We start from the raw sequence: 53,630 nt of genomic DNA, 5'->3' as shown, positions 1-53,630 counted from the left end.
CTTAAAGCATCGGGCGTTCAACTGAAATCAGAATACCGTTTATGCTCCTCTTATGCCGTCATTCCGGCGAAGGCCGGAATCCCGCTTTGCGTCAGCACGCGTTGAAAGAAAGCTGGATTCCGGCCTTCGCCGGAATGACGGCGGGGAGGGAGCAAATTATGCGGACTGATCTCACGCGACTGCGCGCCTCTCTAATTGAAAAGCGGCAAGCGGAGAGTTAGTTTCCGGCTGAATCAAAAGCAGGGGACAGCGGTTACCCCTCACAGTTATCAGGGAGAAAGACCGATGGTGGAACAGGTTTCACTCGGCTTCAAACAGCCAGATCGCTCTGCAATCAGAGAGCGAGTGCTGGCGTCGATAAAGAGGGGTCTTTCCGAAGCAGAGCTTGAAGAGCAGAAGGCAAGCTTTGTTTACGGAAATGCACCTGCAGGCTCAGGTACTACCAAAGAGTCCGCCCGACACGCAGCAAGTCACATGCGATTGAAATGATATTTGGCCCCGCAATGCGGGGCCAAATTGTTTCCTAGGTCACTCGATGTTCGTCTTAGAGGAAGAAGATAAGAACCTTTATGACCGGGTCCAAGAGAGAAACCTTGCTCGTCAGTACGACCTACTCGTCAACTGCATTGAAATAGGAATCGCTCAGGGAGTGCGGGCATTCGACAAATACCTATTATGGTCTCTCAATGCCACGGCGGTCTCGAATATATCTCAGTTCGGAGGGCGTTTTAGAGAAGAGCCCGTTTACCTGAAAGACCACGTTCCTCCTCATTTCAAAACCGTCCCTCACCTCATGGATCAGTTTATCTCAACTGTTCAGGAGAACTGGTAAATCTGGAGTGAGTACGTATTGGCCTCCTATGTATTGTGGAGGCTGAATTGGATTCATCCGTTTATTGAAGGAAATGGGCGAACCGCACGGGCTGCTTGCTACTACATTCTCTGCGTGAAGTCAGGCGGTCTACCCGGAGGGAAGATAACTGTCCCTGAGCGCATTCGTCACGAGCGTATGCCTTACTACGAAGCCCTCTCGGAGGCCGACCGCGCTTGGGACGACGGCCAGCTCCAATTCCCCAAAATGGAAGCTTATCTGTCGCGTCTATTGGATGAGCAGGTAATGGACATGCCGCTTGATGGCGGCAGTGGCGAAACGCATACGCCCGGGTTTATGGGATAGCAAAACGTCGAGGACCTCTTGATATCGCGCCGGGTGGGTCCCGGCGCGGCCATCGTTCAAAGATTTGGATAGACCCGCATCTCATGCTGCCATCCCTCCTGCGGGCTGTGGGGCAGCCACCAGGGGCATTTGCGGTGGTCGAGCCAGTAGGGCTTCCACAAGGCCCGCCAGGCGCCAGGCTCGATCTCCGATCCTCTGACGCAGGCTGCGACCAGATCATGCCCGGCGAGCCATTTGGCGGCGGCGCACCAGACCTCGGCGGGCGCATCCGCATTGGCCTTCGCCTGCATCTGATGGATGCGGGGAATGGGATTCCAGTGCAAGCGCTCCACCGCGAGCACGGCTTTTCGCTCGCCGTCCTTCCGGACGCTCCAGAAGGCCACCGTTCCGTCCGCGACGTCGTCCAGATAGTCGCGTATGCAGTTCTCCATCGCATTTGCCTCGGCAATGACCTCCTCGCGCGTGACGATGGGCTGGAACGCGTAGCCGTCCACTTCGCGAAACTCCCTCGGCAGAACCAGCGGCATGGCCGAGACGCCTGTAAGCCGCGCATTGACAGCACTGAGCCAGGCGCGCGCCGCATCGCGCGCGCTGTCGATGGCAATGGCGGGAGTCCACGGCGTGGCGATCAGCCCGCTCGCAGGAAGGCCGGGCCGCAGCGAATGCCAGGCCCAGAGCGATAGTCTGGCCCAGTCGCGACGCCCCCTCGCCTTGGGATTGGTCAGTTGCGCCGCGGCCCAGACGGCGAAGTCCTCGCCGCCCCACTGCGCCGTGAAGGCAACGATGGCCAGCCAGCGCCTCATGGCGCTCTTGCGCTTCGGCAACGCGTTGCAGATGCGGCGGCGGAAGACCTCGCCGTCGGGCAGTTTCGGGATGGGGCCCACGAACATCTCCGGCGGCAGCTTGCGCAGCCACAGGGGCAGGCCCGCCAGCTGCGCCACATCCTTGAGGCTGTCGCCGCGGATGACGGCGTCGATCACCGCGCCCGCCGGAAAGCGCGCCCGCCTGACGCTGAGCGCGAACAGCAGGGCGGGAAAGGAAAAGGCGAGATCGGCGATGCGTGGGTGGCGGCTGGCCATCCACGCAAGCGGCGCGCGATAGCGCTTGTCGAAGCGCCGCAATTGTTTTTCCAGCCGCCGTTGCGCGGCACGGCCGTTGGTGGCCGACAGCCGCAAGGGCGCCAGCGCGGTGTGAGCTTGCATGACAAAAGGTCCCGTTGCGCCGGAGGCGGACTCCGGGCGGTGATGGATGAGCGGTTGAATGAGCCCGATGGAACCGGGCAGCTCAGCGCAGCTAGCTGGACCGGTCCACCGGGAAGCGGCGTCTATGCGTCATGGCGCTTCTCCGTGTGGCTGTTAATTGGGGCCGGATAAACCACACTGCCGCCGCATGCAACTGACAGCTACAATTTGACAGTCACTGTTGCGTCAGCGCCACAGCAGATCTGGCCCCGCTCGATAGGAGGAATGTCTTTCAGATTCTGCCTTTCAACTCCACAGCCACCACAGCCGCAATCGCCGCCTCCACCGCCGCTGCGATGTCCATCTCGGAAGTATCCAGCACCACCGCATCCGCTGCCGCCACCAGCGGGGCCGTGGCGCGCTTCGAGTCGCGCTCGTCGCGCGCCCGGATGTCGGCCAGCACGGCCTCGTAGTCGGCTGAGCCCAGTTCCATCTGGCGGCGGCGGGCACGGACTTCGGCACGCGCGGTGATGAACAGCTTCGCATCCGCGTCCGGGCAGACCACCGTGCCGATGTCGCGGCCGTCCAGCACCGCGCCGGGGGGCTTCCTGGCGAAATCGCGCTGCAAGTCCAGAAGGGCGGCGCGCACCTCGGGGATGACGGCGGCGATGGAGGCGGCATCACCCACCTTCTCGTTTCGGAGTTCGGAATCGGTGAAGCGCGACGGGTCGAGGCTCTTGGCGGCGGCGATGGCGGCCTCCGCGGTGATCGGTTCGCCGCCGGCGCGGATCGCGGCAAGGCCCACCATGCGGTAAAGCGAGCCCGTGTCGAGGAAGTGGAAGCCGAAGTGCCTTGCCAATGCGCGGGCGATGGTGCCCTTGCCGGCGGCGGCGGGGCCATCCACGGCGATGATCATGCCGAGATCTTCGCGCCCATGCCGTTCATCAGCCCGGTGAAGTCCGGGAAGGACGTGGCGATGAAGCGGCTGTCATCCACCGTCGTTTCCTGTGCCGAGACCAGCCCCATGACGAGGAAGGACATGGCGATGCGGTGGTCCATATGCGTCACCACCGTGCCGCCGCCTTTGGCGCCGCCGCCATCGACCTCGAGCCAGTCATGCCCTGAGCGCGTGGTGACGCCATTGGCGTGAAGGCCCGCCTCCACCGCGGCGAGGCGGTCGCTCTCCTTCACCCGCAGTTCCTCCAGCCCCTCCATGCGGGTGACGCCGCTGGCGAAGGCGGCGGCCACCGAGAGCACGGGATATTCGTCGATCATCGAAGGCGCGCGCGACGGCGGCACCGTGATGCCCCTGAGCTGCGAGTGCTTCACATGGAGGTCGCCCACCTCCTCGCCGCCGGCCAGCCTGCGGTTCTCGATCACGATGTTGCCGCCCATCTCGATGAGCGTTTCGATGAGCCCGGTGCGGGTGGGGTTCAGCATGATGTTCTCAATCACGATGTCCGAGCCCGGCGTGATGAGCGCCGCCACCATCGGGAAGGCGGCGGACGACGGGTCGCCAGGCACGTCGAGGTTCTGCGCCGTCAGCTCATGCTGGCCTTCGATGGTGATGTGGTTGCCGTCGGGCTTCTTCTCGACTGTGATTCTGGCGCCGAAGCCCTTCAGCATGCGCTCCGTGTGGTCACGCGTGGGCTTCGGTTCGATGACCGTCGTCTTGCCCGGCGTATTGAGGCCGGCGAGGAGCATGGCGGACTTCACCTGGGCGGAGGCAACGGGCAGCGTATAGGTGACGGGTACTGGGTTTTTCGCGCCATGCAGCCTGAGGGGCAGGCGGTTTCCTTCCGACGTCTCGAACGCCGCGCCGAATTGCGAGAGCGGAACGGTGACCCGGCCCATGGGGCGCTTCGACAGCGAGGCATCGCCAATGCACCGGGCGCTCAAGGGTGTCGTCGCCATCAGCCCCATGGCCAGGCGCACGCCCGTGCCGGAATTGCCGAAATCGAGCGGCTGGGACGGCGAACGCAGCCCGGCGACGCCCACGCCCTGGACGCGCCACACGCCATCGGCCCCGCGCGCCGCATCCGCCCCCAGCGCCGTCATGGCCCGGGCGGTGTTGATCACGTCCTCCGCCTCCAGCAGGCCACGGATGGTGGTTTCGCCGATGGCGATGGCACCAAACATGAGCGCCCGATGGGACATGGACTTATCACCCGGCACGCGGATGCGGCCCTTGAGGGCGGAGGCCCGGCGGGAGGTCAGGGGCAGGGGTTCGGCGGGGGTGTGGCTGGTCATTGTCGCTCCGTATGGCGGGTTTCGATACACGATCAAACCGGCGGCTTCCAGCCCCTGGGCATGGTTTTGACATTACCTTCCAGAAGTGCCATGGAGCGCCCCAATCAACCTGTTTTGCTGTCTGAAAGGATCGACCGTGGTCAAGGCTGAACTCGGAACCAAGCGGACGTGCCCGTCCTGTGCCGCCCGCTTCTATGACCTGATGAAGAACCCGATCGTCTGCCCGAAGTGCAACGCCAATTTTGTGGCGGCCCAGGTCCTGCCCTCCAAGGGCGACATGCCCGCCATGGCCCCCGCGCCGAAGCCGCGCGCCGTCGAGGTGGCGGATGACGCGGAAGTGGCGGACGTCGAGCTCATCAGCCTCGAAGACGCGGAAGCGCCCGACACCGGCGACGACGAGACTGCGGGCATCGAAGACGTGGATCTCGGCGAAGAGGGTGCGGCGGAAACCGAGGACGACACCTTCCTGGTCGAGGAAGAGGAGGACGGCGACAACATGTCGGGCCTGCTTGACACCGGCGGCAAGGAAGACGAGGAAGAGGTCTGAAAATAGTGCTTGCGTGTCAGTGGAGGCGGAACTAGTTTCCGGCCCTCTTTGCCACCCCCATGTGGCAAAGCCGATGGTTTCAAGGGGTCATAGCTCAGTTGGGAGAGCGCTTGAATGGCATTCAAGAGGTCGGCGGTTCGATTCCGCCTGGCTCCACCATATCCGCCGATGTGCAGGTCTTTCTCAAGCCGGTCCGCGCGCAGTGGCATGTCTTTCGGGTTTCGTTTGTCGGTTTGGTTTCGCAGATCGGTCATGTTTGTCTGATTTCCTGACGTCCGGCGCATGCAAACAGGCGAGGCCAGACTGACCATCATCGACCGCTATGTGCTGCGCCAGTGCCTGATCCCGATCATGGCGACGATCATGATCGGCCTGTTGGTGCTGTCGGCGGCGCGCTTCCTGATCGTCTTCGACCTGGTGCTGGGCAATGACCAGGGGATGCTGATCGTGGCGCGGCTGCTTGGCGCCTTCGTGCCGCATTACCTGGCCTTCATGCTGCCGCTGTCGATTTACTGGGGCAGCTACGTCGTCGTGCGCCAGCTGACGGTGAATTCGGAGGTGAACATCCTGCAGGCCACGGGCTCATCCATCGGCCGCACCTTCCGGATGCTGCTGGTGCTGGGCGCCGTTTTCGCCTGCCTCAACGCCGCCGTGGTGGGCTGGCTGCAGCCGCTGGGGCGCTATACCTACCGTGCCCTGGCCTACAATCTTGAGAACGCCGACTTCTACCTGCGCGTCCGCGACAGCACCTTCATGAACATCGGGCCGCGCACCGTCTTCGCCGAGAAAATCAATCCCGACCGCCGCAGCTTCGAGAAGATCCTGATCCACGAGCGGCTCGACAAGGGCGGCAGCATGACCATCGTGGCGCCGCGCGGCAGCATCATCAGGTTGGGCGAGCGGCTGAGCCTGCGCCTCAGCGACGGACAGCGGATGCTCATCGAGAACCCCGCCGAACCGGACAGCGTGCAGACAATGAACTTCGACGTGCTCGACGTTCCCGCCGGCGGCGCGGCGGAACCGTTCCGCAGGCGCGGCGAAGACGAGCAGGAACTGCTGTTGCCGGAACTGATCGCGCAGAAGGTTCCCATCGGCGACGCCACCATGGCGGACCTTTCGATGGCGCTGCACAAAAAGCTGGTGATCGCGCTGTCCTGCCTGTTCCTGCCGATGCTGGGGATCGTGCTGGGCGTGCAGAGCGCGCGCAAGAAGAACCTTTACCAGTCGGTCGCCGCGCTGCTGATCATCATCGTTTATCACCAGCTGGTGGAATTCACGGGCGACTTCGGCAAGGGACTGGCCATCGGGCCGGCGGTGGCGCTGTGGTCGCTCTATGGCGTTTTCTTCGTCACCACGCTGGTGCTGTTCTACAAGACGTCGACGGGCATCGGGCCGATCTCCGACCGCATCGCCTCGCGGCTCGACCGGATCGGCATACGGCTTGACCCGTCCGCCCGGCTGCGCGGCAGGCCGCAGACGCCGTGATCATCCATACGCGGCGAGCGCTGCGGCGCGGGCGCGGATAATGCCGCTCCAGTAATCCGCTGCGAGCTTTTGGCGGGCGCCCTCAAGACGCGGCACCAGTTCTTCCGCCCATTGCGAGAGGCGCTGCAACGTCACTTCCGCCCAGTCCCTGACGATCGCCACCGGAAGATCATGCGCGCGATAGAGCAGGTCGAGCGGGCTCGTCCGGACGATGGGCACAGTGCCCAACGCCAGCGCCTCCCAAGTGCGGAAGCAGTCCATGCCCTTGCCCTGCGGCGAGGCCTCGAAGGCGAAATCGGCATGCATGCGCCAGCATTTGTCCTGCGGCATGCGGCGCTGCACGAAGTGGCAAAAGGGCTGGGGGCCGAGCGCCGCCGCGGCGGCCACGCGGTCCGGCAGGCCCGAGATGTCGGGCGCAATGCGATGGTTCTTGTGAAAAGTGCAGAGCACGGCGAGCGGCTTGCGGCCGACCGCGGCGCGCGCCCCGCCCGCGGCGGCGTTGAAGCGGCGCTGGTCGCCGGTGTCATTGGTCTTGAAAAGCGGGTCGAAACGCGCGCGGCCGGCCAGCGCATCGGCAAGAAAGCCGATCCTCTTCTCGAACTTCGTGTAGACGGGATTGTCGAGGCCGATGGGAATGGGGCTGAGCCGCGGATGAACCTCCCCGAGGTCGCAATTCTGGGCGAACCAATGGCCGATCATCGGATGATCCAGGAGGCCGCGGTGGCTGCGGACCGGGGCCATGTCCGAATCGCCGGTGACCAGCACGATGGGCTGGCGCAGCTGTGGCAGGATGGCGCTGGCGAATTCGGCCACATGGTCCGTCTTCACATGCACCACGGCACCGCGCGGGATGGCGGCGGCCAGGGGCGCAATGAAGGAAAGCGGAGCCTGCCGCCGCTTGGGGTGCTCGACATTGCTTTCATAGTCGATCACCAGGTCGGCGCATTCGCGGATCGATTCCGAATGGACGTGATGGAACGGAAGGTCTGGCGGGCAATGGCAGCCGAGGCCGCGCAGCTGGCCGAGGCTGGAAAGCCCGGCTGCCTGCCGGCTGCGCGAGGCAAGCCTCTGGCGCTCCGCGGCCAGGCCGATCCAGCGCTCCACAGCATTGAGAACATCCTGCATGGACATGCCCGTGAGCGAGCAGCAATCCGGAGAATTTTACACCTAAAGTCCTGTTTCCTCGGCTGCGGAAGCGGTTCTCTGCTGAAGATTCTTCTCGAGCTCGCGCACGAAGACCACGAGGGTGGCGCCCGTCCCGGTGGTGGAAAAATGTTGCGTGCCCGTTTTCAGCAGCACGAAGTCCCCCGCCTTGTAGACATAGCCGTCATTGTCGGTCACTTCGCCCTCGATGACGAAGAACTGCTCGTGGCAGGTGTGTTCATGCGGCTGGCTGGAGGAGCCGGGCGTCATGCGGTAAAGGGTGAAGCCCGCACCTTGCGGGAACGTATCGTCGAACTGCACGAAGGACTGGCCGGGGATCTCGCGGCCATCGGCGTCGGTATAGTTCCTGTAGGGCGCGGTCTTGTAATTGACGACGATGCGCTCGGCGGCGGCGATGTTCTTCATGGTGCAATGTCTCCCCTTTGTTCGGAGATTAGGAAGAAAACGCCCTGCCCCGCAAGACGCATGCGGGGCCCCGAAGGGCCCCGCACGACGGCCGGTCGGCGCAGCGCCGGGTCAGCCCGGCAGCACGAAGAACCAGTTGGCCCACAGCACCACGGCGATGCCGGCAAGGAGCGTGAGGTAGGGCAAGACACCCGCCTTGCGCTCGCCCAGGCCGCCGCCCACAATGCCAAGATCGTCGAGCGCCTCCCTGGGGAATTTGCCGCCATCCTGGATATAGTGGCGGAAGACGAAGACGGGGATGATCAGCGCGGCCATTGCGAAGCCGACCCACAGGGCGCTGGAATAGCCCCAGACCTTGGCGCCGGCGCCGAGGAACAGCGCGTTGACGAAGGCCAGAACCGTGTTGAGACCGATGAGCCAGGTGGGCGCCTTCCATGCACGTGGAACGTGGCCCGAGTCCACACGGTGCATCCAGCCCGCGTTGAGGTTCAGGAAGTTGAAGATGATGTAGCCGACGTTCGAAATGGCGAGCACGAAGAAATAGCCCGCGATGTCGGAGGCCAGCGCCAGCAGGAAAAGATTGAAGAAGAAGTCCGTCCACATGGCGCCCGTGGGCGCGCCATGCCTGTTGACGTGGCTCAGATACTTCGGCAGCCAGCCGTCCTTCGAGCCCTGGTAGAGGGTGCGGGACGAACCGGCCATGGCGGTCATGATGGCGAGGAAGAGGGCGAGGATCATCAGGATCACGAAGATCTGGGTGATGACCTTGCCGCCGCCCACCATGTTGCCGAGCGCTTCGCCCACCCCCGTGCCGTCGGCGATGCCCGGCGCCAGCATGCCCGCGTGGCCGAGAACACCCTGGAAGGAGAAGGGAACGAGGAAGAAGAACACGCAGCACAAGAGGCCCGAATAGAAGATGGCCCGGAAGGTGTCGGTCTTTGGATTCTTGAGTTCGCGGGTGTAGCACACCGCGGTTTCGAAGCCATAGGTCGACCAGGCGGCGATGTAGAGGCCCCCCAGGAACAGCGTCCAGCCGCCAATGTTCCAGCTGCCTTCGTCCACCGAATAGGCGGCGGCCGGCGGCACGAGGCCGGTCACGTTGGCATAGTCGATCTGGCCCGTCACGATCGGCACTATGCCGACGAGGAACAGCGGCACGAGCACGATGATGGCCAGGATTTTCTGTGCATTCGCAGTCGAGGCGATACCGCGATGCTGGATCGCGAAGATGATCAGCATCAGGATGGCGCCGATCACGAAGGTGGCGTTGAAGTGCAGCCCGCCGAGGCCGGGGATGCTGAAGCTGAGGGCCTCCCAGCTGCGGATGGCCGGAGTGAGCGCCGTCACGGCATCGGCTGTGGCCACCGCCTTGATGGCATCGGCCGGGGCCGTGCCCGCGTTGGCGGCGATATAGTCGACCACCGACTGGGTGGTCTCGGTGTAGCTCGACGCATGGGCCGCAACCCAGTCCAGCACCAGCTGCGAGTCGGCGGCGGGGATGGGGAACAGCGAGTTGAGGATGTAGCCCGCCGCGATGGCGCAGCCGAGCGAGAGCACGGGGCTCCAGGCGAACCAGTTGCACCACACCGAAAGCGGCGCGATGAACTTGGAATAACGCAGCCAGGCCGTTGCTCCGTACACGGAGGCGCCGCCCGATTTGTTGCCGAACATGCCGGCGATTTCGGCGTAGGTGAAGGACTGCAGGAAGCCCATGATCATGGAGATGATCCACACCAGGAAGGCGAGCTTGCCCGTGGTGCCGGCGATGCCGCCGATGGAGAAGAGCACGAGCGGCGGCACGCCGGCCGCCACCCAGAAGGCGCCCTTCCAGTCCAGCGCCCGGACGAGTTCGCCCGAGGGTGATTGTTGTGACATGTTATTGTTTCCTCCGTTGTTTCCCAATCCCATCCCCCGGAGGCGCGTCCGCCTCTCTCGGGCGGGTCGAATGTCCAACGGGCAAGAAATGAGGCAGCGGAGCAAAGCCGCCGTTCCCCTCGATCCCTCAGGAAATAATTTTGAATGTGGTTATATCGACGGTCAAGCGAAACTCACCTATAGTTTCGAACGACACTGGGAGGCTGCCCTAAAGGGAAAGGTAATCGATGCTGGATTTATTGCGGCGCAACATGGCTCCGCCCGCGAGCCGCATCCTGCGGCCCGGCGTGAGGACGCTGCCGGAGCGGGTAGAGCGCTACCCCATTCCGGGTGCGGGCTCGGTGGTGGTCCAGGTGAGGGCGGGTGACGTGCTGCGGCTTACGGACGTCGAGGGCGGGCAGGCCTGCGAAGTCCTGTTTTGCGATGCCGATGGCGCGTTTGACGCTGCGGCGCTGGGCATGAGGGCGGACAGCACGGGCGAGGGATTGAAGGCTGTTCTGTCACGCAGCGGCTCCGGCGCGGCGCGCACGGTTGGCGCGCTGCGCCGCCGCGGCATTGACCTTGCCAAGGCGCGCTCCGCCGGTCTGTTTGGCGCGGCAAGCCGCGCCGGAAGCAATGCCGAACTCAAGGTGGCGCGCGACGGGCTGCTGATTGTTGCAGCGCCCGGCGCCGACATGAGCCCCGAGGCGCAGGACACCGCGACCGGCATCGAACTGCGAATCACCCGCGCGGCGCTGGCGGCGGGCAAGCAACTCGACATCCTGCCCGAGCCGCTGGCCGACCCCATCCACGACATCCGCATCAAGGCCGCGACCGCCAACGCCTATCTGGTGCGGGCGGGCGAGTGGATCCAGGTGATCGACGTGTCAGGCCGTCAGTGCACGGATTTTCAGGCCCTGGCCGCGCGGAAGGTTGACAAGGGTCTCGACCATGCGCTGGACTCGACCGTCACTCGCACGCTGCTGGGCCGCAGCTATCCCGCGCCGGGGCTGCCCTCCAAGGCCTTCGACCGCGAGTTCGAGCCCCTGGTCGAGATCGTGCAGGACACGGTGGGCCGCCATGACGCTTTCGCCACCGCCTGCAACAGCCGATACTATGACGACATGGGCTATCCGGGGCATGCGAACTGCACCGAGAATTTCAACAAGGCCCTGGCGCCTTACGGTGTCGCCCCGCGCAAGGGCTGGGAAGCCATCAATTACTTCTACAACACCAACATCGACCACCAGAACCAGCTCCATCTCGACGAGCCATGGTCGCGGCCCGGCGACTATGTGCTGATGCGGGCCTTGACCGACATCGTCTGTGTCTCGTCCTCCTGTCCCGACGACATCGACGCGGCCAATGCCTGGGACCCGACCGACATCCACATCCGCACCTATGGCGCCAAAGAAACCTTCCAGAGAGCAGTGGCCTATCGCATGACACCGGACGCCGACGCAGAACTGACCAAGCAGACCGCCTTCCACGAACGATTCTCCGCCTTGACGCGGAACTTCACCGAATATCGCGGCTACTGGCTGCCCACGCGCTTCAACCACGACGGGCCGATCGGGGAATATTGGGCATGCCGCAAGAAGTGCGTGGTGATGGACCTCTCGCCCTTGCGCAAGTTCGAGGTGACGGGGCCCGATGCCGAGGCGCTGATGCAGTATTGCGTCACCCGCGACATCCGCAAGCTGTCCACCGGCCAGGTGGTCTACACCGCCATGTGCTACGAGAACGGCGGCATGATCGATGACGGCACGGTGTTCCGCCTCGGCCCCAACAATTTCCGCTGGATCGGCGGCGACGATTGCTCGGGCCTCTGGCTGCGCGAGCAGGCGGAGAAGATGGGCTACAATGCGTGGGTGCGCTCCTCCACCGGCCAGCTGCACAACATCGCGGTGCAGGGCCCGAACAGCCGCGACCTGCTGAAGGAGATCATCTGGACGCCGCCGGCCCGGCCCTCGCTGGCCGAACTCGAGTGGTTCCGCTTCACGCCCGCGCGGATCGGCCACTTCGAGGGCGCGCCCGTCGTCGTGTCGCGCACCGGCTACACCGGCGAATTGGGCTATGAGATCTTCTGCCACCCGAAGGATGCCAATGCCGTGTTCGACGCGGTGTGGGAGGCGGGCCAGAAACACGGGCTAAAGCCCATGGGCCTCGAGGCCCTCGACATGGTGAGGATCGAGGCGGGCCTGATCTTCGCGCATTACGAATTCGACTCGGAGACCGACCCCTTCGAGGCCGGCATCGGCTTTGCCGTTCCGCTCAGGACCAAGGGCGACGACTTCATCGGCAGGCAAGCCCTGATCAAACGCAAGGAGCACCCGCGCCGCAAGCTCGTGGGCCTCGAGATTGCCTCGAACGAGGCGGTGGGCCACGGCGACTGCGTGCACATCGGCCGCGCCCAGGTAGGCGTGGTGACGAGCTCCGTGCGCTCGCCCATCCTCGGCAAGAATATCGCGCTGGCGCGGGTTGACGCGCTGACCTCGGACTTCGGCACAGAGGTGGAAATCGGCAAGCTGGACGGGCGCCAGAAGCGGCTGCCGGCGAAGATCGTGAAGTTCGCGGCCTATGATCCGGACAAGATCAGGCCGAGGAGTTAGCTCATGATCCGCCCGGTCAAACCGCCGCACGGCCGTGCCGCGCCTTTCGGCGGCACCCCTCGCGTGCTTCAGCGGATGCGGTGGCTTACCCGAATGCTTCGCTGTCCCGCATGAGACGACTTGCGCTTCGCCGATTCCCGTGTTGAAATCGGAAAAAATAATTCCACACAGGAAACACAGAGGAGGAGATCGATGCCGCTTTCCTGGAGATTTTCGGTCCTTGGCGACCGTCACCGAGCGCTTGGCTCGAAACTCGAGGACTGGAGCGGCATGGGCACCGCCTGGACCTACGACAAGGACATCTACGAGGAGCATATCGCGGTCCGCACCAAGGCCGGCCTGATGGACGTCTCGGGTCTCAAGAAGGTCCACCTTGTCGGTCCCCACGCCATCGCGGTGCTTGACTACATCACCACGCGCGACGTCTCGAAGGTCTATCCCGGCAAGTCCGTCTATGCCTGCATGCTCAACGACCGCGGCATGTTCACGGACGACTGCATCGTTTACCGCACCGGCCCCAACAGCTGGATGCTGGTCCACGGTTCGGGCTCGGCGCATGAGGAAGTGGTGAAGCAGGCCACGGGCCGCAACGTTGCCGTGCTCTTCGACGACGATCTCCACGATCTTTCTCTGCAGGGCCCGGCCGCCGTCGATTTTCTCGCCCAGCACGTGCCGGGCATCCGCGACCTCAGGTATTTCCACCATATGCAGACCACGCTCTTCGGCGCGCCGGTGATGATCTCGCGCACCGGCTACACCGGCGAGCGCGGTTACGAAATCTTCTGCCGCGGCCAGGACGCGCCCATGATCTGGGACACCATCCTCGACAAGGGCAAGCCGATGGGCATCATCCCCGTCTGCTTCAGCGTGCTCGACATGCTGCGCGTCGAGTCCTATCTGCTGTTCTATCCTTACGACAACTCGCAAATGTATCCCTTCCCGGACCAGATCCCCGGCGACTCGCTGTGGGAACTGGGCCTCGACTTCACCGTGAGCCCCGGCAAGACCGGCTTCCGCGGCGCCGAGGAGCACTACAAGCTCAAGGGCAAGGAGCGCTTCAGGATCTTCGGTGTGCTGGTCGAGCATGACGGCCCGGTCGATCTCGGCGACGAGGTTTGGGCCGATGGCCGGAAGGTTGGCGTCGTCACCTGCCCCAGCTACTCGAAGCTCACCAAGAGGAGCATGGGCATCGCGCGCCTCGAAGTTCCCTATGCCAGGCAGGGAACGCCGCTTGAAATCCGCGGCAAGAATGTGAAGGCCAAGGCCATCGCCCACACCATCACCTTCGATGACCCGGAAAAGAAAAAGCGCACCGCGGTCGGTTAGGGAGCAACGGGTCGAATGCTCGTAGCTGGTATCAAGAGCCGCCCCGTCTACGGCGGCCTGAACATCGACAGGCACGCAATGCGGCACCTCTTCGCCCTCGAGGGTGAAGGGGCGCTGGCCGTGCTCGACCAGGTCAAGGCCGTGGGGCCGGACTTCCTGAAACATGCCGACATCCTCTATGCCGCCTCGGGCTCGAAAGACCAGGAACACGACAGGAAGCTGGCCGCCCTCGGAGCCGATACTTTCTGGCTCGCCCCCACCATCCCGGTGCTTCTCAACCGCCTCAACGTCATGCTCGGCCAGGCCCACATGGGCGCGCATATCCATCTCGCGGGCACCGAGGGCTTCATCGGCCAGGCCCAGCAGGTGGCGATGAACCACGGCGTCGACCCGGCCTCGCTGCACACCGAGCACCGCGGTTCAACCGCGCGGCGCGTGCAGTGCGTGCATTGCAAGGGCATCACCGACAATGTGACCACCAGCCCATACGCCTGCAGCGCCTGCGGCTTATCGCTGCTGGTGCGCGACCATTACTCGCGCCGCCTCGGCGCCTTCCAGGGCGTCTGCATCGATGCCGAGGAACCCGGCTCCGCGCCGAAGCCAGAGGAACTGTTTCCGTGACCATCAACACAGAAATGAAGGTCCGCGTGACGGAGATCCGCCAGGTTGCCGACAAGGTGAAGCGCTTCCGCTTCGAGCGCGCCGGCGGCGGACCCATGCCGGTCTTCTCCGGCGGCGCGCATGTGATCGTTTCGATGCGGGACGGCAAGGCGCTGCGCCGCAATCCCTACTCCCTCATGTCGTCACCTGAGGACACCAAGGGCTATGAGATCAGTGTCCTGAGGGTCGAAAATTCGCGCGGCGGCTCCGCCTTTCTGCACGAGAAGCTCAAGGAGGGTGACGAACTCGTCCTCAGCCAGCCGGTCAACCTGTTCCCCTTCGACCAGCGCGGCAAGAAGCACATCATGATGGCGGGCGGCATCGGCATCACCCCCTTCATCGCCATGATGGAACAGATGGAGCGCGGGGGAAAGGCCTTCGAGCTTTACTATGCCGTCCGAACCCGCAGCCATGGCGCCTACTGGAAGGAGCTGCAGCAGCGCTACGGCGCGCACCGGGTGAAAATCTACTGCGACGCGGAGAAGCTCTTCATCCCCGTCGGGAAGATCCTCGCAAACCAGCCGCTGGGCACGCATCTCTATGTCTGCGGCCCCGCCGGCATGATCAATGGCGTGCTCGGCAAGGCCAGCGAGCTCGGCTGGCCCAGGCAGAACCTCCACGCGGAGGAGTTCCTCGCCCCGCCGCCCGGCAAGGCCTTCCAGGTCAGGCTTGCGAAGTCGAACCGCGCCATTGACGTGGCCCCGCACCAGTCGATCCTCGAGGCGCTCGAAGCCAATGGCGTCGACGCGCCCTATCTCTGCCGCGGCGGCGCCTGCGGCCAGTGCGAGACGGGCGTGGTCTCCTGTGACGGCGGGCTCGAACACAACGACCACTTCCTCGAGCCGGACGAGAAGGCCTCGGGCAAGAAGATCATGATCTGCGTCTCGCGCATCACGGGCAATGCGGTCACCCTCGACCTCTAGGAGTTCAGCTTATGAACATCACTTTCAGGAACGAAACCTTTCGCGACGACTACACCTTCAGGAACTCGCCCGGGGCGATCCGCCGCTTCCCCTTCCCCTTCCACGAAGACAAATACATGTATTCGGTGAACATGGAGCCCCATGTTCCGGCGGGTCCCGACGGCCACGCCTACAACAAGCCGATCGACGTGGACGAGCACTACCTCGCCGAAATGGACGACCGCGCCAAGGTGCTGAAGGAAGACCCCCTTCGCTACCAGGCGCTGCCGCACATGATGGCCGCGCAGTGGGACACGCTCGAGCTTCTGATGGAAGCCCAGGCCGCGGGCTACCCCGGGCATTTCACGCTGGAGAAGAACGGCGACCAGTGGCGCTGGATCAACCGCCCGATGGGCATCGACCAGGCCTTCACCTTCGGGGATGCCTCGACGCTGCCGATGGAGCCGCTCGAATTCATCACGAGGCAGGCCCAGGGCGATTTCGTCATCGTCGACCAGCGCGACGGTCAGCTGTGGTGCGATGCCGGCATGGTGACGACCCAGGCCGACTGGTCGCTCGACTTCGACATCGGCATGAACTTCCATGAATGGCATGGCCCCGTGCCGCTGGCCCACGAGATCGGGGTGTTCGACCGCGCGCTTAAATTCCTGCTGAACCTGCAGCAGGGCAAGCCGGTGCGCCGCCTGAACTGGACCATGACCATCAACCCGCGCCTCGACACCAGCCCCGAGAACTATCACAAGTGGGGCCCGGACCGCGCCACCGTCACGCCGGAAAACGTGGGCGACAAGGTGCACCTGCGCTGCGAATTGCAGTCGCTGTGGCGCCTGCCGCGCTCCAACGCCATCCTCTTCGTCATCCGCTGTTACCTCATCAAGATGGAGGAGCTGGTGACGGTGCCCAAATGGGCGCGCCGCTTCCACCGCGTGCTCCGCGGCCTGCCGCCGGAGCTGGTGGACTACAAGGGTCTCACCCGATACCGCCCGACCACCGTCGAGTGGTTGTCGAAGTTCGATGACGGCCTGCCGACCTCGCCCGGAATCTATCCGGAATGAGGACGGGCGAAAAAAGCACCAGGGAGCTGACATGACGAGAGTTGCAGTTATCGGCGCGGGCCCGTCGGGCCTGGCGGCCCTTCGCGCCTTCCAGTCCGCGAAGAAGAAGGGGGCGAGGATCCCCGAGGTCGTCTGCTTCGAGAAGCAGGACGACTGGGGCGGCTTGTGGAAATACACCTGGCGCACCGGGCTCGATGAATATGGCGAGCCGGTGCACTGCTCCATGTACCGCTATTTATGGTCCAACGGACCCAAGGAGTGCCTCGAATTCGCCGACTACACCTTCGAGGAGCATTTCGGCAAGCCGATCCCGTCCTATCCGCCGCGCGCCGTGCTGTGGGACTATATCACCGGCCGCGTGAAAAAGGCCGGCGTGAGGAAGTGGATCCGCTTCAACACGCCGGTGCGCATGGTCGCCTACGACAAGAAGAAAAAGACGTTCTCCGTCACCTCGCACGACCGTGTGAAGGATGTGATGAAGACGGAAGAGTTCGACCACGTGATCTGCGCCTCGGGACATTTCTCGACGCCGCATGTGCCGTTCTTCCCCGGCCTCGACACCTTCAGCGGCCGCGTCCTGCACGCCCATGACTTCCGCGATGCGCTGGAGTTCAAGGGCAAGGACATTCTGATTGTCGGCCGCAGCTATTCCGCCGAGGACATCGGCTCGCAGTGCTGGAAATATGGCGCCAAGTCGGTCACCGCCAGCTACCGCTCCAAACCCATGGGCTTCAACTGGCCGAAGAACTTCGAGGAGCGCCCTCTCCTCCAGAAGGTCGAGGGCAAGACCGCCCATTTCAAGGACGGCAGCAAGAAGGATGTGGACGCCATCATTCTCTGCACCGGCTACCAGCACTACTTCCCCTATCTGCCGGAAGACCTGCGCCTCAAGACGGCGAATCGCCTGTGGCCGGAAAATCTCTACAAGGGCGTGGTCTGGCAGGATAATCCGCGCTTCTTCTACATCGGCATGCAGGACCAGTTCTACACCTTCAACATGTTCGACGCGCAAGCCTGGTACGTGCGCGACATCATCCTTGGCCGCATCAAACTGCCGAAGCCCGATGCCATGAGGAAGGACTGGCAGAAGTGGCTGCGCCGGGAAAAGAAGCTCGAAACGCCGGAGCAGATGATCTGGTTCCAGGGCGACTACGTCAAGGAGCTGATCGGGGCCACGGACTACCCGGCTTTCGACATCGAGGGCGTCAACAAGACCTTCATGGACTGGGAGCACCACAAGATGGACGACATCATGGGCTTCCGCAACAATGCCTACCGCTCGCTGATGACGGGCAACATGAGCCCCAGGCATCACACCCCGTGGAAGGACGCGCTGGACGACTCGCTCGAAGCCTATCTCGCAAACAAGTAAGTCTCTGCTGAGGATTGAACGCTCATCGCCGGCGGGCGATGCATTTCACCGCACCCAGCCTGCCCCAGCCGCGTTGGGGCCTCCTCCTCTCCTGCCTTACGGGCTGGTGAGAACGGTCGGGGCGTAAATCAAGCCTCCGAGAACAGCTCGTAGCTGTCCGTCTCGGTCTTCACAGCGTGGCCGGCGCCGCGTGCAAGGCGTTGGGCAAGGCTGGCGAGCTTGATGCCCCTGACGGCGGCGAGACCGTCGATCTTGCATTCCGACGGGGCCAGCCCTGCCGTGTTTGCGGCGAACTGAGCAAGCGCCAGCAGCGTCTGGTTCAGAATGTCGAGAAGCTGCAGGTTCTGGATCGAGCGTGCATCGAGGACGCCGGCATGGCGCTCGATCATATCGTCCACCGTGGCCTCCATGTCGGCGGCCATGAGCTGCAGGGCGCCGAGCTCATGGGAGAGCTGGGCGAGAAGAACGGGCAGCGGCAGTTTGCTCATGTCAGAACAGCTCCAGGTCGCCCGTGGCGGGCAGGACGGGATCGGCGAGCGGCTTTTCGTCCACCGCGCGGACAAGCTTCTGCATCACGCGGCCGGACGCGGGCCAGAACTGGATGCGGCGGCCGGTTTCGCCGCCGAGGCTGCCGCCGCTGACGGCAATGCCCTCGCGCCGCAGAAAGTCCTGCGCGAACTTCGCATTGGTGGCGCCGATGTCGCCCAGCCCCTGCATGGTGCGCGCGCCGCCGAAGAGCTTGGCCTGCAGCCGCTCCCGCGCGGCCCCCTTTTTCAGGAGTCCGTTGATGAGCAGTTCCATCAGGTGCACGCCATGACGGGCAAGAAGCGGCGAGGTGGCCCCGTTGCCGGGCAGCAGGAAATGGTTCATGCCGCCGACCCCGGCTTCGGGATCGTGGATGCAGGCGGCGACGCAGGAGCCGAGCAGCGTGGTGATGGAGAGCGCCTTGTCGCCGCTCACGTGATATTCGCCCTGCACGATGTTGATGCGGGCGTGATGGCCAGGATGCTGCATCAAACGAGCTTGCCCACCACGGTCTCGATCGCGGCCCTCAGCGTTGCCGTGGTGAAGGGCTTGGCGAGGAAATTGTTGAGGCCGTATTTCTTGCCCTCCTCGATCATGGCCCGGTCGCCCTTGCCGGTGACGAGGATGAAGCAGCATTGCCGCGTCGGCTGGTATTCGCGCAGCGCCTTCAACAGCTGCAGACCGTTGAGCTTCGGCATGTTCATGTCGGAGAAGACGATGTGGCAGGGGGCCTGCATCATCGACTGCAGGGCCTGCTCGCCGTCACCCGCCAGCACGGTGTTCTTTATGCCGATTTCGTTCAGTCCCTCGACGAGCAGCATGCGGCTCACCGAGGTATCGTCGACGACCATCACCTTGAGGTGCTGCATGTAGGGCATGGGGCTACTCCACTATTTCCGGGCGGCGCTCGCCTCGACGACGGCGGGGCCGATGCGGGCGAGGGGATATTGATGTTCGGCCGCCCCGAGTTCCATGGCGGCGCGGGGCATGCCATATACGACGGAGCTTGCCTCATCCTGCGCACAGGTGCGGGCGCCGGCGCGGCGCATGTCGAGCAGGCCCTGCGCGCCGTCGCGCCCCATGCCGGTGAGGAGAGCCCCCACCGCGCGGGCGCCGACGTTGCGGGCGAGCGACGTGAACAGCCGGTCGATCGAAGGGCAATGGCCGTTGACGGGGCCGCCGGGTTTGAGCACGCATGCCTGGCCGTTGCTGGAGACCTCGAGATGCTGCTCGCCGCCGGGCGCCACATAGACCGTGCCCACCTTCAGCGGCGCGCCGTGGGTCGCTTCCAGAACCCGCGGGGCACACATGCGGTCCAGCCTTTGGGCGAGGTTGCGGGTGAAGACCGGCGGCATGTGCTGGGTGATGACGGTGGGTGCGCAATTGGGCGGAAAGCGCGTGAGCACGGCGATCAGGGCTTCAACACCCCCTGTCGAGGAGCCGATGGCGATGACCTTGTCGGCCGGCTGGTAGGCGCCCCGGAAGCCCAGCGCGGGCGCGGGCTCCGGGGCTGGCGGACGGCGCTTCACCGCGGCGGCGACCTTCACCTTGGCGGGGAGTTCGCCGAAACTGTCCGGATTGGCGGCGCTGGGCTTCACAACACAATCGACAGCCCCCAGCGCCAGCGCCGAGATTGCCGTCTCGGTGCCCTGGGCTGTAAGAGTGGAGACCATGACGACCGGCATGGGGCGCAGCCGCATGACGCGCTCAAGGAAGGAGAGGCCGTCCATCTCCGGCATTTCTACGTCGAGCGTCATGACATCTGGGTTGAGCTGCTTGATGAGCTCGCGCGCCTCGAGTGCGGAGGCTGCACTGCCCGCCACCTCGATTTCGCCATCCGCCTGCAGTGCGCGGGTGACGAGCTGGCGCATGGTCGGGCTGTCATCGACGACGAGGACCCTGATGCGGCTCATGCCTGGTTTCCTCCGATCTTCCTGTAGGAGGTGGTGCCGTCGAGGCGGAACAGCGCTTCCGCCGGGCCGATCATGCGCTCCGAATGGCCGAGATAGAGAAAGCCGCCGGGGCGCAGCAGCGTGGAGATGCGCGTGAGCAGGCGCATCTGCGTTTTCTCGTCGAAATAGATCACCACGTTGCGGCAGAACACGGCATCGAAGGGCCCCTTCATCGGCCAGGCTCCGATCAGGTTGAGCGGGCGGAAGCTGACGAGGCCGCGCGGCGCCTCGTCGAGGCGCAGCGTGCCGGTGCCGGTGGGCTCCATCCAGCTCTTGCGCATGTCCGCGGGCACACTCACCACCTCTTCCGCCGGATAGGCGGCCTTGCGGCCGGTTTCCAGCACGATGGGGTTGATGTCCGTGGCGAGGATCTTGGTGTCATAGGCGCGCGCATCGGGGAGGACCGAAAGCAGGGTAAGGGCGATGGAATAGGGCTCCTGACCGGTCGAGCAGCCGGCCGACCAGATGCGCAGGCGGCGGCCGCTGCGGATCTCGGACGCGATGGGCTCCACCACCTTGCGGCGCAGGTGATCGAAATGGTGCGGCTCGCGGAAGAAACGGGTGACGTTGGTGGTGAGCGCCGCGATCATTTGGGTTCGCTCTTCCATGCCCTCATCGGAGCCCACGAGATCGCAATAGTCGCGGAAGCTTTCCAGCCCCAGCGCGCGCAGGCGCTTGGCGAGGCGCGAGTAGACAAGATTGGCCTTGGAGGCGGGAAGGCTGATCCCAGCATCCTCGTAAAGGGTGTTGGCAATGAAGGCGAAATCGGTCCTGTCGAAGCCGAACTCGCCGGCTGCAAGCGGAGCCGCAGCTTGGGTGTTCATGCCGCTTCGAGATCCATGCCGGCCGGCAGCACATTGTCCATGGTGACGACGGAGATCATGCGGCCATCCATGGCGATGACGCCGCGCACGAACATGCGCGCGAGCTGGGAGGCGACATCCGGCGTCGGCTGGATGGAGGTATCCTCGACCGACAGGATGTCGGACACGGAATCGACCAGCAGACCCGCGGCGCGCTCTCCCACCTGGGCCACGATGATCACATGGCGGGCGGTGGGCTCGGTGCCCGGAAGCCCCAGCCTGACGCCCAAATCGACGATGGGCAGCACAACGCCGCGCAGATTGATGACGCCGCGGATATAGGACGGCGCGCGCGGGATCGCGGTGGCCGGCGTCCAGCCGCGGATCTCGCGCACCGACATGATGTTGATGCAGAATTCGAGGCCGCCTGCGCGGAAGGCGACGAATTCGGCCTCACGGGTGAGTTCGGTTGCGGATTTCTCGATCATGGCGTCAGCTCGCTTTGGCAAGGGGGATTTCGGCGGGGGCCCAGTCGTGGTGGCGCGGGCCCACCAGCGCATCGACATCGAGGATCATGGCGACCCGGCCATCGCCAAGGATGGTGGCGGCGGCGATGCCGTCGACGCGCATGTAATTGGTCTCGAGGCTCTTGATCACGACCTGGCGCTGGTCCTGGATATTGTCGACGAGCAGCGCGCTGCGCGTGCCGTTGGCCGTCTCGATGAGGATGGCAACGCCCGAGCGCAGGTCGGAGGCGGGCGCCCTTACACCCAGTTCGGCGCCGACATCGATCAGCGGCACCAGCACGTCGCGCACGCGCAGCACGAAGGAATGATCGCCCAGGTGATGGATGCGGGAGGGCTCGTGCTTCACCGTCTCGACGATGGCCGTCAGGGGAATGACGAAGACCTGCTCGTCCACCGTGACCACGATTCCGTCGAGCACCGCAAGTGTGAGCGGCAGCGACAGGGTGAAGGTGGAGCCCTGCCCCGGCGTGGACGCGATTGAGATGCGGCCGCCCAGGGCCTGGATCGAGCGCTTGACCACATCCATGCCAACGCCGCGGCCGGAGATGTTCGACACCGTGGAGGCGGTGGAAAAGCCGGGAAGGAAGAGAAGATTGTCGATTTCGCTGTCGGAAAGCTGCGCATCGGGCGGCACGAGGCCGTTGGCGATGGCCTTCTGCAGCACCTTGGGGCGGTTGATGCCCTGGCCATCGTCGCTCACCTCGATGATGACGCGGCCCGAACGGTGCGCCGCCGCGAGACGGACCGTGCCCTCGGGCGGCTTGCCTATGGCGCTGCGCTGGTCAGGCCCTTCCAGGCCGTGGTCGACGGCGTTGCGGATCATGTGGGTCAGGGGGTCGGCGAGCAGTTCGACCACGGTCTTGTCGACTTCGGTCGCCTCGCCCTCGGTCCTGAGCCGGACGTCCTTGGCCGTCGCGTCGGCCACTTCGCGCACGATTCTCGACATGCGCTGGAACAGCGGGCGCACCGGCTGGGCGCGGATGGCCATGACGCTTTCCTGAATCTCGCGCGTCAGGCGCTCCAGTTCCTCAAGGCTTGACGTCACCTCGCGGTCGCGCACATGGCTCGAATGCAGCACACGCTGGGTGAGCATGGCCTGGTTGATGACCAGCTCGCCCACCAGGTTGATAAGCCGGTCGACCCGGTCGAGATCGACGCGGATCGTCGGCTGCACAACGGCCTTGGCCTTGGGCGCTGCTTCCGACTCGGCGGCGGGCGCTGCGGCGGCGGCCGCAGCGGCGATCGCCGGGGCTTCCTCGCGCACCTTGCGCAGGATGGCGGTGATGTCCATCTCCTGCGGCGAGGGTGGCGGCGCAGCGGCGGCGGCGGGTTGCCCGCTTTCGATGGCGAGGTCGCAGTCGCCTTCGACGAAATCGAAGACCTCCTTCACCGCGGACTGCGGGCTTTCGGTTTCCAGCCGCAGCTCCCAGGCGAGATAGCTGTCTTCCGGCTCGAAGGTGTCGAGGAAGGGCAGGTTCTTGATGTCGCACTGGGCCTCGAGCGCGCCGAGGCGGGCCAGCTCGCGGAACAGGGCGAGCGGTTCATTGGCCTTGGCGTAGAGTTCGCGCAGCGGGCGGAAGCGGATGGTGTAGAGGTTGCGCGTTGGCTCCGGTTCTTCGAAGGCGGTGACGATGGGCTGGAAATCGAGGCCGGCGAACTCGTCCTCCTCCGGCGCGGCGCCGCCGCCGATCAGGGCATTGAACTCTTCCTCGATCCCCACATAGGGGGCGGTGTCCTCCACCGCGCCGTCACGGCTCGCCGATACGAGATCGGCCAGCGCATCGGCGGCGCGCAGAAACAGCTTCATCGCATCGGCGTCGGGCGTCAGGCTGCCGGAGCGCACCTTGTCGAGCGCGGTTTCGAAGATATGGGCGAAGCTCACCAGCGCATCGAGCTTGAAGGCCCCGGCCCCGCCCTTGATCGAATGCACGGCGCGGAACACGGCGTTGACGGTTTCGGAATCCGTCTCCCCCTCCTGCATGGCGAGGAGGCCATTCTCCAGCGCCGTCAGCTGTTCCTCGCATTCCTGGAAAAAGGTCAGGCGGATTTCGGCCATCGGGTCCATGGACGGGCTCCTCAGGCGGCGACGCGGCGGATGGCGGCGACGAGCTTCGCCGGGTCGAAGGGCTTCACGATCCAGCCGGTGGCCCCCGCCCGCCTCGCGCGCGCCTTCTTCTCGTCGTCGCTCTCGGTGGTCAGCACCAGGATGGGGATGGCGCGGTACTGCGAGTCCTGCCTGACCGCCTCGATGAAGCCGAAGCCATCCATGCGCGGCATGTTGATGTCGGTGATGACGACCTGCGGCGTCTCCTGGCGGAGCACGTCGAGGCCATGGAGGCCATCCTCGGCCTGCACCACGCGGAAGCCGGCGTCGGCGAGGGCCATGCGCAGCATATCGCGCATGGTGCGGGAATCATCCACGGTGAGGATGGTGACGGTCATGCATGAAGTCCTTCACGGGAGAGGAAATCCTTGGGGAGGCCGAGCAGCGCTGCGGCCTCGGTGAGGGCGGGCGAGGCGGAGGAGATGTGAAAGTCATGTCCGTCGGAGCGCCAGGTCATCCAGGCGGACAGCAGCGCCTGCAGAGCAGGCGTGGAGACGCGGGCGACCTCGCCCGCCTCAACCACGACGGCGGTGTTGCGGGCCTTTTTCAGCTCGCGCAGCAGATCCTCGATGGCGGTGGGATCGAGCGCCGGCTTGAGCCGGAGCACGGTGATGCCGGAACTATCGCTCATCCGGCGCCTCGTCGATGGACATGCCTAAGACCTCCCGCTCCGCTGCTGTTCGGGAGAGAAACTAGGCAGGCAAGTTTGTGTCAGGCTGGAGGGATGTTGGTTAATCGTTCCTCACCCCGCGCAGGTGTGGAACAGATTGCCCGGCGCTCTAGCTCGCCTGGCGGCGGCTCTCGTTCATCGAGGCTTGCAGCTGCGCGAGGTCTTCCGCCGTGAGGCGCAGGCGGGCGAGCGGCATGACGAGCTGGTTTTCCCAATGAACGTGGCGGCGGTAGCGCTCGAAAAAGCCGCGGAGCATATAGCCCAGCATTTCCGGATTGGCGGGACGGCCACCCTGGCCCAGCGCGTCCAGCGCCTCGGCGATCTCGGAGGCGAAGTCACTGTCGGAAGAATGCTCGGCGGCGAGGCGCTCGATAATCTTGTCGAGCCCGTCCCCGGGGCTGGCGCGCCTGCGGAGGAGCGGGAACAGGCCCACCTCCTCGTCATGGTGGTGCAGCGGCAAGTCAAACTGCAGCCAGGAGGCGACCTGGGCGCAGAGGCGGCGGTCCACCTCATCCGGCAGGCCATCGGCGATGCGCTCCATGGCGTCGCACATCTGCATCTGCAGGGCATGCGCGCTGGCGATCATGTCCAGCGGGTTGCGCGCCGGAGGGATCGGTTTATCGCTCACGGCGTGGCCGGGCAATGAAGGCCTGGATCCTGCTCATCCCGGCCAATCTCACGGACCGGGGCGTGCCGGGCCTTGATCCAGATCAATCGGCCCCGGCCAGAAAGGCCTCAACAGCGGGCCGCCGGGGTAAGGGCGCGATGGCGCCATAGGCCAGGGTCGAAAGCCCGGCCGCGGCATTCGCGAATCGCGCCGCCGCGGAGACCGTGTGGCCGCGGGCCAACTGCGCCAGCAGCGCGCCCGTGAACGCATCTCCCGCACCGGTGGCATCGACGGCGGCGACCTTCCGCACTGGCACGTGCTCCACGCCCCCGCGGGTGACCAGCGCCGCGCCGTCCTTGCCCCGGGTGATGATGACGGCCGAGGCCCCGAGGCCTAAAAAATGGCGGCCGATGGCGGCGGGATCGGTCATGCCGTACAGGGCTTCGGCATCCTCGACGGAGGTTTTGAGGATGCAGGCATGGGCCGCCGCGGTCTCGATCACCGGACGGGCCTTGGCGGCCTCCCACAGGCGGGGGCGGAAATTGGTGTCGTAGGAGACGCGCACCCCGGCCCGGCGTGCCATGGCGATGGCCGCGGCAACGGTTTCCGCCGCGCTTGCGCTGATCGCCTGGCTGATGCCGGAGGCATGGAGGAAGCGGGCGGAGGCGATAAGCATGGGGTCGAGATCGGCGGGCGTCATGCGGCTCGCCGCAGACCCAGAGCGGCGGTAGGTGAAGACATGGCCCGAGGGACCGTGGGTGACGAAATAGAGGCCGGTGGGGGCGCCCCTGTCCTGCGCGACGGCGGAAATGTCTATTGACTCGCGCTGCATGAGCGCACGCAGCTCTTCGGCGAAGATATCATCGCCCAGCCGCGTCACATAGGCGGCCGTGGCACCCAGCCGCGCGGCGGCGATGGCGACGTTGAGCGTGTCGCCGCCGAAGCCCGTCAGCCAGTTGCCGTCCGGCTGGCGGTTCAGCTCGTAGAGCGGCTCGCCGAGCGAGACGACATCGACCGGGCTCACGCCGCGGCTGCCGGGCTCTGCAATGCGCCGGGACCCGGGATGGCGCCGGGCGGGCATTTGCCGGCGATAATCATGCCCAGCACCTCGTCATGGTCCACATCGGTGGTGCGCGCCGTGCCGACGACGCGGCCGTTCTTCATCACCGTCACGCGGTCGGCCAGGTCGAACACGTCATGGATGTCGTGGCTGATGAGGAAGATGCCGATGCCTTCGGCTTTGAGCTGCTTGATGAGTTCGCCCACCTGCGCGGTTTCCTGCGGCCCGAGCGCGGCCGTCGGCTCGTCCATGATCAGGATGCGGGCGTTGAAGTGGATGGCCCGCGCGATGGCGACCGACTGGCGCTGGCCGCCGGAGAGAGCCTTCACCGGCTCCTTGAAGCGGCGGAAGTTGGGGTTCAGGCGGCCCATCACCTTGCGGCATTCGCTCTCCATCGCGGCATCGTCGAGCGTGCCCCAGGAGGTGCGCAGCTCGCGGCCGAGATAGAGGTTGGCGGCGGCGTCGACGTTGTCGGCAAGCGCCAGCGTTTGATAGATCGTCTCGATGCCCAGCGCCTTGGCGTCGCGCGGGTTGTTGATCTCCACCTTCTCGCCATTGATCAGGATTTCACCATGGTCGCGCTTGTAGGCGCCCGACAGGATCTTGATCAGCGTCGACTTGCCCGCCCCATTGTGGCCGAGCAGGCCCACCACCTCGCCGGGGTAGAGATCGACCGAGGCATGGTCCACCGCCTTGATGCCGCCGAAGGCGATGGAGATGTCCTTCATCCCGATCAGCGGCGGACCGGCGCGTTCGACACGGGTGGGATGCTTGTGGCCGTGATGGTGGGTTGTCATCTCTCGGTCCCCCTTATTTGACGCGGCGCTGATAAACCTGGTCGACGAAGACGGCGAAGACCAGCACGCAACCGACCACCATGTCCTTGGTGGCGGATTCGAAGTTGAGCAGCGTCATGCCCGACTGCAGAGACTGCATGACGAGGGCGCCAAGCATGGCGCCGTAGATGGTGCCGAGGCCGCCGGCCAGCGAGGTGCCGCCGATCACCGCGGCGGCGATCACGTAAAGCTCGTCGAACTGGCCCAGCGCGTTGGTGGCCGAATCGAGGCGGGCCGACGAGATCGAGGCGGAGACCGCAGCCAGCATGCCCATGAGCGAGAACACCATGAGGGTGATCTTCCTGGTGTTGATGCCGGCGAGTTCGGCGGCTTCCGGATTGCCGCCGATCGCATAGATATAGCGGCCGAAGCGGGTGCGGTTGGCCAGGAAGGTCATGGCGACGCCGACGGACAGCGCAATCAGCACCGGGATCGAATAGCCGAAGGAGATGTTGAGGCCTTCGGGCGGGATGGTGGCGCCGGTCTGTTGCGCCCAGCGGTCCACCACACCCTTCGGCCAGTAATAGGCATTGAGCACCGAGGTGATGCCGATGACAGCGGCGCAGCCCGCAGCGGCGAGCAGCGCCTCCGCCCAGACGGGCTTGAGCGCGAACTTGAAGCGCTTCCTCCGCTGGCGGCCATTCCAGATCACCGCCAGGATGGCGGCGCAGATAAGAAGGCCCAGGACCCAGCTCGCCGTGGCGCCGATGGAGCCCGGCGTAATGCCGGAAATGCCGCCGCCGATGAGCTTGAAGTTCTTGTCCATGGGCGCCACCGTCTCGCCGCGGATGACGGACCAGGCTGCGCCGCGCCACACGATGAGTCCGCCCAGCGTGACAATGAAGGAGGGAATGCCGAAATAGGCGATGAGCGTTCCATGCAGCGCGCCAATGGCTGCTCCGAGCGCCAGGCCGAGAACCAGCGTGATGATCCAGATGGCAGGGTGCCCGACGCCCAGCGCGGGGCCGAGCCAGTAGACCTGCATGGCGCCGATGCAGACGGCGGTGAAGCCGAGGATGGACCCGACCGAAAGGTCGATGTGGCGCATCACGATGATCAGCACCATGCCCGTGGTCATCACCGCGATGGAAGATGTCTGGACGAGCAGGATCCACAGGTTGCGGGGCGTGAGGAACGTGCCGCCAAGCAGCCCGTCACCACCCCGGACGAAGGCGCTGGCGAGATCGAATCCGACCCAGATCAAAAGCAGCGCGCCGAGCATGCCGAGCATGCGCGAGTCGATCTCGGTGGCGCGCAGGAAGCGTTTCAGCGCGCCTTCCTGCGCCATTCCCGGGTTCTGCGTGTTGTCGATCGCAGCCATCGGCGGCCCTCCCTCTACGCTGTCTCTGATCGTGAGCGGCGCTTCTTGCGGCGCCTTCCGCTTAAGGAAACCGCGCCACCCCGGGGGAGTGGCGCGGCCATCTTGTCAGGTCGAAGGCGTGCAGCCGCTTACTTGCACGCGTCGACGGAGCCAGCGGCCACGCCGGCGCAGACTTCTTCCTTGGTCACCCAGCCGCCGCCGATGACGTCGTTCAGGTTGGCCCTGGTGATCGGGTTCGGAGCGATCAGAACGGCGTTCACCTCAACGCCCTTGGCCCCGGAGTTGAACTTGCCCACACCCGGAATATCGGTGTTGGCCTTGCCCTCGGCGATCATGTTCGCGAATTCCGCGGCAGCCTTGCCGAGCACGCGCGAGTCTTTCCAGACAGACACAAGCTGGGTGCCGAGCGCCACGCGGTTGAGGGCGGCCTTGTCGCCGTCCTGACCGGTCACCGGCACCGTGCCGGCGAGGCCCTGGGCCTCGAGAGCGGCAACGACGCCGCCGGCCATGCCGTCGTTCTGGGAGATCACGGCATCGACCTTGTTGTTCACCGAGGTCAGACACTGTTCCATGTTCTTCTGGGCGGCGTCCGGCCTCCAGCCGTCGGTGAAGGTTTCACAGACGTTCTTGATCTTGCCGGCGTCGATGTTGGGCTTCAACACTTCCATGATGCCCTGGAACAGGAAGGTGGCGTTCGGATCGCCCTTGTCGCCCTTGATGAAGGCGAAATTGCCGTCCTGGCGGCCCTTCTCCAGCATGGTCGAGGCCATCAGACGGCCGACGCCCACATTGTCGAAGGTGACGTAGAGCGCATCCGGATGCTCGACGAGCACGTCATAGGAGATCATCTTCACACCGGCATCAGCCGCGGCCTGGAAGGCCGGCAGGATGGCGTCCGAGTCGAAGGCAACGACGAGAATGACGTTGCAGCCCTGGGTGATCAGGCCTTCGATGTCGGCCTGCTGCTTGGCGGCGGAGCCCTGGGCGTCAGCCGAGAAGAACTTGTTGCCGGCAGCCTCAACCACGGCCTTGATCGCCGCTTCGTCGGTCTTCCAGCGCTCTTCCTGGAAAGTTTTCCAGGACACGCAGATGTTCTTGCCGGCGGCCATGGCCGGCGTGGTGGCGAGGCTGGCCGCGGCAAGCGCCGCAGCGCCGGCCGCCAGTGTCAGGATCTTGCGATACATTCGATGGGTCCTCCTCCAAGCCGCGACGGCCCCCCGTGAGACGCCTCCCTGAAGCGGCTTGCCGCCACCGCACGGGGTTCCTGGGCCATGGACGATCTGTTGTTTTATTTCGGCGTCCAAAAAAATGTTGCGACAATCCGCGTTCGGAGTCAACATGCAAAACAAACAAAACAAAATAGTGCAGCGCAAAAAGAATGTTGCACATGCGAAACAGGGAGAATCATGCGGGAGAAGGCGGACAGCGATCTCGTGCGCCGACAGAACCGCCTCCTGCTGCTCGAAGCCCTGCGCCAGCAGGGCGGCATGGCGCGTGTCGAGATGGGGCGGCACACCGGCCTGTCACCCGCCTCGATCACCACCATCTCCTCGCAGCTGATTGCCGACGGCATCCTGAAAGAGGCGAGCGCCGCGCATGCCGCCGCCGAAGGCCCGCAGCGGCGCGGGCGGCCTGCGACGCTGATCGACTTCAACCCCAAAGCCGCGAATGTCGTGGCCGTAAGAGTGTCGATCGACGGGCTGGAGCTGGCGCTGGCCGATGCGCGCGGCAGCGTGCTCGCCCGCCGCGCCTCGCGGACCGCCACCTATGACGCAAATCCCGCCGCCTTCGGCAAGGTTGTGGCGGGCGAAATCGCCACCCTTCTGGCGAAAACCCGCGTGCCGGCGAAGCGCGTCGCGCGCGCCGGAATTGCGGTGCAGGGCGTGGCCGATTCGCAGGCCGGCGCCGTGGTGTGGAGCCCGGCCTTCCGTGGACGGAACATTTCGGTGGCCTCCGCCGTCGAGGACCGCCTCGGCATTCCCTGCCGGGTGGCGAATGACGCCAATATGATCGCCGAGGGGCTGACCGGCATCGACCGGGCGCGCTATGGCGGCACGGCGGCGGTGGTGTTCATGGGCTGGGGCGTGGGCATGGGGCTGATCATCAATGGCCAAGTCTATCACGGACCCACCGGCGCGGCGGCCGAGTTCGGGCACATGAACCATCTGCCGGACGGCCCCCTGTGCCGCTGCGGGCGGCGCGGCTGTGTCGAGGCCTATGTGGCGGATTACAGCCTGCTGCGCTGGGCCTCGGGCCATGCCGCAACGCAGCCGCCCTCCTCGAACGCCATCCCGGCGCAAGACATGCTGGCGCTGGAGACAGCAGCGCATCGCGGCGATCCGAACGCCGTATCCGCCTATGCCAAGGCGGGCGAGGCGCTGGGCTTCGGGCTGGCGCGCCTCATCGTCATCCTGACGCCGTCGCGCATTGTGCTGGCGGGGCCGGGCACGCGGGCCATGCCGCTGATCCGGCCGCATCTCGACCGCGCGCTGGAACAGGGCGTGGTCGATGAGCTCAGGCGCACTGTCGAGATCGAGGTCGTCCCGATCGGCACCGACATGATCATCAAGGGCACGATCGACCGCGCGCTGCGCCACGTCGACCGCGAGATATTCGCACATGGACCGCTGACGAAGCGCGTCCGCGAACTGGAGACCGTCGCATGATGATGACCCGCCGCAGCGCCCTGAAGGGCGTGGCCGCCGCCGCGCTGTCTGGACTGACCGGCGGCCCCGCGCGCGCCGGGGACGCCGCCGCGGGCGGCGGGATCCTGCGCCAGTGGTATAAGGTTGTGCTGATGCTGGTGCGCCACACCGCCACCTATTCGCCGCCCGTGGCGAGCCGCGCCTTCGCCTATCTGGGCGTTGCGGCCTATCAGGCGGTGGCCTCAGGCTCGACCTCGCTGGTCCCGCTCGCAGGCCAGCTCAATGGTTTGAAGGCGCTGCCGCCGCGCGACCCCCTGAAGCGCTACAGCGACGCGGTGATCGCCCATTGCGTGATGGCGTCGGCGGTGAAGACCTTCTTCGGCAATACCGGCCCCACCGGCCAGCGCGTGATGGCGGCGGCCGAAAAGAAGCTGAAGGGCGATGCGCTGAAGGGACTTCCGGACGACGTGATCGGGGCCAGCCTCGCCTATGGCGAGACGCTGAAGGCGGCGATCGTTGACTGGTCGAAGGATGATGGCGGCGCCGTCATCGAGAACATGGGCTTCCCCATGGAGTATCCGGTGTCGAAGGAGCCGGGGCGCTGGAACCCCACGAGCCCCATCCGAATGCAGCAGTTCCCGCTTCTGCCGACGTGGGGGCTGAACCGCACCTTCGCCATGCCGTCCGGCACATCCTGCGGCCTGCCGCCGCCTCCCGCCTATAGCGAGGACCCGAACTCCGCCTTCATGAGGCAGGCGAGGGAAGTCCATGAGGTCACCGCGCATCTGACGCCCGAACAAATCGCCATCGCCCGCTTCTGGTCGGATGACCCGATGCTGTCCTTCACGCCGCCCGGCCACTGGATCGCCATCGCGCATGACCTTCTGGCGGACAAGAATGCGGGGCTCGACGAGACGGCCGAGGTGATGATGCGCCTGGGCGTCGCCATGGCGGACGGCTTCATCGGCTGCTGGAACGCCAAGTTCCGGTATGACTATGTGCGGCCGGTCACCGTCATCAGGAAGCTGATCGACGCCAAGTGGGAGCCGCTGCTCATCACCCCGCCCTTTCCGGAATATCCGAGCGGGCATTCGACCGAGTCAGGGGCGGCCGCAGCCGTTCTCACCTCGATCTATGGCGACAACTTCGCCTTCACCGACAGTACCCACGCGCGCGACGGGCTGGGCGAGCGCACGTTCGAAAGCTTCAACGCCGCGGCCGGGGAGGCCGGCATCTCGCGCCTGTATGGCGGCATCCATTTCCGTCCCGCCATCGAACAGGGCCTCGCGCAGGGCCGCTGCATCGCCCAGTTCGCCATAGGCCTCAGGACGCGGCGCCCGGCATGAGGACGATCGTCATCGCTTCCGCCGCATTGCTGCTCACGGCACGCGCGGCGTTCGCCGCCGGCACGCCGGTGGTCCCCGCCTTCGTGGAGGAAACGAAGGATTCCGGCATCGGCAGCGTCTATACCGGCGAATGGCAATACATGGTTGGCGGCGGCGCCGCGGCTTTCGACTGCAATGGCGACGGCTTCGGGGACGTGCTGATCGCCGGCGGCGGGATGCCCGCCACCTTCTACGTGAACAAGAGCGTGAAGGGCGGCCAACTGAAATTTGCGAAGCAGCAGAGCGGCCTCGAATTCGACGCGATGACCGGCGCCTATCCGCTCGACATCGACGGCGATGGCATCATGGATGTCGTGGTGCTGCGGGTGGGCGAGAACATCGTGATGCGGGGCAAGGGCGACTGTCGGTTCACCCGCGCCAACGAGGCCTGGGGCTTTGCGGGCGGCGACGGCTGGTCCACCGCCTATGCCGCCACGTGGGAACAGGGCAATCAATGGCCCACCATCGCCATCGGCAACTACATCGACCGCACCCAGGAACTCGAACCCTGGGGCTCCTGCACGCCCAATGTGATGCAGCGGCCAAGGCCCGGCGGCAGGGGCTTCGCCGCGCCCATCGAGCTGAAGCCCAGCCACTGCCCGCTCTCCATGCTGTTCACCGACTGGAACAACTCCGGGACGCCTGACCTGCGCATGGCCAATGACCGCGAATATTACGAAGGCGGCCAGGAACAGCTGTGGCAGATGCGGCCGGGCCAGCCGCCCAGGCTCTACACCAAGGCCGATGGATGGGCCTATCTCCGCATCTGGGGCATGGGGATTGCGGGCTATGACCTCGATGGCGACGGCTTCCAGGAATATGCCATCACCTCCATGGCCGACAACAAGCTGCAGACACTGAAGGAGCCGCCGCAGGACGGTTCCCCGCCCAGGCCCACCTACAAGGACGTGGCCTGGCCCAAGGGTGTGACCGCACACCGGCCCTTCACGGGCGGTGACCTCAAGCCCTCCACCGCCTGGCACACCGATTTCCAGGACGTGAACAATGACGGGCTGGCCGATCTCTTCATCGCCAAGGGCAATGTCTCCGAGATGCCCGACTTCGCGATGAAGGACCCGAACAATCTGCTGGTCCAGGGGAAAGACGGAAAATTCATCGAGATGGCCGACAAGGCGGGCGTGGCTTCAACCGGGACATCGCGCGGCGCCGCCCTCGCCGATTTCAATCTGGATGGCCTCATCGACATGCTCGTCGTCAACCGCAACGCGCCAGCACAGATCTGGCGCAACGTGACGCAAGGGGCAGGCAACTGGATCGAGGTGAAGCTCCGCGAGCCCGGCGGCAACGTGAACGCCATCGGCGCGATGGTGGAGGTCAAGACGGAGCTCGGCCGCCAGACCCGTGAAGTGGTGTCGGGTGGCGGACACGTCTCCGGCCAGTCGGGCTGGGTCCACTTCGGGATCGGCGGCGCCAGGACCGCGCAGGTCCGCGTGCGCTGGCCCGGCGGGGACTGGAGCAAGCCCTATGCGGTCAATGCCAACCAGTTCGCCATCTTCGACAGGACGGCGGAGACCGCCACGGCGTGGCAGCCGCCCCGCTGAGGACGTTCACGGCAAGCTGATTTTCTTTTGGCCACCATGCGCCTAAGACGGGGCAAACGAAAACGGACCCAGGCCCATGACACTCACCCGCCGTGGCTTTGCCAGCCTCGTGGCGATGGCGCCCTTTCTCCCGCCCGCCTCGGCGGAAGAAGGCTGGGCCGCTATCGAGAAACAAGCGAAGGGACAGACCGTCCACTTCAACGCCTGGGGCGGCTCGCCGCAGGTCAATGACTACATCGCCTGGGCGGGCGCCGAACTGCGCAAGCGCCACGGCATCACGCTCGAGCACGTGAAGCTCACCGACACGGCGGAAGCCGTGCGCCGCGTGCGCGACGAGGTGAAGGCGGGGAAGGACGGCAGCGCCGACCTGATCTGGATCAATGGCCAGAACTTCCATGTGATGAAGGAGGAGCAGCTGCTCCATGGCCCCTTCACCGAAGACCTGCCGAATTTCGCGCTGGTCGACACCGACGGCAAGCCCACCACGCTCGTCGATTTCGCCGAGGGTACCGAGGGGTTCGAGTCGCCCTGGGGCATGGCGCAACTCACCTTCTTCGCCGATGGCGCCAGGCTCGCGGCGCCGCCCATGTCGATGATGGAGCTGCTTGACCTGGCGCGCGATGAGCCGGGGCGCATCACCTATCCCGCACCCCCGGATTTTCACGGCACCACCTTCGTCAAGCAGGCGCTCGCCGAGACCATGGCCGACCGCGCGCAGCTGCCGCTCGCCATCGGCAAGGCGGAGTTCATCGAGGCATCGAAGCCGCTGTTCGATTATCTCGACCGGCTGCACCCGCATCTGTGGCGGGATGGCAAGCAGTTTCCGCAATCGCAGGCGCAGGTGACGCAGATGCTGGCGGACGGCGAGCTGCTGATGGGCCTCACCTTCAATCCCAACGAGGCGGCGAACCTCGTGGAGAACGGCACGCTGCCCAAGACCGCCATCTCCTGGCAGAACCGCGGCGGCTCCATCGGCAACACGCATTTCGTGGCGATCCCGATCAACTCCAGATCCAGGGCCGCGGCACAGGTGGTGGCCAATTTCCTGCTCTCGCCGGAAGCGCAGTCGCGCAAGGCCAACCTCAGGATCTGGGGCGACCCCACCGTGCTCGACCTGGACAAGCTGACACCCGCCGACCGCGCGCTGTTCGCCGATGGCGATGCGCCCGGCGCGGTGAAGGCCCCGGCGCGCGCCATCCCCGAGCCGCATGGCAGCTGGGCGCCGCTGATCGAGGCGGCCTGGCTCGAACGCTATGGCGCATGAGCAGACTGGGCGCCGTTCCGCTTCTGCTGCTCTGGGCGCTGCCATTGCTGCTGGCGCTCGCCATGCTGCTGCCTGCGGCACTGGATGGCGCGGCATGGCGGATGGCGCTGGCGCATCCGCAGCTGTGGCCGGCCCTTGCCATCTCGCTCGGCGCCGGCACGGTTGCGGCGCTCATCGCGACGATGCTCAGTCTGGTGCTGATCGCGGGGTTTTACAACAGCCGCACGTGGCACGGGCTGCAGGCGCTTGCGGCAGCAGGACTCGCCGTGCCGCATCTTGCCTTCGCCATCGGCTTCGGTTTCCTCGTCATGCCATCGGGTCTGCTGGCGCGTCTCCTGGTCGGCGGTGAAGCGCCGCCGCGGTGGGTTACAGTGCAGGACCCATGGGGAATCGCCCTCACGCTGGCGCTGGCGCTGAAGGAAAGCCCCTTTCTGCTCTGCGCCGGTTTCGCCGTGCTCTCACGCGGGGACAAGGCGGGACGCATCAGGGCTGAAACACGCGCGGCGGCGAGCCTTGGCCATGCGCCCGGCTCCGCCTTCCTGCGGGTGGTGCTGCCCCCGCTGCTGAGAGAGCTGCGCTGGCCGCTGGCGATTGTCTTCGTCTATGGCGCGACGGTCGTGGACATGGCGCTGGTGCTGGGGCCGACGCAGCCGCCAACGCTGGCCACCATCATCTGGCGCGCGCTGAATGACGAGGACCCGGCAACAAACGCCATGGGCATCGCCATGACGCTGCTGCTGACGATGGCGCTGACAGCGGCGCTCGGCGGCGTGGCGCTGCTGCTCCGGGCGGCGCGCCGCGGGCTCCGCGGTCTGCTCACCGCGGGCCCATCGCCGTTGCGCAGCCCGCGCGTGCTGGCAACGGCCCTGGGGATTCTCGCGCTGGCCGTGCTCACGCTGGCGATTCTGGTGCTCGTCATCCTGTCGCTCAGCCCCCGCTGGCCTTACCCTGCGGTCCTGCCGCCGGCCGCCTCTATCGCGGCGTGGATGAACATGACGCTGGCGCCGCTGTGGCTGAGCCTCGCGTTGTCGTTCGCCGTTGCGGCTGCAGCCGTCGCGCTCGCAGTGCTGTGGTTCGAGACGCAGCCGCCCGCGCGGGACCGCTGGGTGATCGGCATCGCCCTTCTCGCCCTCGCGCTGCCGCAACTCGCCACTGCGGGCGGGCAATACCGGCTGTTCCTGCCGCTGGGCCTTACCGGCGCCTTGTTCGGCCTGTTCCTGGCACACCTGACGCCGGTGGCCGCCTATGTGCTGATCGTGCTCGCCGGGCCCTATCGCGCCTTTGACCGGCGCTATGTGGCGGCGGCGCGGGCCTTGTCGGCGCCGCCGCTGACGGCATGGCTGCGGGTGAAGCTGCCGCTGCTGAAAGCGCCGCTGTCAACCGCGGCGGCCATCGGCTTTGCCGTTGCGGTCGCGCAGTATGTGCCGGCCCAGCTGATCGCCGCGGGGCGCTGGAGCACGCTGCCGATGGAGGCGGTGACGCTCAGCTCCGGCGGCAACCGGCCGCTCACCGCCGCCTTCGCGCTGGTGCTCGCCGCGCCGCCGCTCTTCGCCTTCCTCGCCGCCGCGCTGCTGGGGAGGCCCAGATGGCGCTGAGGCTGGAGAATGTGTCGATCCAGCTCTCCGGCAGGCCGCTGATCCAGCCGCTGTCGCTTGACATTGAGCCGGGCGAGACGGTGACGCTGATGGGCGTCAGCGGGTCTGGCAAGTCGACGCTGCTCTCGCATGTGGCAGGTGACCTGGAGCCGCCCTTCACCGCCATGGGCCAGGTGAGCCTCGATGGCGTGGCGCTCGACGGCCTGCCTCCCGAGAAGCGGCGCATCGGGCGGCTGTTCCAGGACGATCTCCTCTTTCCGCACCTCACAGTGGCGGAGAATTTGCTGTTCGGCATGCCCCGGGGCCCGCGGCCCGAACGGCTGGCCAAGGTGGCGGCGGCGCTGGCGGAGGCCGGGCTCCTGGGTTTCGGCGACCGGCCGCCGAATACGCTGTCCGGCGGACAGCGCGCCCGCGTGGCGCTGATGCGCGCGCTGGTGGCGGAGCCCCGCGCCATGCTGCTGGACGAGCCCTTCAGCAAGCTTGACGCCGATCTGCGCCAGACGATGCGGAGCTTCGTGTTTGAGCACATCGCGGCGCGGCGCATTCCCTGCCTGATGGTGACCCATGACAAGGCCGACGCGCCCCAAAGCGGCCGCGTGCTGCTGCTGAGGGAAGGCCGCGTGAACCATGCTTGACCGCCTCGCCCTGAAGCTCGCGAAGCCGGCCGTGGACAGGGCCGCCGCCGCGCTGGCGCGGCTTGGCGTCACGGCGGACCAGGCGACGCTTGCGGGCTTCGCGCTGGGCCTGGCAGCGGCTCTGCTGGTGGCTTTCGGCCACAGCCTGATCGCTGTGCTTCCGCTGCTCGTCAACCGGGCGCTCGACGGCATCGACGGCGCGCTGGCGCGGCTCTCTTCCTCATCGGAGCGCGGGGCCTTCCTCGACATCTCGCTCGACTTCGTTTTCTACGCCGCGATCCCGCTGGCCTTTGGCGTGGCGGATCCCGCGGCGAACGCGCTGGCCGCCGCCGTGCTGCTCGCCGCCTTCGTGGTGACGGGGACAAGCTTCCTCGCCTTCGCCGTGCTGGCGGAAAAGCGCGGCCTCAAGAGCGCGGCCTATCCCTCGAAGGCCTTCTACTACCTCGGCGGCCTGACCGAGGGCACGGAGACAATTCTCTGCTTCCTCGCCATGTGCCTCTTTCCCTCGCACTTCGCCGCGCTGGCCTATGTCTACGCGTCGCTCTGCGCACTGACGGCTGCGATGCGGCTCCATGCCGGCTGGAAGGCCTTCGGCTGAAAAAATTTTGCCCGCGCGGGCAAAAAATCCTTGCATGTGACGGCGAACAGGAACATATCGCGCTCGCCCAAAGTCGCACGTGCCCCAAGGATTTCCCCAAAGCAACGACGGTGCGGGCTTTTTGGTCTCTGCCGGCTCCTCCAAAGGCCGGGGTTACTGAGAGGCGCCACTATCATTGCCCCATGTGCGATTGGGACAGTCCCGATCAAGCCAAGGCGAACGTCAGTATGAGCCTGCGCGTCTCCACGTCTCCACAGCGTGGAACGGCTGTCATCATACCGATTCAGGCAACGCATATTTTTGATTCGGGGAGATACCCAGATGGCCGCCACCGCCCGCATTCTCGATTTCCTGCGTGACCGACGTCCCGAAGGCCCCTGCCTCGTGGTCGACCTCGAAGTCATTGCCGACAACTACCGCGCCTTCCGCCGCGCCATGCCCGACACCCGCATCTTCTATGCGGTGAAGGCCAACCCGGCGCCGGAGATTTTGAGGATGCTGGCCTCCATGGGCTCCTGCTTCGACACCGCCTCGGTGCCGGAAATCGAGATGGCGCTCGCCGCCGGCGCCACGCCCGACCGCATCTCCTTCGGAAACACCATCAAGAAGGAGCGCGACATCGCCCGCGCTCACCAGCTCGGTGTCAGGCTCTTCGCCGTCGATTCAGGTGAGGAAGTGGAAAAAGTGGCGCGCGCGGCCCCTGCCGCAAGCGTGTTCTGCCGCATCCTCACCGATGGCGCCGGCGCCGAGTGGCCGCTATCGCGCAAGTTCGGTTGCGAGCCCGCCATGGCGGTGGACGTGCTGATGCATGCCCACAAGCTGGGCCTCGAGGCCTATGGCATCTCCTTCCATGTCGGCTCGCAGCAGACCAGGCTCGCTGCCTGGGACTCCGCGCTGGAAGAGTCGAAGGCGATCTTCGATGCCATGCAGGCGCGCGGCATCACCCTGAAGATGGTGAACCTCGGCGGCGGCTTTCCGGCCAAGTACCTGAAGGAGGTGCCCGGCACGGGGAGCTATGCCAACGCCATCCACGAGGCGCTGACCAGGCACTTCGGCAACGCGATCCCCGAGACGATCATCGAGCCGGGCCGCGGCATGGTGGGCAATGCGGGCGTGGTGAAGGCGGAGGTGGTGCTGATCTCGAAGAAGCACGCCAACGACAATCACCGCTGGGTCTACCTCGACATCGGCAAGTTCGGCGGCCTCGCCGAGACCATGGACGAGGCAATCCGCTACCCGATCGTGACGGCGAAGGATGCCGACGGGAAGGCCCCCTGCGTGATCGCGGGACCCACCTGCGACTCGGCCGACGTGCTCTACGAGAAGACGCCTTACGACCTTCCCGTGACTCTCACGGTGGGTGACGAGGTTCTGATCGAGGCCACCGGCGCCTACACGACGACCTATGCGGCCGTCGCCTTCAACGGTTTCGCGCCGCTCAAGTCCTACGTCATTTAGTGCATGACCTCGTCGCAAAAGCGGGTTCCGCTTTTGCGGATCATGCTGTGACGTCACTCACGCTCCAGTCGCCCCCGGTGCCGTGCCGGGGGACCTCCAGTTTCTTTGGTTTCCGGCGCGTATCCGCCGGGATGACAGGAAGGGTTTTCCCATGACCATGATCCGCGCCGAAACCGCCGCCGACACCGCCGCCCGCGAGCGCCTGCTCGACAAAGCCTTCGGTAAGACGCGCCGCCGCAAGACCTCCGAGCGCCTTCGTGAGGGCCGTCTGCCGTCGGAAGGCCTCGCCTTCACCGCGGTGGATGCGAAGGGCAAGCTTGCCGGCACCATCCGCCTGTGGGACGTGGTCGCGGGTTCGGCCGGCCGCGCGCTGTTCCTCGGGCCGCTGGCCGTCGACTGTGGGCAGCAGGGCAAGGGCATTGGTGCGGCGCTGATGCGCCATGCCATGGCGGAGGCGAAGAGGCTGGGCCATGCGGCCATCATCCTGGTGGGTGATGCGCCCTATTATGCGCGCTTTGGCTTCACGGGGACTCTCGTGGCGGATCTGCATCTGCCCGGCCCGGTGGATCGTGCGCGCTTCCTCGGCGTCGAGCTGATCCCCGGCGCCCTTGATGGTGCTGAAGGCCTGGTTGCCGGCTGCGGCCGGCTCGAGGCGCTTCGGCGGGAAGCGGCCTGAAGGCTCAGGCTTCCTTCCAGCCCCGCGCGCGCGTTACCGCTGTGGCGAAGCGGCTGCGCGCCTGGGCGCCATAGGTCCCCACCGGCCTCACACTGCTGGCGGGCGGCGGCAACTCGGGAAGAGTTGCCACCCCCAACCCCCGCATCGCCATGCGGGCGGTTCCCAGCGCCGTGAGGCCGGTGGCGGACGGGACCACGATGGTCCGCCCCGTCACATCGGCCAGCACCTGAAGGAGGTAGGGATTGCGCGCCATGCCGCCATCGACGGAGATGGCCGCAGCGAGCGGCAGCAGCTCGCCCAGCGCGGCGATCACCTCCCCCGCACGCAGCGCCACGCCCTCGATCAGGCTCTGCATCAGGTCGGCGCGCGTCGTGTCGAGCGCGAGCCCGATCCACAGGCCCGCCGCCGAACGGTCCCAATGCGGGCAGGCAAGCCCGGAGAGAGCGGGCACGAAGGCCAGGCCGCGCAGGATGGCGGGCGGCTTGTCGAAATGGCCGATCTCCGCATAGTCGGCGAACAGGCCAAGCTGCCTCGCCCAGTTCACCGCCGAGGCCGCATTGTAGACGCCGCCCTCCAGCGCGAAGTGCGGCTTCTCCGCCCGCTGCTGCCACGCCACCGTGGGCACGATGCCGAAGCGGCTGCCGTTCACCCGCTCCGCCCCGGCAATGGCGAGCGCGAAGGCGCCGGTGCCGAAGGTGATCTTCACGTCGCCCGCCGCCGCACAGCCGTGGCCATAAAGCGCCGCCTGCTGGTCGACCAGGCTCGCGGTGACCGGCACGCCCCGGTGCGCGCCGAAGGGTCCGGTCGAAGGCCTGATCTCCGGCAGGCACTCCATCGGCACGCCGAAGAGATCGCAGAGCCTCTCGTCCCACTGGAAGGTGTCGAGCGACATCAGGCTGGTGCGCGAGGCAGTGGTGACGTCGGTGGCGAATTCGCCGGTGAGCCGCGCCAGGAAGAAGGCGTCCGACGTGCCGAGCCGCAGGCGCTTCCCGCGCAGCAGCTCCTTCGCCTCCCGCACATGGTCGATGAACCAGCGCAGCTTGGCGGCGGAGAAATAGGGGTCGAGCGGCAGGCCCGCGATGGCCCGCGTGAGCTCCTCCGCGCCTTCGGCCTTCAATCGCCCGGTGACCGCACTGGTGCGATCATCCTGCCAGACGATGGCATTGTGGATGGGGCGGCCCGTCGCCGCGTCCCAGGCGATGACGGTTTCACCCTGGTTGTCGATGCCGATCGCATCAACCTTGCCCGCCGCGGCAATCGCCCCGGTGACGTGACGCAGCAGCTCTTCCGGATTGTGCTCCACATGGCCGGGCCGCGGATAGAACTGCGCATGCTCGAAGGCGGCGACGGAGGCCAGTGCGCCTTCACCGTCGCAGACGCAGGACTTGGTGCCCGTCGTGCCCTGATCGACCGCGGCGACCCTCATGCCTGTCCCCTTGCAACCTGTTCCGCAATGGCGCGGCCCTCGCGCCAGCAGGCGCCGGACGTCTTGAGGTCACCATGGACATTGCCGGCGAGCGTGACCTTCGGCCGGTTCACCAGCAGCGCGGCCTCGGGCGCCCATTCGCCAGTGAAAATCACGCCGTCGCAGGCAATGCGCGCATGGCGGCCGTGGCGCTCGATCTCCACCGCCTCGACCCCGGTGCGCCCGTCGATGGCGATGAGCCTGGTGCCTGTCCACACCGGAACGCCATAGATCAGCCTCGCCAGCAGACCGCCGGGCCGCGGTGCGGAGATGCGGTCCTTCGCCTCGATCATCGCAACCGGCCTGACGCCGATGTGGCGGCAGGTGAGGATGGCGGAGAAGGACACCCATTCGCTGCCGATGATGACGGGCCTTTCGAACGGCTTGAAGTTCTGCAGATAGACATGGGCCTGCAGGGCACCCGTGGTCATCACGCCGCGCGGTCTTGAGCCGCCGACCAGGCGGGCGCTGCGCGGCGTCTCGCGCGTGCCGGTGGCGAGGATGATCTTGCCCGCCGCCATCTCGCTGATGCCGCGCTGGTTCAGAACGCGCAGCACGTTGCCGTCGATGCCCAGCACCGTGTGGCCGGTGCGCAGGTCGAGGTTTGCCGAATCGGTTCGCAGCCGTTCGGCGAAGCGCGGGCCGGTCCAGATCCGGCGGTGGCTCTCCCAGCCGAACCCCAGGTGCCCGCAATGGCGCGGCGCGCCGCCCGCTTGCTGTTCGCGCTCCAGCACGGTGGCGGCGATGCCGAGTTCGGAAAGCCGCCGCGCCGCGGAAAGTCCGGCCGGTCCGCCGCCGATGATGACGACGTCACGCTGCTCCACGGGTCTTCTCCCGGAACAGCTTCTCGACATGGGCCGAACAGCTGAAGCCCTGGCAGCGCCCCATCATGGCGCGCGTGCGGCGCCTGAGGCCGCCCAAATCTCCGGCCGGAAGCGGGCCTTCGAGGGCTCTCTCGATTTCACCGCGCGTCACGCGCTCGCAGTGGCAGGCGATCTCGCCGCCTTGCATGTAGGGGCGCGGCCGCTCTTCCGTGAGGTTGGGCACCGGCGTCCAGATCGGATCGGGTTGTGAGGGCAAGGCGCCGAAATGCGAAGCATAGAGCCCCGCCACATGCCGCGCGATGCCGAGCGAAGCGGTGAGGCCGGTTGAGCGGATGCCGCCCACGGTGATCCAGGACCGCCCGGGAAGCGCTTCGATCACATAATCCTTGTGCTCCGTCGCGGGCCGCAGTCCGGCATAGATGGCGCTGACGCCGATGCCGCTGAGCGACGGCGCCATCTCCAGCGCGCGCGCCTTGAGGCGCTCGAGCGTGGCGGTGTCGGTGGCCGCCACCTCGCGCTCCGGCACATCTTCCGCCGTGGGGCCGATGGCGAGGTTGCCATAGGCGGTGCGGAACAGCACCACGCCCTTGGTGCGATCGGACGGCACCGGCAGAATGATGGCCGTCACAAGCTGCGATGCGGGCTTGTCGAACACCACGAACTGCCCGCGCCGCGGCGTGATGGTGAAGGGCGGGGGCCGCGCGATGGCTTCCACGAGGTCGCCGAAATTTCCCGCCGCATTGATCACGGCGCGGGCGCTGACCGGCCCGGCCTTGCTGGCGAGCCGCCATGCGCCTTGCGCGAACTCGCCCCCGGTGACCTCCGCGTCGCGCAGGATGACCGCGCCGTGGGCAAGCGCCTGATGGGCATAGGCGAGCGGGGCCGACCAGGGGTCGATGATGTGCTCGCCCGGCACCAGAACGGCGGCCTTTGCCGCGGGCGAGAGCCGCGGCTCCAGCCGGCGCAGTTCATCAGATTCGACCGGGCGCACATCTTCAACGCCATTGGCATGGGCCTTGGCAACGATACCGGCGAGCTTCGTCCGCTCTTCCTCCGACCACGCCACGACGAGGGCGGAACTCTTCACCAGCGGCAGGTTCAGGCGCCCGCGGATATCGATATACTCGGCATAGCCCGCGCGAATGCAAGCGAGTTCGAGGCTTCCCGCCGGCGCGTCAAAGCCGGTGTGCAGCAGCCCGCTGTTGCCCTTCGACGCGCCGCTGAGAATATCCGCGCCGCGCTCCAGCAGAACGCATGACAGGCCGGACATGGCGAAGCGGCGCAGGATGGCCAGCCCCACCACGCCGCCGCCGATCACCGCAATGTCGAAGCCCCGCTGCATGGCACGCGATCCTACATGGAAAACAACAGGGCGGCCACTGGCCGCCCCCGCAATCATGTCCTGATGCGCGGATCACGCGGCGGTGAAGCCGTTGTCCACGAAGAGGTGCGTGCCGTTCACGAAGCTCGCCTCGTCACTTGCCAGGAACAGCGCCGCGCGGGCCACTTCCTCCGGCTCGCAGATGCGGCCCTGCTGGGCGGCGAGCGCCGCCTCGGAGGTATCGACGCCAAGCTTCTGCAATTCCGCCACTTCGCGCAGCCCGTGCGGCGTCCGCACGAAACCGGGGCACACGGCATTGCAGCGGATGTTCCGGTCCCGGAACTCCACCGCGATGGCCCGCGCGAACATGTGGCAGGCGCCCTTGGTGGTGTCATAGAGCACTTCCATGGGCGTTCCCGCCACCGCCGAGATCGACGAGGTGCAGACGATGGACCCGCCGCCTGCCGCGATCATCTGCGGCAGGACGGCCTTGGTGACAAGGAACATGCTCTTGACGTTGATGTCGGTGAGCCTGTCCCACTCCTCTTCCGTCGTTTCGAGAAACGGCTTGATGACGATCGAGCCGGCATGGTTGAACAGCACGGTGATGGGGCCGAGCGTGGCGCTCACCTCATCGACCGCCTTCTTCACCTCGTCCGCCCTGGAGACGTCGGCCTCGACGAAGCAGGCCCTGCCGCCTGCCCGTTCGATGTCGGCTGCTGCCTCGGCTCCGGCCTTCGCATTGATGTCGAGGATGCCGACTTTCGCACCCTCGGCGGCAAAGAGTCGCGAGGCCGCTCCGCCCATGCCGGTGGCCCCGCCGGAAATCAGGGCCACCTTGTTGCTCAATCGTCCCAAAATCAGCGGCCCCCGAGGGCTGCCTCGGCCTCGGCGATCTCGGCCTGGCGGCGGGCGATTTCGTCACCCATCGGCGGGCCCTTGAAGCGGCGGCCTTCGAAGGCGAACCAGGCGATGATCAGCAGGCCGTAGAAGGCGACGGTGTAGTAGATCAGCCCCGGCACGAAGGTGTCGCCGGTGACCGACGGCACGAAGGCGTGGCCGCCGATGATGACGCCGATGGTGCCGATGATCACGATGATCGCGAAGACCTTCGACAGCCCGCCCAGGCGGAACTTGCCGTAGGTCGTCCAGGTCTTGCCTTCCGCCATCAGGCCGGCAATGACCGGCATGCCATAGGACATGTAGAGATACATGGCGCAGCCCGTCGACAGCGCCGCGAAGGCGTTGAGCGGCGTGGTGATCACCACCAGCAGGACGGTCACGATGCCGGTGGACCAGATCGCCGCCGTGGGCGTGCGGTAGCTCTTGCTGACGTGGGCGAGCTGAGACGGCAGGCCGCGGTCACGCGCGAAGGCATAGATCATGCGCGACGTCGAGGTGAGGCCCGACAGCGCGCAGAAGAAGTTGGCGAGGATGATGCCGATGGCGCAGAGCTTGCCGAGGAAGCTCGGCATGATCAGCGTGTTGAACAGCACCGAGAAGGAGCTCCAGCCGAGGATCGCCATGTCGGCGGGCGTTGGTCCTCCGGGAATGGCGGCGAGCTGGTCCATGATCTCCTTCGGCACCATGGTCTGGTTCGGGTCCGCCGCCAGGGTGGTGTAGACGGCGGGCAACGCCATGACCATGCCGAGCGCCAGGGCAAAGCCGAAGACAAGCGACCAGAACACCGAGGTGAGCATGCCCTTGTGCACGGTGTTCTGCGCATTGACGGTCTCTTCCGAAGTGTGCGCCGAGGCGTCGAAGCCGGTGATGGTGAAGAGCGGATAGAGGAAGCCCATCAGCACCGCGATGAAGATGCCATGGGGCGGCGCCACGCTGCCGCCCGCTTCGCCCGTCTTGTTGACGAAGGCGAAGGCGTGGCCCAGGTCGAAGCTCGGCACATGCATGAACAGCAGGATCACGAGCACGATGGTGACGGCGAAGATCAGGTAGCCCGAGAAGTCCGTCAGGATCGTGGTGAGCCGGATGCCGAAGTGGTTCAGCAGGCACTGCGCCACGGTGATGCCGGCGATCCAGATGAACATGGTGTTGCTGGTCCAGGTCGAGACGTCCCATCCCAGCATGCCCGAGAAGAACAGGTCGCGGATGAAGGTGTAGAGAATGACGTTCACCGCCGGGATGACGAAGAGCAGGCCAAGCAGATTGGTGGAGGCCGTGAGCCAGCCCCAGAACTTGCCGCCGAGGATCGACGACCAGTGCTAAAGCGAGCCTGCCGTCGGATAGGCCGAGGCGATCTGGCCAAGCGAGGCGGCCACGATCAGCGCATAGACGCCGCCGAGGACCCAGCAGATGGTCGCCGTCCAGGGGCCGACCGTCGACATGGCGATCGGGAAGGAGGCAAGCCCGCCCGAGATGATGCAGATGATCGAGAACGAGATGGCGAAGCTCTGGAAGGGTCCCATGCGCCGCGACAGCTCCTGCGCATAGCCCATGGAGTGGAGGACCTTCTCGTCCTCCGTGATATGATTATGGTGTTCGGCCATAGAAGCATCTCCCCCACGCCATTGGGGCAAACTGGCGCGATTATTGTGTTTGGTGTGTTTGGAACCGCCAGCCCGGGCCGACGAACCCCTCTTCCCCGATGGGCATTCTGTAACGGAATTTACAATCGGTCAACGATCCGTAATTGATCGAAGGCATCTGGTTGCAGGCTCCTCAGCCGTGCACTGGCCCATCGAATGCGCTTTCCCGACGTCAACCGTGGGCCTAATCTGGCGCCATGATCCTCCGCCACGATGATTTGCCCTCGCTTATCGCGCGCGCTGCCGCCAAGATGGCTGCTCGCCGCCGCCCTGGCCATGCGAGGTCCGGCCCAGCAGGAGATTGACAATGACCGACGCCAGCACCACCGCACCGGCCCCATCCGCCGCACGCCGCAGCGGCGGGCGCGATGGGCGCCGGGCGCTGCGCGCCGCCCCCATGGCCTCTTTTCCCACACTGGTGCGCAACATCCCGGTCTACAACCTCGTGCCCGGCGAGGCGGTGGAGCTGATCCACGAAGAATCCCTCAAGATTCTCGAGGAGGTGGGCTGCGAATTCCGCGATGACGCGGCGGTCGCGCTCTGGAAGGCGGCGGGCGCCAACGTTGCCGGCACGCGCGTCCGCATCGACCGCGCGCTGCTGATGAGCCTCATCGCCCGGGCGCCGGAGGAATTCACGCTCAATGCCCGCAACCCGGAGCGGACGGTGCGGATCGGCGGCCGCAACAGCGTCTTCGTTCCCATGTATGGCGCGCCTTACGTGCGCGACCTCGACAACCTGCGCCGCTATGGCTCGCTTGAGGACCTCAACAACTTCCACAAGCTCGCCCACATGCTGCCGGCGCTGCACTCATCCAGCTCGATCTGCGTCGAGCCGATGGAGATTCCGGTGCCCAAGCGCCACCTGCACATCATCCACTCGGCGCTCGCCTATTCCGACAAGCCCTTCATGGGCATCGTCACCTCGAAGGAGCGCGCCGAGGACGTGATGAAGATGTCCGGCATCGTGTTCGGCGAGGATTACGTGAAGGACAATACGGTCGTCGTCTCGATCACCAACTGCAATTCGCCGCTGGTGTGGGACGCGACCATGCTCGATGCGATGAAGGTCTATGCCGCGCATAACCAGCCCGTCATCTGCGCGCCCTTCGCGCTGTGCGGAGCATCCACGCCGGCCTCCGCGGTGGGTGCGGTGGCGCAGGTCAATGCCGAGGCGCTGGCGGGCGTGGCCTTCACCCAGCTGATCCGCGCGGGCTCTCCCGTCATCTACGGCCAGTTCATGGTGGCGGTGGACATGAAGTCGGGCGCCCCCATGGGCGGCACGCCGGAAGCGGCTCAGATGATGTATCTGATGGGCCAGCTCGCCCGGAAGTACAAGCTGCCGTGGCGCACGTCGGGCTTCCACGTGGGCTCGAAACTCAACGATGCTCAGGCAGGCTATGAATCGAACATGCTGATGCATGCGGCGATCCTGTCGGGCGCCAACTACATCTGGCACGTGGCGGGCTGGCTGGAGGCCGGGCTGTGCTGCGACTATTCGAAATTCGTCACCGATGCCGAGCAACTGGTGGGCTGGTACAAATATGCCGGCGGTGTCTCCTTCGCGGACTTCAAGGAGGCCATGGCCGCGGTGCGCGAGGTGGGACCGCAGGGCCACTTCCTCGGCACGCAGCACACGCTCGAACATTTCGAGAAGGCCTTCTTCAGCCCCTCCATCATGGACTTCAACAGCTTCGAACAGTGGTCGGCCGAGGGTTCCCGGGATCATGCGGCGCGCGGCCGGGAGAAGGCGCGCCAGATGCTTGAGGCCTACGAGCCGCCGAAGATGGACGAGGCCGTCGCCGAGGGCCTGCGCGATTTCATCGCGCGGCGCGAGGGCGTGCTGCCAGACACGGTGAACTGAGCCCGTGGGCGTCACCGGCCGTGCGGCGCACCCCGCGGCGCTTGCCGTGCAGTTCGCGATCGGCGGCGTTTCCGCCGTCACGCCCTGGCGCGCGGTGTGAGACGCGGCAGCAGCTTTGTCGCGACGAAGCCCAGCGCCACCAGCACCAGCGAAACGAGGCCCCACACCGCCACGACCAGCCACTCGCCCACGCCCGTTCCGGCAGAGGCAAGCCATGAGGCCCATTCGATGAGAATGGGATCGGCCGGGATGATGTCGGCATTGCTGGCGACGAGGCCACCGGCCACGCCGACCAGGCCATGGGTTATCCAGGCCACGAGCGACCAAAGTGCGATCACCGCAAGGGTGATAATCCAGACGAGCGTTTTCATCGATGCGTCTCCGAAAGGTGCTGCCGCAGCAGGTTGAGATTGCGCTGATTGGCCTTGAAGGCCATGTCGAACAGGACGCCGGCAACGGGAATGGCGCCCACCGCCGTGTCCGCCGCAATGTTGAGGCCCATGCGCGTGAGCAGGCGCTTGGGCGCGCCGTGGCGCAGCGCTTCGCCAAATATGTAAAGCGAGATGCCGGTGCCGGCCAGTGTGCCCACGCCGGGCACGAGGCTCAGCAGGCCGTCGGCGCCCATCCTGCGCGAGGTGCCGGGAATGCGAATGGCGGAGTCGGAGAACCAGGCGAGCCACTGGAGGCGCTCCATGGTTCCTTGCGGGGTCAGATCGATGGTGATCGAGGGGCTGGTCATTGCGTTCATCTCCCAGATTGGGGCGCAGGAGGCGCCTTCAAGGTGGAATAGTCCGACATCGCAGCCAGTGGGGCTGCCAGAGGGGCCCGGACGCATCGCTCATGCATATAGAAAGCCTTCGCTCCGGAACAAGCGCCCAGAGCATGATCCGCAAAGGCGGAACCCACTTTTGCGACAAGATCATGCTCAAGCTTATGATCTGGCGTAAAAAAGAAGGGTGAACGGCAGCAACCAGCAGCTGTCCACCCCCGAGCCGGCCTCAAGCCGGGACGCCACGAGTGCTCTTCGCTTGAGAATGGGAGGACCCAAGAAAGACGTTTGCGCCGAAGTATGATCAGCAAGAGCAATGCCAGACCGGAGCGGACAGGATAGCTCCCGTCAAACCATTGAAATATATTCATCAATTCTGAGAAAGATGTATCTAGCATATATTGCGGACTGCGGCACTGCCCCCTCATTGTGCAGCGCAGCGCCTGTCTTTTTGGCAGTCACATCGGGAGGGCGGTCAAACCGGCCGGTTCTTGCGCATCCAGTCGACGAAGCGGCTCAGCGCCTCTTCGAGGGGGCCAAGGTCCTTCAGATAACACATGCGCAAATGCCCCTCGCCGCCCGCTCCGAAGGCGCTGCCGGGGGCGAAGCCGACCTTGGCCTCGTCGATCAGGCGGCGCACGGCAGCAGCCGAGTCGGTCATGCCCGCAATGCCGAAGAACAGGTAGAAGGCGCCCTGCGGCACCTCGAACTGCAGGCCCGGCAGTTCCTTCAATGCCAGCACCGTGAGGTCGCGGCGGTGCCTTGCCATCAGCACCTGACGTTCGATGAAGCCATCGCCATGGTCGAGGGCCGCCACACAGCCGCGCTGCAGGAAGGCCGGCGTGCCGGAGGAGGAGACCTGCACGATGCGCTCGATCGCCGGTCCCAGCGCCTTGGGCGCCTGCAGCCAGCCCACGCGCCAGCCGGTCATCGCCCAGTTCTTGGAGAAGGTGTTGGCCAGAAGCAGCCGTTCCCCGTCCCCGCAGATGTCGAGGAAGGAGGGCGCGCGCGTCTCGCCATTCTCGCCGTAATAGAAGCGCGTATAGACCTCGTCGCCGAGGATCCACAAGCCGCGCTTGCGGCAGAAATCGCGCACCGCGACGAGTTCGTCGCGCGTCGCCGTCCAGCCCACCGGGTTTGACGGCGAATTGAGCGCGATCGCCCTGGTGCGCGGCGTCACCGCATCGAACAGCCGGTCGAGATCGAGCGTCCATCTGCCGTTGGCGAACTGCATTTGCACCTCGACCGGCTTCGCGCCGGAGATGCGCAGCACGCCGGCATAGTTGGGCCAGGCGGGTGCCGGCAAGACGATCTCGTCACCCTCGCCCGCGATCAGCTGCACGACGGTCTGGATGGCATGCATGCCGCCCGAAGTTACGAAAAAATTCTCGTGGTCGAAGCGGCGGCCGAAATGGCGCGTGTGATAGCGCGCCAGTGCGTCCCGCAGTTCGGGGATGCCGCGCTGCCAGGTGTAGAAGGTCTCGCCATTGAGCAGCGCTTCCGCGGCGGGGCGCGCGAAGGCCTCCGGCGTCGGCTGGTTGCCCTCGCCTGCCCACAGCGCAATGACACCGGGCACGGTGAAGCCATGCATGGCGGCCTTGACGATGCCGCTGTCGGGCTCGTCGCGGGCCTGCGGCGTCAGCGCCGCCAGAAACTGTTGATCGATCATGCCCGGAGCTTAAGCAAGCGCGCCGGAGTGTCCAGCAACCCCGGCGTGCCATTGCATCGCTGACCTGCGTCAGGCGGGGTTCTTCGCCTTCAGCGCATCGCGGATTTCGGCGAGCAACTCTTCCGATTTGCTCGGCGGGGCGGGCGGCGGCGCGGGCTCGTCGCGTTTCAGCCGGTTCGAAATCTTGACCAGCTGGAACAGCACGAAGGCCACGAGCAGGAAGTTGATGACAACCGTGATGAAGGCGCCATAAGCGAGGACCGCGCCCTGCTTCTGCGCCTCGGCCAGCACCGGCGAGGTCACGCTGGCGGAGAGCGGCAGAAAGTAGGAATCGAAATTGAGCCCGCCGGTGAGCGCACCGATGAGCGGCATGACCAGCAGGTTCACGACGCCATCGACAATGCGCCCGAAAGCCGCGCCGATAATCACGCCGACCGCGAGGTCGAAAGCATTTCCCTTGAGGGCGAAGGACTTGAAGTCATTCCATTCCTTGCGCACCGTATCGCCTGCCATGTGGTACCCCCTGTTTGCCGGTTTTTCATCCCGGTGTTGATCGTGTCTGCCATTATCCTGATGATGCTGGCAAAATCAACCACGCATCACCCAGGGGACCGCGAATCAGATGAGTGAACGCCTTACATTCTATCCCGACCTCCAGCCCTTCAACCGCGGCCGGCTGCGGGTCTCGAAGCTTCATGAGATTTATTTCGAGGAATGCGGAAACCCGGGCGGCAAGCCCGCTGTGGTGCTGCACGGCGGCCCGGGCGGCGGCATTTCGCCTTTTCTGCGCCAGAGCCATGACCCAAAGGCCTACCGCATCATCCTCTTCGACCAGCGCGGCTGCGGCCAGTCCACGCCCCATGCCGAACTGGCGGAGAACACCACATGGGATCTCGTCGCCGACATGGAAAAGCTGCGCCAGCACCTGAAGATCGGGCGCTGGCAGGTGGTGGGCGGCTCCTGGGGCTCCACCCTGGCGCTGGCCTATGCCGAAACCCATCCGGAGCGCGTGACGGAACTCATTACGCGCGGCATCTTCACTTTGCGGAGAAGCGAGATCCGCTGGTTCTACCAGGAAGGGGCGGACCAGCTGTTCCCCGACCTGTGGGAAGGCTTTATCGCCCCCATCCCGCCGGAGGAACGGCACGACCTGCTCTTTGCCTATCACAGCCGCCTCACCGGGTCCGACAAGGCCCAGCAGATTGCCTGTGCCCGCGCCTGGAGCCAGTGGGAGGGCGCCACCCTCTCGCTGCTTCCCGATCCGAAGCGCGTGGCGGAATTCGGCTCGGACCACTTCGCCATCGCCTTCGCCCGCATCGAGAGCCATTATTTCGTCAATGGCGGCTTCTTCCGGCAGGATGACCAGCTGATTGCCGATGCCCGCAAGCTGGCCGGCATCCCGGGCGTCATCATCCAGGGCCGCTACGACGTGGTGACACCGCCCGCCACCGCCTGGGACCTGCACAAGGCCTGGCCCGAAGCGGAGTTCATCATGGTGCCGGACGCCGGCCACACCGCGACCGAGCCCGGCATCGCGGACGCCCTGGTGCGGGCCACAAACCGCTTCCGCCATGCATAAGTCGCATAGCTGAACCGGCGCATGTTCCGATCACGTGGAACATGCGCTACTCTCCCGCCATGGACCTCGACCGCACCCTGCTTGAGACCGGCGGCTCACCCGTCACCCTCCTTCATCTGCTGCTTGCCGCCGGGATCTTTGCCCTGCTGCTGCTCATCGCGGCCGTCGTGCTGTCATGGCGGGCGCAGGCGAACCGCTTCGCCGAATCGCTCTTTGCCCAGCGCCGCGCCGCGGAGCTCGAATACCGCATCGCCGAACTCTCCGGCGCGCTCAAAAGCCTCGTCGACCAGTCGCAGGGCTCGCAAATCCAGCTCGTCTCCACGCTGGACGAGCGGCTCTCCGACCAGGCGGAGCGCACCGGCCAGTCGCTGAAGCAGCTGCACGAGCGCCTCGCGGTGATCGACGCGGCGCAGAAGAACATCGCCGCGCTGTCGGGCGAGATGCTGAGCCTCAAGGATATATTGTCCAACAAGCAGGCGCGCGGCGCCTATGGCCAGGCGCGCATGGAGGCGATCATCCGCGACGGCCTGCCGTCGCATGCATACGCCTTCCAGGGCTCCTTGAGCAACAACACCCGGCCCGACTGTCTCGTCTCGCTTCCCGATTCGGACATCAAGCTGGTGATCGACGCCAAGTTCCCGCTCGAGGCCTTCAACGCGCTCAAGGCTGCGGGCAGCGAGAACGACCTGCGCAACGCCGAAGCCCGGCTGCGCGGCGATGTGCTGAAGCATGTCAAGGACATTGCCGGGAAATATCTCCTGCCCGGCGAGACGCATGAGACGGCCATCATGTTCGTGCCATCCGAGTCGGTCTATGCCGAGCTCTACGAGAAGTTCGAGGACGTGATCCAGAAGGCCCACCGCGCCCGCGTCATTCTCGCCTCGCCCAATGTGCTGATGCTGCTCGTCCAGACGCTGCAGGCGATCTTCCGCGACGTCCGCATGCGCGAGCAGGCCGGGCTCATCAAGGCGGAGGTGACGAAGCTCCTCGAGGACGTCGACCGCCTGAAGGAGCGGGTGGGCGACCTGCAGAAACATTTCGGCGCGGCATCAAGCGACCTCGAAAAACTCGGCGTCTCCGCTGGCAAGATCACGAAGCGCGGCGCGCGCATCGAGAGCCTCGAACTGCAGGAGCCCGAAGGCGGCGTCGAAATCGTGCGGCCGAAGCTGGTGGAGCGGGGGTAGAAATGTGCCTTGACAGAAATAGGCCCGATTCCTACTTTCACCTAGGAGCCTGTCTGGAAAACAGCCTAGACGGCGGGGATAGAATTTGATTCACTCGGGTTATGAGCAAGACATTTCGATCGTGGGAAGTAGATCAGGCGTGGCTTTTGCCGGCTTCGGTTCATGACTTTGTGCCGCCTGG

General features: G+C 65.7%; 51 protein-coding genes and 1 tRNA gene. 22 read left to right on the top strand and 30 right to left on the bottom strand.

Features of this window, described 5'->3' with window-relative positions; all coding sequences use genetic code 11:
* The first annotated feature begins 850 nt into the window (after nt 1-850).
* Complete coding sequence (locus IOC69_RS07440; protein WP_290542913.1) at nt 851-1,177, top strand: Fic family protein; 327 nt, start codon at nt 851-853, stop codon at nt 1,175-1,177.
* A gap of 56 nt (nt 1,178-1,233) precedes the next feature.
* Here IOC69_RS07440 and IOC69_RS07435 read toward each other — a convergent pair whose 3' ends face one another.
* From IOC69_RS07435 to aroA, 3 genes are all read right to left on the bottom strand, one after another.
* Complete coding sequence (locus IOC69_RS07435) at nt 1,234-2,379, bottom strand: hypothetical protein (RefSeq protein ID WP_290542912.1); 1,146 nt, start codon at nt 2,377-2,379, stop codon at nt 1,234-1,236.
* Nucleotides 2,380-2,650: 271 nt separating this feature from the next.
* A complete protein-coding gene (gene cmk / locus IOC69_RS07430; RefSeq protein WP_290542911.1) occupies nt 2,651-3,274 on the bottom strand; it encodes a (d)CMP kinase in 624 nt (207 codons plus the stop codon).
* Nucleotides 3,271-4,608, bottom strand: coding sequence for a 3-phosphoshikimate 1-carboxyvinyltransferase (gene aroA, locus IOC69_RS07425; protein WP_290542910.1), 1,338 nt, complete (start codon nt 4,606-4,608; stop codon nt 3,271-3,273). The genes cmk and aroA overlap by 4 nt, the downstream gene beginning before the upstream one ends.
* A gap of 136 nt (nt 4,609-4,744) precedes the next feature.
* Here aroA and IOC69_RS07420 point away from each other — a divergent pair, with 136 nt between their 5' ends.
* The 3 genes from IOC69_RS07420 (at nt 4,745) to IOC69_RS07410 (ending at nt 6,640) form a co-directional block, all read left to right on the top strand.
* Nucleotides 4,745-5,155 (top strand): TIGR02300 family protein, encoded by a 411-nt coding sequence (locus IOC69_RS07420; protein WP_290542909.1) that lies wholly within the window; start codon nt 4,745-4,747, stop codon nt 5,153-5,155.
* A gap of 83 nt (nt 5,156-5,238) precedes the next feature.
* Nucleotides 5,239-5,314 (top strand) — tRNA-Ala (locus tag IOC69_RS07415).
* Between the two features lie 123 nt (nt 5,315-5,437).
* Nucleotides 5,438-6,640 (top strand): LptF/LptG family permease, encoded by a 1,203-nt coding sequence (locus tag IOC69_RS07410; RefSeq protein ID WP_290542908.1) that lies wholly within the window; start codon nt 5,438-5,440, stop codon nt 6,638-6,640.
* On the opposite strand, the gene IOC69_RS07405 is transcribed toward IOC69_RS07410, so the two are convergent.
* From IOC69_RS07405 to IOC69_RS07395, 3 genes are all read right to left on the bottom strand, one after another.
* Nucleotides 6,641-7,765: a hypothetical protein gene (locus tag IOC69_RS07405; RefSeq protein WP_290542907.1), complete on the bottom strand. Its 1,125-nt coding sequence runs from the start codon at nt 7,763-7,765 to the stop codon at nt 6,641-6,643. It abuts the gene before it with no gap.
* 42 nt (nt 7,766-7,807) lie between these two features.
* Nucleotides 7,808-8,209 (bottom strand): cupin domain-containing protein, encoded by a 402-nt coding sequence (locus tag IOC69_RS07400; RefSeq protein WP_290542906.1) that lies wholly within the window; start codon nt 8,207-8,209, stop codon nt 7,808-7,810.
* Between the two features lie 111 nt (nt 8,210-8,320).
* Nucleotides 8,321-10,084: an APC family permease gene (locus tag IOC69_RS07395; RefSeq protein WP_290542905.1), complete on the bottom strand. Its 1,764-nt coding sequence runs from the start codon at nt 10,082-10,084 to the stop codon at nt 8,321-8,323.
* 227 nt (nt 10,085-10,311) lie between these two features.
* On the opposite strand from IOC69_RS07395, the gene IOC69_RS07390 reads away from it, so the two are divergent.
* From IOC69_RS07390 to IOC69_RS07365, 6 genes are all read left to right on the top strand, one after another.
* A complete protein-coding gene (locus IOC69_RS07390) occupies nt 10,312-12,675 on the top strand; it encodes a DUF1989 domain-containing protein (RefSeq protein ID WP_290542904.1) in 2,364 nt (787 codons plus the stop codon).
* Nucleotides 12,676-12,867: 192 nt separating this feature from the next.
* A complete protein-coding gene (locus tag IOC69_RS07385; protein WP_290542903.1) occupies nt 12,868-14,001 on the top strand; it encodes an aminomethyltransferase family protein in 1,134 nt (377 codons plus the stop codon).
* 15 nt (nt 14,002-14,016) lie between these two features.
* The gene (locus IOC69_RS07380; protein ID WP_290542902.1) at nt 14,017-14,622 is read left to right on the top strand and encodes a dimethylamine monooxygenase subunit DmmA family protein; all 606 of its coding nucleotides are present in this window, start codon (nt 14,017-14,019) and stop codon (nt 14,620-14,622) included.
* A complete protein-coding gene (locus IOC69_RS07375) occupies nt 14,619-15,584 on the top strand; it encodes a PDR/VanB family oxidoreductase (RefSeq protein ID WP_290542901.1) in 966 nt (321 codons plus the stop codon). The genes IOC69_RS07380 and IOC69_RS07375 overlap by 4 nt, the downstream gene beginning before the upstream one ends.
* A gap of 11 nt (nt 15,585-15,595) precedes the next feature.
* Nucleotides 15,596-16,639 carry a DUF3445 domain-containing protein gene (locus IOC69_RS07370; protein WP_290542900.1) on the top strand — a complete coding sequence of 348 codons (1,044 nt, stop codon included), beginning with the start codon at nt 15,596-15,598 and terminating at the stop codon, nt 16,637-16,639.
* 31 nt (nt 16,640-16,670) lie between these two features.
* On the top strand, nt 16,671-18,011 hold the full coding sequence (locus IOC69_RS07365) for an NAD(P)/FAD-dependent oxidoreductase (protein ID WP_290542899.1): 1,341 nt from the start codon (nt 16,671-16,673) through the stop codon (nt 18,009-18,011).
* Nucleotides 18,012-18,139: 128 nt separating this feature from the next.
* Here IOC69_RS07365 and IOC69_RS07360 read toward each other — a convergent pair whose 3' ends face one another.
* The 14 genes from IOC69_RS07360 to IOC69_RS07295 form a co-directional block, all read right to left on the bottom strand.
* Nucleotides 18,140-18,499 (bottom strand): hypothetical protein, encoded by a 360-nt coding sequence (locus tag IOC69_RS07360; RefSeq protein WP_290542898.1) that lies wholly within the window; start codon nt 18,497-18,499, stop codon nt 18,140-18,142.
* 1 nt (nt 18,500) lies between these two features.
* On the bottom strand, nt 18,501-19,025 hold the full coding sequence (locus IOC69_RS07355) for a chemotaxis protein CheD (protein ID WP_290542897.1): 525 nt from the start codon (nt 19,023-19,025) through the stop codon (nt 18,501-18,503).
* Nucleotides 19,025-19,414: a response regulator gene (locus IOC69_RS07350; protein WP_290542896.1), complete on the bottom strand. Its 390-nt coding sequence runs from the start codon at nt 19,412-19,414 to the stop codon at nt 19,025-19,027. The genes IOC69_RS07355 and IOC69_RS07350 overlap by 1 nt, the downstream gene beginning before the upstream one ends.
* A gap of 12 nt (nt 19,415-19,426) precedes the next feature.
* Nucleotides 19,427-20,449: a chemotaxis response regulator protein-glutamate methylesterase gene (locus tag IOC69_RS07345; protein ID WP_290542895.1), complete on the bottom strand. Its 1,023-nt coding sequence runs from the start codon at nt 20,447-20,449 to the stop codon at nt 19,427-19,429.
* Nucleotides 20,446-21,312, bottom strand: a complete 867-nt coding sequence (locus IOC69_RS07340) for a protein-glutamate O-methyltransferase CheR (RefSeq protein ID WP_290542894.1) — start codon at nt 21,310-21,312, stop codon at nt 20,446-20,448. The genes IOC69_RS07345 and IOC69_RS07340 overlap by 4 nt, the downstream gene beginning before the upstream one ends.
* Complete coding sequence (locus tag IOC69_RS07335; protein WP_290542893.1) at nt 21,309-21,779, bottom strand: chemotaxis protein CheW; 471 nt, start codon at nt 21,777-21,779, stop codon at nt 21,309-21,311. Before IOC69_RS07335 ends, IOC69_RS07340 begins: the two co-directional genes overlap by 4 nt.
* 4 nt (nt 21,780-21,783) lie before the next feature.
* Nucleotides 21,784-23,883 carry a chemotaxis protein CheA gene (locus IOC69_RS07330; protein WP_290542892.1) on the bottom strand — a complete coding sequence of 700 codons (2,100 nt, stop codon included), beginning with the start codon at nt 23,881-23,883 and terminating at the stop codon, nt 21,784-21,786.
* An 11-nt stretch (nt 23,884-23,894) separates the two neighbouring features.
* Nucleotides 23,895-24,260 carry a response regulator gene (locus tag IOC69_RS07325; RefSeq protein ID WP_290542891.1) on the bottom strand — a complete coding sequence of 122 codons (366 nt, stop codon included), beginning with the start codon at nt 24,258-24,260 and terminating at the stop codon, nt 23,895-23,897.
* A complete protein-coding gene (locus IOC69_RS07320; RefSeq protein WP_290542890.1) occupies nt 24,257-24,553 on the bottom strand; it encodes an STAS domain-containing protein in 297 nt (98 codons plus the stop codon). Before IOC69_RS07320 ends, IOC69_RS07325 begins: the two co-directional genes overlap by 4 nt.
* Before the next feature lie 148 nt (nt 24,554-24,701).
* Nucleotides 24,702-25,220 carry a hemerythrin domain-containing protein gene (locus IOC69_RS07315; RefSeq protein WP_290542889.1) on the bottom strand — a complete coding sequence of 173 codons (519 nt, stop codon included), beginning with the start codon at nt 25,218-25,220 and terminating at the stop codon, nt 24,702-24,704.
* 82 nt (nt 25,221-25,302) lie between these two features.
* Nucleotides 25,303-26,223: a sugar kinase gene (locus tag IOC69_RS07310; protein WP_290542888.1), complete on the bottom strand. Its 921-nt coding sequence runs from the start codon at nt 26,221-26,223 to the stop codon at nt 25,303-25,305.
* Nucleotides 26,220-27,056, bottom strand: a complete 837-nt coding sequence (locus tag IOC69_RS07305) for an ATP-binding cassette domain-containing protein (RefSeq protein ID WP_290542887.1) — start codon at nt 27,054-27,056, stop codon at nt 26,220-26,222. The genes IOC69_RS07310 and IOC69_RS07305 overlap by 4 nt, the downstream gene beginning before the upstream one ends.
* 13 nt (nt 27,057-27,069) lie before the next feature.
* Nucleotides 27,070-28,416 carry a sugar ABC transporter permease gene (locus tag IOC69_RS07300; RefSeq protein WP_290542886.1) on the bottom strand — a complete coding sequence of 449 codons (1,347 nt, stop codon included), beginning with the start codon at nt 28,414-28,416 and terminating at the stop codon, nt 27,070-27,072.
* Nucleotides 28,417-28,544: 128 nt separating this feature from the next.
* Nucleotides 28,545-29,600, bottom strand: coding sequence for a substrate-binding domain-containing protein (locus IOC69_RS07295; protein ID WP_290542885.1), 1,056 nt, complete (start codon nt 29,598-29,600; stop codon nt 28,545-28,547).
* A gap of 222 nt (nt 29,601-29,822) precedes the next feature.
* On the opposite strand from IOC69_RS07295, the gene IOC69_RS07290 reads away from it, so the two are divergent.
* The 9 genes from IOC69_RS07290 to IOC69_RS07250 all read left to right on the top strand — a co-directional run bounded on the left by IOC69_RS07290 (nt 29,823) and on the right by IOC69_RS07250 (nt 40,234).
* A complete protein-coding gene (locus IOC69_RS07290; RefSeq protein ID WP_290542884.1) occupies nt 29,823-31,082 on the top strand; it encodes an ROK family transcriptional regulator in 1,260 nt (419 codons plus the stop codon).
* A complete protein-coding gene (locus IOC69_RS07285; protein WP_290542883.1) occupies nt 31,079-32,407 on the top strand; it encodes a vanadium-dependent haloperoxidase in 1,329 nt (442 codons plus the stop codon). Before IOC69_RS07290 ends, IOC69_RS07285 begins: the two co-directional genes overlap by 4 nt.
* Nucleotides 32,404-34,008, top strand: coding sequence for a CRTAC1 family protein (locus IOC69_RS07280; protein ID WP_290542882.1), 1,605 nt, complete (start codon nt 32,404-32,406; stop codon nt 34,006-34,008). Before IOC69_RS07285 ends, IOC69_RS07280 begins: the two co-directional genes overlap by 4 nt.
* Nucleotides 34,009-34,084: 76 nt before the next feature.
* Nucleotides 34,085-35,272, top strand: a complete 1,188-nt coding sequence (locus tag IOC69_RS07275; RefSeq protein WP_290542881.1) for an ABC transporter substrate-binding protein — start codon at nt 34,085-34,087, stop codon at nt 35,270-35,272.
* A complete protein-coding gene (locus IOC69_RS07270) occupies nt 35,269-36,867 on the top strand; it encodes a hypothetical protein (RefSeq protein ID WP_290542880.1) in 1,599 nt (532 codons plus the stop codon). Before IOC69_RS07275 ends, IOC69_RS07270 begins: the two co-directional genes overlap by 4 nt.
* The gene (locus tag IOC69_RS07265; protein ID WP_290542879.1) at nt 36,858-37,502 is read left to right on the top strand and encodes an ATP-binding cassette domain-containing protein; all 645 of its coding nucleotides are present in this window, start codon (nt 36,858-36,860) and stop codon (nt 37,500-37,502) included. The genes IOC69_RS07270 and IOC69_RS07265 overlap by 10 nt, the downstream gene beginning before the upstream one ends.
* On the top strand, nt 37,495-38,100 hold the full coding sequence (locus IOC69_RS07260; RefSeq protein WP_290542878.1) for a CDP-alcohol phosphatidyltransferase family protein: 606 nt from the start codon (nt 37,495-37,497) through the stop codon (nt 38,098-38,100). The genes IOC69_RS07265 and IOC69_RS07260 overlap by 8 nt, the downstream gene beginning before the upstream one ends.
* 321 nt (nt 38,101-38,421) lie before the next feature.
* On the top strand, nt 38,422-39,558 hold the full coding sequence (locus tag IOC69_RS07255; protein WP_290542877.1) for a type III PLP-dependent enzyme: 1,137 nt from the start codon (nt 38,422-38,424) through the stop codon (nt 39,556-39,558).
* A 151-nt stretch (nt 39,559-39,709) separates the two neighbouring features.
* Nucleotides 39,710-40,234, top strand: coding sequence for a GNAT family N-acetyltransferase (locus tag IOC69_RS07250; protein ID WP_290542876.1), 525 nt, complete (start codon nt 39,710-39,712; stop codon nt 40,232-40,234).
* A 4-nt stretch (nt 40,235-40,238) separates the two neighbouring features.
* Here IOC69_RS07250 and IOC69_RS07245 read toward each other — a convergent pair whose 3' ends face one another.
* The 6 genes from IOC69_RS07245 to IOC69_RS07220 all read right to left on the bottom strand — a co-directional run bounded on the left by IOC69_RS07245 (nt 40,239) and on the right by IOC69_RS07220 (nt 46,348).
* Nucleotides 40,239-41,660 (bottom strand): FGGY family carbohydrate kinase, encoded by a 1,422-nt coding sequence (locus tag IOC69_RS07245; RefSeq protein WP_290542875.1) that lies wholly within the window; start codon nt 41,658-41,660, stop codon nt 40,239-40,241.
* Nucleotides 41,657-42,523 (bottom strand): FAD/NAD(P)-binding oxidoreductase, encoded by an 867-nt coding sequence (locus IOC69_RS07240; protein ID WP_290542874.1) that lies wholly within the window; start codon nt 42,521-42,523, stop codon nt 41,657-41,659. The genes IOC69_RS07245 and IOC69_RS07240 overlap by 4 nt, the downstream gene beginning before the upstream one ends.
* Nucleotides 42,510-43,865 (bottom strand): NAD(P)/FAD-dependent oxidoreductase, encoded by a 1,356-nt coding sequence (locus tag IOC69_RS07235; protein ID WP_290542873.1) that lies wholly within the window; start codon nt 43,863-43,865, stop codon nt 42,510-42,512. Before IOC69_RS07235 ends, IOC69_RS07240 begins: the two co-directional genes overlap by 14 nt.
* Nucleotides 43,866-43,937: 72 nt before the next feature.
* Entirely contained in the window at nt 43,938-44,705 is a 768-nt protein-coding gene (locus IOC69_RS07230) for an SDR family oxidoreductase (RefSeq protein WP_290542915.1), read from the bottom strand.
* Entirely contained in the window at nt 44,705-46,051 is a 1,347-nt protein-coding gene (locus IOC69_RS07225; RefSeq protein ID WP_290542914.1) for an APC family permease, read from the bottom strand. Before IOC69_RS07225 ends, IOC69_RS07230 begins: the two co-directional genes overlap by 1 nt.
* Before the next feature lie 12 nt (nt 46,052-46,063).
* Complete coding sequence (locus IOC69_RS07220) at nt 46,064-46,348, bottom strand: hypothetical protein (protein ID WP_290542872.1); 285 nt, start codon at nt 46,346-46,348, stop codon at nt 46,064-46,066.
* Between the two features lie 346 nt (nt 46,349-46,694).
* Between IOC69_RS07220 and IOC69_RS07215 the strand changes: the two genes are divergently transcribed.
* Nucleotides 46,695-48,248: a trimethylamine methyltransferase family protein gene (locus IOC69_RS07215; protein WP_290542871.1), complete on the top strand. Its 1,554-nt coding sequence runs from the start codon at nt 46,695-46,697 to the stop codon at nt 48,246-48,248.
* A gap of 77 nt (nt 48,249-48,325) precedes the next feature.
* On the opposite strand, the gene IOC69_RS07210 is transcribed toward IOC69_RS07215, so the two are convergent.
* The 4 genes from IOC69_RS07210 to mscL all read right to left on the bottom strand — a co-directional run bounded on the left by IOC69_RS07210 (nt 48,326) and on the right by mscL (nt 51,199).
* Nucleotides 48,326-48,619, bottom strand: a complete 294-nt coding sequence (locus IOC69_RS07210) for a hypothetical protein (RefSeq protein WP_290542870.1) — start codon at nt 48,617-48,619, stop codon at nt 48,326-48,328.
* Nucleotides 48,616-48,987, bottom strand: a complete 372-nt coding sequence (locus IOC69_RS07205; RefSeq protein ID WP_290542869.1) for a DUF4112 domain-containing protein — start codon at nt 48,985-48,987, stop codon at nt 48,616-48,618. The genes IOC69_RS07210 and IOC69_RS07205 overlap by 4 nt, the downstream gene beginning before the upstream one ends.
* A 505-nt stretch (nt 48,988-49,492) precedes the next feature.
* Complete coding sequence (locus IOC69_RS07200) at nt 49,493-50,686, bottom strand: pyridoxal phosphate-dependent aminotransferase (RefSeq protein WP_290542868.1); 1,194 nt, start codon at nt 50,684-50,686, stop codon at nt 49,493-49,495.
* 69 nt (nt 50,687-50,755) lie between these two features.
* Entirely contained in the window at nt 50,756-51,199 is a 444-nt protein-coding gene (mscL, locus tag IOC69_RS07195; protein ID WP_290542867.1) for a large conductance mechanosensitive channel protein MscL, read from the bottom strand.
* Between the two features lie 109 nt (nt 51,200-51,308).
* Here mscL and pip point away from each other — a divergent pair, with 109 nt between their 5' ends.
* Together pip and rmuC are read left to right on the top strand one after the other, a co-directional pair.
* Entirely contained in the window at nt 51,309-52,265 is a 957-nt protein-coding gene (pip, locus tag IOC69_RS07190; RefSeq protein WP_290542866.1) for a prolyl aminopeptidase, read from the top strand.
* 41 nt (nt 52,266-52,306) lie between these two features.
* A complete protein-coding gene (gene rmuC, locus IOC69_RS07185; RefSeq protein WP_290542865.1) occupies nt 52,307-53,449 on the top strand; it encodes a DNA recombination protein RmuC in 1,143 nt (380 codons plus the stop codon).
* Nucleotides 53,450-53,630 lie beyond the last annotated feature (181 nt).

The organism is Aestuariivirga sp., assembly GCF_020252405.1.
Classification (GTDB): domain Bacteria; phylum Pseudomonadota; class Alphaproteobacteria; order Rhizobiales; family Aestuariivirgaceae; genus Aestuariivirga.
Note: the sequence above shows the minus strand (reverse complement) of the source record. Positions and strands in the feature narration are given on the sequence as shown.

What these genes read in the sequence shown, in the direction of transcription:
- IOC69_RS07435 (WP_290542912.1), bottom strand. Translation starts at nt 2,379, where the DNA reads ATGCAAGCTCACACCGCGCTGGCGCCCTTGCGGCTGTCGGCCACCAAC.
- cmk (WP_290542911.1), bottom strand. Translation starts at nt 3,274, where the DNA reads ATGATCATCGCCGTGGATGGCCCCGCCGCCGCCGGCAAGGGCACCATC.
- aroA (WP_290542910.1), bottom strand. Translation starts at nt 4,608, where the DNA reads ATGACCAGCCACACCCCCGCCGAACCCCTGCCCCTGACCTCCCGCCGG.
- IOC69_RS07410 (WP_290542908.1), top strand. Translation starts at nt 5,438, where the DNA reads ATGCAAACAGGCGAGGCCAGACTGACCATCATCGACCGCTATGTGCTG.
- IOC69_RS07405 (WP_290542907.1), bottom strand. Translation starts at nt 7,765, where the DNA reads ATGCAGGATGTTCTCAATGCTGTGGAGCGCTGGATCGGCCTGGCCGCG.
- IOC69_RS07400 (WP_290542906.1), bottom strand. Translation starts at nt 8,209, where the DNA reads ATGAAGAACATCGCCGCCGCCGAGCGCATCGTCGTCAATTACAAGACC.
- IOC69_RS07395 (WP_290542905.1), bottom strand. Translation starts at nt 10,084, where the DNA reads ATGTCACAACAATCACCCTCGGGCGAACTCGTCCGGGCGCTGGACTGG.
- IOC69_RS07390 (WP_290542904.1), top strand. Translation starts at nt 10,312, where the DNA reads ATGCTGGATTTATTGCGGCGCAACATGGCTCCGCCCGCGAGCCGCATC.
- IOC69_RS07385 (WP_290542903.1), top strand. Translation starts at nt 12,868, where the DNA reads ATGCCGCTTTCCTGGAGATTTTCGGTCCTTGGCGACCGTCACCGAGCG.
- IOC69_RS07380 (WP_290542902.1), top strand. Translation starts at nt 14,017, where the DNA reads ATGCTCGTAGCTGGTATCAAGAGCCGCCCCGTCTACGGCGGCCTGAAC.
- IOC69_RS07370 (WP_290542900.1), top strand. Translation starts at nt 15,596, where the DNA reads ATGAACATCACTTTCAGGAACGAAACCTTTCGCGACGACTACACCTTC.
- IOC69_RS07365 (WP_290542899.1), top strand. Translation starts at nt 16,671, where the DNA reads ATGACGAGAGTTGCAGTTATCGGCGCGGGCCCGTCGGGCCTGGCGGCC.
- IOC69_RS07360 (WP_290542898.1), bottom strand. Translation starts at nt 18,499, where the DNA reads ATGAGCAAACTGCCGCTGCCCGTTCTTCTCGCCCAGCTCTCCCATGAG.
- IOC69_RS07355 (WP_290542897.1), bottom strand. Translation starts at nt 19,025, where the DNA reads ATGCAGCATCCTGGCCATCACGCCCGCATCAACATCGTGCAGGGCGAA.
- IOC69_RS07350 (WP_290542896.1), bottom strand. Translation starts at nt 19,414, where the DNA reads ATGCCCTACATGCAGCACCTCAAGGTGATGGTCGTCGACGATACCTCG.
- IOC69_RS07345 (WP_290542895.1), bottom strand. Translation starts at nt 20,449, where the DNA reads ATGAGCCGCATCAGGGTCCTCGTCGTCGATGACAGCCCGACCATGCGC.
- IOC69_RS07340 (WP_290542894.1), bottom strand. Translation starts at nt 21,312, where the DNA reads ATGAACACCCAAGCTGCGGCTCCGCTTGCAGCCGGCGAGTTCGGCTTC.
- IOC69_RS07335 (WP_290542893.1), bottom strand. Translation starts at nt 21,779, where the DNA reads ATGATCGAGAAATCCGCAACCGAACTCACCCGTGAGGCCGAATTCGTC.
- IOC69_RS07330 (WP_290542892.1), bottom strand. Translation starts at nt 23,883, where the DNA reads ATGGACCCGATGGCCGAAATCCGCCTGACCTTTTTCCAGGAATGCGAG.
- IOC69_RS07325 (WP_290542891.1), bottom strand. Translation starts at nt 24,260, where the DNA reads ATGACCGTCACCATCCTCACCGTGGATGATTCCCGCACCATGCGCGAT.
- IOC69_RS07320 (WP_290542890.1), bottom strand. Translation starts at nt 24,553, where the DNA reads ATGAGCGATAGTTCCGGCATCACCGTGCTCCGGCTCAAGCCGGCGCTC.
- IOC69_RS07305 (WP_290542887.1), bottom strand. Translation starts at nt 27,056, where the DNA reads ATGACAACCCACCATCACGGCCACAAGCATCCCACCCGTGTCGAACGC.
- IOC69_RS07300 (WP_290542886.1), bottom strand. Translation starts at nt 28,416, where the DNA reads ATGGCTGCGATCGACAACACGCAGAACCCGGGAATGGCGCAGGAAGGC.
- IOC69_RS07295 (WP_290542885.1), bottom strand. Translation starts at nt 29,600, where the DNA reads ATGTATCGCAAGATCCTGACACTGGCGGCCGGCGCTGCGGCGCTTGCC.
- IOC69_RS07290 (WP_290542884.1), top strand. Translation starts at nt 29,823, where the DNA reads ATGCGGGAGAAGGCGGACAGCGATCTCGTGCGCCGACAGAACCGCCTC.
- IOC69_RS07285 (WP_290542883.1), top strand. Translation starts at nt 31,079, where the DNA reads ATGATGATGACCCGCCGCAGCGCCCTGAAGGGCGTGGCCGCCGCCGCG.
- IOC69_RS07280 (WP_290542882.1), top strand. Translation starts at nt 32,404, where the DNA reads ATGAGGACGATCGTCATCGCTTCCGCCGCATTGCTGCTCACGGCACGC.
- IOC69_RS07275 (WP_290542881.1), top strand. Translation starts at nt 34,085, where the DNA reads ATGACACTCACCCGCCGTGGCTTTGCCAGCCTCGTGGCGATGGCGCCC.
- IOC69_RS07270 (WP_290542880.1), top strand. Translation starts at nt 35,269, where the DNA reads ATGAGCAGACTGGGCGCCGTTCCGCTTCTGCTGCTCTGGGCGCTGCCA.
- IOC69_RS07265 (WP_290542879.1), top strand. Translation starts at nt 36,858, where the DNA reads ATGGCGCTGAGGCTGGAGAATGTGTCGATCCAGCTCTCCGGCAGGCCG.
- IOC69_RS07260 (WP_290542878.1), top strand. Translation starts at nt 37,495, where the DNA reads ATGCTTGACCGCCTCGCCCTGAAGCTCGCGAAGCCGGCCGTGGACAGG.
- IOC69_RS07255 (WP_290542877.1), top strand. Translation starts at nt 38,422, where the DNA reads ATGGCCGCCACCGCCCGCATTCTCGATTTCCTGCGTGACCGACGTCCC.
- IOC69_RS07250 (WP_290542876.1), top strand. Translation starts at nt 39,710, where the DNA reads ATGACCATGATCCGCGCCGAAACCGCCGCCGACACCGCCGCCCGCGAG.
- IOC69_RS07245 (WP_290542875.1), bottom strand. Translation starts at nt 41,660, where the DNA reads ATGAGGGTCGCCGCGGTCGATCAGGGCACGACGGGCACCAAGTCCTGC.
- IOC69_RS07235 (WP_290542873.1), bottom strand. Translation starts at nt 43,865, where the DNA reads ATGCAGCGGGGCTTCGACATTGCGGTGATCGGCGGCGGCGTGGTGGGG.
- IOC69_RS07220 (WP_290542872.1), bottom strand. Translation starts at nt 46,348, where the DNA reads ATGGCCGAACACCATAATCATATCACGGAGGACGAGAAGGTCCTCCAC.
- IOC69_RS07215 (WP_290542871.1), top strand. Translation starts at nt 46,695, where the DNA reads ATGACCGACGCCAGCACCACCGCACCGGCCCCATCCGCCGCACGCCGC.
- IOC69_RS07210 (WP_290542870.1), bottom strand. Translation starts at nt 48,619, where the DNA reads ATGAAAACGCTCGTCTGGATTATCACCCTTGCGGTGATCGCACTTTGG.
- IOC69_RS07205 (WP_290542869.1), bottom strand. Translation starts at nt 48,987, where the DNA reads ATGACCAGCCCCTCGATCACCATCGATCTGACCCCGCAAGGAACCATG.
- IOC69_RS07200 (WP_290542868.1), bottom strand. Translation starts at nt 50,686, where the DNA reads ATGATCGATCAACAGTTTCTGGCGGCGCTGACGCCGCAGGCCCGCGAC.
- mscL (WP_290542867.1), bottom strand. Translation starts at nt 51,199, where the DNA reads ATGGCAGGCGATACGGTGCGCAAGGAATGGAATGACTTCAAGTCCTTC.
- pip (WP_290542866.1), top strand. Translation starts at nt 51,309, where the DNA reads ATGAGTGAACGCCTTACATTCTATCCCGACCTCCAGCCCTTCAACCGC.
- rmuC (WP_290542865.1), top strand. Translation starts at nt 52,307, where the DNA reads ATGCGCTACTCTCCCGCCATGGACCTCGACCGCACCCTGCTTGAGACC.